The following is a 57671-nucleotide window of genomic DNA, read 5'->3' as shown; positions in this document are numbered from 1 at the left end:
TTCTCGGAAGAAGTGTTCAGGTTGTTGATCGTGTGTTCAAGACGGTTTTGATACGCGCCAAGTTTGGAACGCTCACCAGAAACTTTCTCAATAGCCGTATTAATTGTTGTAATCGATGTATTAGCAGAAGATGCGCTTGTAACATCAATTTGATTTACTCCAAGTGCCGTTGCACGCATATCACTAACCGATACATACATATTTTGACCTTCATTTGCGCCAATTTGGAAGTTCAAACCTCCATTGCTAGTAACATCAAGGTCTACAGCACCTGCAAGGGCACCGCCGCTAATTTCAAACTCAAGTCCTTTAGCATTTCCGCTTTGGATAGTGATTTTGTTGCCATCCGATGTGTAGGACTCACCACCAGTTAACGTAACTACTGCATCTGTCCCGGTATCACTTGCGAGCCCTGCAAAATCACCAGTTACACCAGAAAGTGTAAACTCAGATTTGCTTCCTACAGTATTCGATGTTAGAGTAATTCCTGCACCATCTACATGAGCAGCTGTTACGCCTAATCCTGCTTGATTAATAGCATCCAGCACGTTTTGGACACTGTCAGTAGCGTCAAAATTAAATGATACGCCATTCAGAGTCAGAGTGCTAGCCCCACTTAGAAGTGTACTTTTATTGGCAAAGGTTGCAGTAGTAACATCAGTTGCTGCGGTTGCATCCGTCTTAGCTGTAATTTCAATGTTAGCGCCAACTTTAGTATCAGCACTTCCACCGATAATTTTCACTTTACCCGCATCGGCTGCGTTAGCATTTGTAATCGACGCGTTTACAGCGGCTCCGCCATTAAGGAGTTTCTTTGTATTAAATTCGGTTGTGTTGCCGATACGGTCAATTTCCGCAGTAAGCTGATTAATTTCTTTTTGAAGTTCTCCACGGTCGGAAGCCGTATTTGTATCGTTGGCAGATTGAACAGCCAGTTCACGCATACGTTGAAGGATGGAATGAGTTTCATTCAATGCACCTTCTGCTGTTTGAATCAAAGAAATACCGTCTTGACCATTTTTCGAAGCCATATCCAATCCGCGGATTTGTCCGCGCATTTTTTCGGAGATTGCCAGACCAGCTGCGTCGTCGCCTGCACGGTTGATACGAAGACCGGAAGACAATTTCTCGATGGATTTGTTTGTGTTAGCGGAGTTTGTGCTCAACTGACGGTGAGTGTTCAGAGCTGCAATGTTGTGATTAATACGCATTGATATTTCCTCCCTGAAATGTTCGAGTATCCGCATCCTTGCGGAAGCTTACGGATGTAGGTCGGCCGCCCTATTTTCCGTGCTACTATATATATCGGCCGTTCTTTTTCATTATTTATAGCAATTGATTCAATGACTGAATATTATTTTTTAAACAGCTTCGAAACATCGTCTAAGGATATCGTTTTTTTACTGGCCGCGAGGTTCTCTGCCTGGATTGTATCGTATATTTCCTTACGGTAAATATCGACTTCCTTCGGCGCTCGAATACCCAGCTTCACGTTATCGCCTTCTACTCCAAGTACGACAATCTCTATATGATGTCCGAGAATAATGGACTCATTGCTTCTCCGGGATAAGACTAGCATGGCCTGCCTCCTTAGATTCGATTAATCGGTGATTTGGAGCTGTAAGTGCTGTCATGCAGGATGACCTGTTTTCCTGTTTTCTTGTTCGCATTTAATACGATTGGAGCCATCAAGTTGATTGTCGCAGCCGCAGGATCGACAGGTACGGTCAGAACCGTCCAAATCTCAACCTCTTGCTCAGATTGAATTTGCAGCTCTTCTTTGGCCGCTTCAGACAATATCCATTCATATTCCGGATAAATAAAGAAAGGACTTACTACAATTAAAGATATCTCCATATCTTCAACGGACTGCATGAGCTTCATCGGAGGACTTACTTCTAAGTCTGCAAATGCAAATTGGTGAAGATGCTCGAAGCCCGGGATACCTTGTTCAAAATAAAAAACGGATGAATCCATGCTCACAATAAAACCCTCCTTCATATGATTGCCGTTCTTCACAAATAAAACTATAGACCCTGCAACCTGATTTAGTTGCGCTGCTGGGCTATAGTTTCAAAGAAATGTTTTAAATAAACTGATCAATTTGAGGCGGAATGATTTCCACCTTTGGATATTGGCTCATATAGATGTCCAGTTTCCCGCGTTCATACTGATGAACAGGTTGATTCACCTGAACGTTAAGCTCAACTCTTCCCGGTGTCGTATCGATTGCAACCTCAGCCGGTGTGTAAGACAGGTCCACGTTGCCGGAAGAAGCGTAACCCCGAAAATCAAACTCAGGAAATGTTCGCTGCCATTCCAGGGCTGAATCCGCAATTGGATTGCCCCCAAGATGGATATCTGCCATTCGATTGCCTTGTTCAACAATACGAGCAAGTCCCTGAAGTGCCATATCCGAAGCCATGGAATAGATCTTACTCATCGTTTCTAAATTTCCTCCGAGTGCCAAAGCATCCCACGCGCGATCCTGATTAATCTCAAGATGACCTTGCTTAGTCGTAAAATGCTGCTCCGGACGAATCTGCTTCATGTCTATAGCAGCTTGAGGTTGTTCCAAATGCTGTTTCCCAAGATCAGCATCGATCGAGAGCTTCGCATGCTGCATACGAATTTGGATTTGCGGGATTTGCATGCTGCTCGCCCCTATCTCAAGAAGTCAACCAGACTTGGACGAATGAGCTGCGCTCCAACCGATAACGATGCTTGATAGACGTTCTCTTCCATCTTTAAATTCGTAATGACTTCCGCCATGTCGGCGTCCTCCGTCTTCGAAGACATCGTTTGAAGGTTAATATCGATGTCGCTCAACCGATTTTGAATGAGCTCCATCCGATTTAACCGTGCGCCTACCTCCGCTCGTTTCGTTAGCATTTTATCCATACGGCTATCGATTTGTCCAAGCAGGTCAGATATTCCTTCCTGATCGCCAGCCCCAAGCATATCATGCGCACGTCGCAGCAATTGAAACACATTATCGCTTGACGTATCGTTATCGCTTGCGACAGGTTCACCGAATACTTCATTACCTGTTATATTAACCGCCATGCTCATTCCTGCTGAGAGCTCATATTTAATCGCACCCGTATCGGAAGAAACATAATAAGCCTTATATACCGGCGGAGTTGCAAGCGGATCTGCTGCATCTTCAAGCGTGAGGGTAGGATACGGCTTTTCCCCCGTATTCTCTCCGTTAAATACTTGTTTTCCGTTGAACTGACTATTGCCGATCTCAATCATCTGATTATAGAGCTGGGAAATTTCCGTCTTCATCGAGTCCAAGCTTGTTTGTTCAAATGTACCGTTTGCTCCTTGCACAAGTAATTCTCTTGCCCGTTGCAAAATATCTCCCGCTTGCCCAACTGTTGTATCTGTATACTCCAACAAGGAAATCGCCGAATCTACGTTGGAGATATATTGATCATTCGAGTCGAGCTCACTGCGGTAACGCAGCGAAAATGTTATACCAACCGGATCATCGGAAGGCTTATTGATCTTCATCCCTGTCGAAAGCTGGTTCTGCAAATTATTCATACGCCCCAAATTACTGGAGATATTACGCAGCAGTTGAGTGTTCATCATCGTTTGTGTAACGCGTAAGGACACGGACTGTCACCTCCGAGACTTTAGGATTAAAGGCCGACGCGGCCCATTCCGTTAATCACTTTATCTAATATCTCATCAATCATGGTCATGTTCCGAGCAGCCGCGTTATACGCATGCTGGAATTTGATCATATTCGACATTTCCTCATCCAGCGATACGCCGCTGACCGATTGCCTGCGGGAATCCACCTGTTCAACGATTATTTGCTGATTAGCCTGCATCCTGTTTGCTTCAGCTGCCTGCACGCCCAGTTGGCCTACGACAGAGCGGAAATAGGCATCAATCGTATTCTTATTTTCACCCGTCCCGGCATCAAAATCGAAGCGAGTATCCCGTATTTGCGAGAACAATACCGCTAAGGAGTTGTTTCCCGTAACAACCGATTCCGTGCCATCCGCATTTATTGTTACTCGCATGGAGGAGGCGATCAGGTTCGAATTCGCAACAATAGCTGGATTCAACGTAATGTTGGCTGCGGTCAGGTCAGCTGTTCCACCTGAGCTATCCGTGAAAAACGCTATACCAGGCTCGTCTCCCGCTAACGAGTAGCCAAGCTGATGCAGGCCGTTTAACCCTTTTACCGTAACCTTAGTATCCTCTGCTAATATACGATTATCACCCGTGTACGTAACGTTATTCAGCACTGTACCGTCAGGCAGAACGGAACCTTTGGGAAGCGTGATCTCAAACTCGCCGTTCGCCATCGTTTGAACCATATTGTCCAATTCGCTAATATAGCCCTGTACAAAATGATCTCTTGCGTGAATCGTGCCATAAATCGCTCCGCTGTTCAGATCACCGGATGCAAAAGCTGAAGTAATTGTCTCAACATCAACCGCATTAGAAGTATTCCCCTGAACTAGCTCTGTTCCGCCCATTGTAATTCGATAACCGGTAGTTTGGTCTTCTACATTAATATTTATGAGCCCTGAAAGCTGGTCTGTTAATAAATCGCGCTGATCCCGTAAATCATTCGCATTGTCTCCAAGACCTTCAATCCTGAGGATTTCACCATTTAATTGTGCAATGCTAGCTGTGATGGAATTAACCGTTTCCAGATTGATTTCGACATTTTCCGTCAAATCCGCTTTCAAATCATTTAATTGCTTCGCCGTATAATTAAATGCGTCAACCATAGCCAAAGTCTGTTCCATAACGACTTTCCGGCCATCGGCATTTTCCGGATTCTTGCTTAAGTCCGACCAAGAGTTCCAGAAATTCGAGATCACTGTGCGAAGCCCCGTATCACTGGGCTCGTTAACGATTCCCTCAAGCTTGGTGAGCGTATCCAATTGTATATTGAAATTCCCGAGCGACTTATATTCATTACGGAATTGATTGTCTAGAAACTTTTCGCGGATACGGGTTATCGAGCTCGCCTCAACACCAGTACCCAGTTGTCCGGCTGCATCCGATTTTGAAAAGCCGACCGCGTCGATCGGCCTTGTTGCTGTCATGTTCACCACTTGACGCGAATATCCCGCCGTATTGGCGTTTGCAATGTTATGTCCGGTCGTATTTAGAGCCGATTGGGTAGTAAACAAACTCCGCCTTGCCGTTTCTAAGCCATGAAATGTGGATGCCATGTTTATTGCCCTCTCTTCTTAAGTTTTCATGTTAAATCGACCGTTACGTTGCTTTGTCATCCCTTGTACTGCTCTATGGTAAGTTACTTCGTCTTCCTCGGGTCCCAACAGCAGATCCTGTGAGAAATGCAAATATTCCAAGGTCATTTTGACTAATTGCTGATTAAACTCATTAATATCTTGAAGCTCGTTCATAACGGCCGCAAGTTCCTTCCATTTGATCTGCAGCTGTCTCTTCTCTTCCGCATGGAATACAGCTTGAATGAGCTTCTCCATCTTAAAGGAGCGCTGCTGCCCGGTCACCTTCTGGGAAAGCATATACTTACCGACAAGAAATACCCGGCGTTGCTCATGCTCCATTATCCGCTCAAGGATCTTCTTTTCTTTGCCGGAAATGAAGGAGATAGACTCCAGGCTGTTCTGAGTAATCGCTTCCGTCTTGGCCTTGCCATACTCGATCAACTGTCGATGCTCGTCCAGTAACTCTTGTAGTATAGTAAGAATCTGCTGAATGTACTCGTTCATCACGCTACTCCTTCAAATAAGGAAGCAGCTTCTCGGCGATCTTGCCGGCTTCCACGTGATAGGTGCCCGATGCGACCGACTGCTTCAGCTGATTGATCTTCTCCTGCCGTTCCGCGCTGTTCGCCTTGCTCGTCGTCAGCATCTCTTTGGCGGCCGCCGAAATTTGGACCTCGTCCTTCCTGCGCGCCTTGCCCGCTTCGCTCGCGCGCGCTTCGTTCTGCTTATGGTACGGGTTGATGGCGCCGATCCGATTCGTTTCGTTTATTTTCAATATCATTCACCTCGATTTGTTGGCAATATGTAAAAGAGCCGAATACCTTTAGATGTATTATCGGCTCTCGACTTTTGAAATGTTATAGGGATGGAATGATTAGCATAATTTCATTATTTGTCCTTATAGCGGTCCAGCCCTTGGTACGCGGTGTTCTGCGAGCGGTTGTTCTTCTGCTCTTCGCGCCTCGCCAAATCCTCGATCATGTTCTTCCTGTCCTTCTGCAGCCTCGCACGGCAATTGTCGCACAAATGGCTCTCACGGATCAGCGTGCCGCACGATTCGCACGGATAGGACAAGTTCGGCGCGTTCATCAAGGAGATCCGGCCCTCGCGGATGAACTTCGTGATTTGCTTGATCGACACCCCGGTCGCGTCCGAAACCTCGGTAATGATCGAACCTCTATTCTCGCGCAAATAGTTCGCGCAAAGCTCGTACTCTTTATCGATTTCCCGTAGGCAGGACGGGCATACGTCTCTGAAATTTTTGGCAAAAAGCTTACCGCAGCGAGGACAATTATCTACGTTCATCGCGCTCTGAGCCCTCCTTTTTTGTCGAAACATTTCACTGTAATTTACATTTTAATCGAAAACTTTGAAATTTTCACTAGTAATCTATTCGAGGCGAGGCTTTGCGCCGCCCCCAATTAGGACCGCGCCCAAGTGAGCACGTAGATTTCATGGGAAAAATCGATATGGCGGCCCAGCGTCAGCGAGCAGGCTTCCGCCGTGCTTCCGGTCGTGTAGATGTCGTCGACGAGGAGTATGCGACAAGCTTCGCGGCTAAGGTCGGACGTCTTCGATGCGTCTTGTCGAAGGCTGTGCAACCGGGCCACCTCGGCGCGATCGACGGCAAAAAGCTGCCTCGTGTCCTTGATTCGCTCGGCGCGCGTTTTGAAGCTTTGCTTCTCCGTATGGCGCGCGCGAACGAGCAGGTGCATGAGCGGGATGCCGTACCGCCGCGCGAGATGCGCGGCCAGCTGCTCCGCTTGATTAAAGCCGCGATCGAGCGCCCGCTCCCGGCTGACGGGAACATACGTGACCGCATCCCAGCGGTCGGCGATCCGCAGCTTCTGCCGCTTGCCTCGCCTTGCGGCCGGGGCGGACTCGTGCAGCGACGCCGTCAACGCTTCGAAGGGAGGGAGCAGCATATCGCCGAGCAGCGGCGCGAGCTGCTCGTTGCCCCGGTATTTGTACTGCGCGAGCAGCGCGCGCATCGTCGGGTCGTATCGTACCGCGCTGCGGTTGCAGACGAAGGCGCGATGCGGGCTGCGGGCGCAATCCTCGCAGCGGACCGCTCTCCCGCATTTGGGACACTGAATGCGGGAGATCCATGGAATTGCGGAGAGGCACGCTCCGCAAGCTTGATCCCGAAGCCCGGCAGGCAGCTTCGGGTCGTTGGGGCTGGCCGCGCTGCGGGGCCCGGCTTGGGGCTTGCCGCAGATGAGGCAAGCCTCCGCGCGCGGGGCGAGCAGCTGCGCGGATGCGGCGAAGGCGGTGCGAAGCCGCCGGAGCCAGGCGGTTGGCGAGGGCGAGGACATGTGCTTCATCGGGCCGAGCCTCCTTGGTCCGCGGGCAGAAGGTAGCCCTGCTTGCGCGCGATGCGGTTCATCGTTTGGATATGGCGGACGGCGGCGACTTGCGCACGGTTCCGTTCCCGGCCGCAAAAATATACCCGTCCGAAAGGGTCGTCGGACGAGCGTCCCGCACGACCGGCCATCTGCACCAAAGAGGCCTCGTCGAACAGACGCCCGTCCGCATCGAGGATGTAGACGTCGCTTCTTGGAATGGTAACGCCGCGCTCGAGGATCGTCGTCGTGACGAGCACGCGGATGTCGCGCGCCCGGAACCGCTGCACTTTGTCGCTGCGCTCCTCGTCCTGCGACGAGGTCGCCGCGACGGCGGACTGCCGAAGCGTCGCTTGCAGCAGAGCGGCCATCGGCTCCGACTGCGCGATCTTCTGCACGAAGACGAACAGTTGGGCATCCCGCTGCAGCGAATGCCTCATCGCGGCCAGCAGCTTGGCGGGCAATCGACGTTTCTGAAGCATCTGGGCGACCGCAGGCGTCGATAGCAGCTTGGGCACGGGCAGCGGATGCCGATGATAGCGTACCGGCACTCTGGCGTGAGGCAGCCGCCCGCTCCGCGCGGCGCGCTGCAGCTCGCGCGGCGGCGTTGCCGACAGCAGCAGCCGGGCGGCTCCCGGCGCGCAGCATTTGTCCGCCGCGTAATGCAGTATCGGATCGCCATGGTAGGGGAAGGCATCAAGCTCGTCGATGATGACGAGATCGAAGCCGCCTTGGAACCGAAGCAATTGATGCGTCGTCGACAGCGTAATGTCCCCGATCTCCCAGCGCTGCTCGCTGCCGCCATATAGAGTAACGACCGACGCGTCGGGAAAAGCTTTGCGGATGCGAGGGTCCAGCTCGATGACGACGTCGCGCCGCGGCGTCGCGATCAGCGCCCGGCCTCCGCGCAGCAGCACCGATTCGACAAGCGGGAAGATCATCTCCGTCTTCCCCGCACCTGTCACAGCCCATAGCAGGAAATTGCGAATCGGAGCGTGCGCCGCGGCATGGGGACGGGCTTCAACGTAACGAAGCGCCTTGCCCGCGGCGGCCGTTTGCGCCGGACTGAGCTTCCAGCCGTCCAGCCGCTGCCGGACCGGCGGCAGCTGCGCCGCGCCGCCTTTCATGCCGTCGTGCAGCCCCGTAACGAGCAGCTCGCACTCCCGGCTGCGCCCCATGCCTATGCATGCGATGCAATAGGCACAAATCCGCCCGCACGCCGCACATGCCGTGCGGCGCAAGGCCGCCTCCCCGCTCCCGCAGCGCTTGCACCTGCGTCCGCCGCTGCCGGCGGCGACCGCTCCGCTCAGGCGTACCCGCCCGAGCAGCGCGGCCAGCTGGAGCGTTCCGCTCCAGCTCCCATCGGCGCCCGGACCTCCGGCGCCGTCCAGCAGGGCGTGCGCTTCGCCGCGCAGCAGCGCGCGTCCCCGCATCGCGTCCGCGGCAAGCTTCGCGCCTGCCGCCAATCTTCCCAGCTCCGCATCGCTCATCGCTCCTTCGCGCCCCCACTGCTCCGCCAACCGCTCCAAGCTCACACCACTCGCCTCTATGGCCTCGCTCCGCCCTGCCCAACCGGCCAGTCTGCGCCGCCAGCCGGCCAGCATCCGCCGCCAGCCAGCGGCTCCCGTCTTCCCGCCGGACTCCGCCTCCCGCTTCGCCTCGTCGACGCAAGCGGCCAGCATCCGCAGCGCATCCCGCTCGTCCCCCTTCAAGCCCCCCATCCGAGGTCCGTCAGCATGCCCCCCGCAGCGCTCCTCCCATCGTTCCGCCGTCCGGCATGCGATGCCGAGCGGCAGCTCCTCCCGCCACAGCCAGGCCGACTCCGCGGGATGCTCGTTCAGCATTCCCGCTCCGCCGAAGCTCCCGTCCATCCAGAACCGGCGGTCCACCTCATGATCGATCGTAGCCCTCGCTTGCCAGCCGCCGTTCCGCTTCACAACATACACCATCGCCTTCATCCGCGCTTCCTCCCTCTTCTCTTCCATGCCCGCAAAACGCAAAAAAACACACCCCGGACGCCCCATGCGTCCAAAGTGTGCTTCACTTCGCTTGTATTCAGCTACACCGAGTATACCTCAAAACGGCATCTTCGACAAATCCGACGGATTTTGCAAATCGACCAGCACCGCATGGTCCGCTTGCGACACGATGCCCTCCGCCTGCAGCAGCCACATCAGCTGGGTCGCGTCCACCTCGTTCCGATGCGAGCGCTTACCGTCCTTCGACTCTTTCAAAGGCCCGTCGGCTTTCCCGTGCAGCTTTACTTTATGGCCGCCGCGCGCCATCCGTTCGACGATCGCCTTCGTTTCCTCCGTTACGCCCCGGTCCACGATCGTCAGACGCACATCCTTCCCCATTCGCCGCGAGAAATCGAACAACGAACGAATGACCCACTCGATGTTTTGCTGGTTTTCGTTCGCTACCAGTACGTAATGCTTGCCGGCCTGCCCTTTTTTATTCCGGATCCGGAAGGCCAGATGAACCGACAATGCAGCCAAAACATAACAGCCGACGACCAAGAGCAGAAGCTCTAACATGGCGGCCACCTCCTCTATGTGACACTATATGCCGCATAGCGCCCAGTGGTTCCGGCGTCATGGGACAAGGTGACAAAATGTGCGCCGATGCTAGAAAAGACCTATTTTTGTATGAAAAAATCAGGCCCTCTGCGACAAAGAAACACCCTTGAGTAATTGCCGATTTATGGTATCATTTAGATGTTCGTTATAAAGTACATTAATGTTCGTTAAGACAGAGGAGCGTGAATCATGAGGCGTATCAAAAAGCATCTTTCATGGAGCTTAGCCCTTATATTGGTCCTTTCGCTCGCTTTAAGTTCCCTCGTCATGGCCGAGGGGCTGTCAGGCGGGGAACAACCCGCGGCTGAGGCTGCAGCCGAAGACGTGAACGCGGCGGATAACGGCTGCCCGGAATACTCCGTAAGCCGAGATCATATTACCGTCGCCGTTCTTCGTCAAAGCATCGTCGACAACGGCGACGGCACGGCGACGGCGACCTTCTCGACGACGCGGGATTGCGTGCAGGTCAGCGTCTCCTCCTACGCCTTACCGGCCGATTGGGTGGGTCCCGGAGGCGAGCCGTACGAGGATCAAATTTTTCATGAAGGCGTAACCGCAATCTACCCTAAAGCGGGTCAGCATACCGTAAGAATCGGCATCCCGGCATGCGTCCCGTATCAGGCCGATATCTACAGCGGTCCCGAGCAAAGAGTTTTAGGCACCGGCGGCCATGGCATAACGATCGTAGACTGGCTTATCAAACCGCAAAACACATGCGCCGGAGACGGCGACATCCGCATTTACAAATACTTGGACGAAGTCGAAGGAGCGCCGCATGCCGGGATCGGCTTCGAGATTTGGAAGGACGGCGCACTGGTCGCAAGCGGAACGACTGATGCCGACGGCTACCTGGAATTCCTCGATCTCCCGGTTGGCACCTACGAGCTGAAGGAGCTGACGCTGGACGGCTTCCTGACCGATTTGACCGAAAACAAACCAATTACCGTGACCAAGGACTCCTCGACCCTCACGGTCGTCGTCAACACGCCGAAGCTGAAGCTGGAAGCCGTATGCTCGGCCAATCCCGACGAGGAGCGGACTTGGAAGATCACGAACGAGAGCAATATCGAGGTTCCGTTTACGTGGATCATTGAAGGAACGGCGCAATTTGGCGAAGGGAACGTCCCGGCGAACGGGTCAGCCGAGTTTACCGCCAATACCGAGAACACGAACACGGCCGTACTCTCCTGGAGCAAGGCGCAGCAGTTAAGCGCGGCGAGCGACGGGACGGTATGCGCGACGCCGACGCCTACCAATACGTCGACGCCGACTCCTACGCCGACCAGCACGACAACACCTACGCCGACTCCGACGAACACGTCGACGCCAACGCCAACGCCTACCAGCACGACAACACCGACACCTACGCCGACTAGCACAACAACGCCGACTCCGACGCCTGACATCGACGTCGACGAGGAGGAAGTGCCGGGAGGCGGCATTAACGACGGCGAAGAGGACGATCAGCCGCCTACGGATACCGTGATCGAGGTGCCGGAGGAGACCGTCCCGATCGACACCTTGCCGAAGACGGGCGATTCCAGTCCAGTGCCATACTACCTGATCGGCGCTTTCACTCTCTCGGCCGGCTTGCTGTCGCTGCGCAGCAGGCAGGGCCGCAAGAAACCGCAAGGATAAATAAACGGTTGCGCAAGCCGCAACCCTCTCCGGAGCCGCCCGCCAAAGCGGTTCCGGAGTTTTTGTTGCAGTACGGGACAAGCCGGCTGCCAAAATAAAAAAAAGACCCCGCATCCACCGATACGGGATCTCCCCCTACAACGTAACCCAGCCGAACTTGATCGATTGAATGACGGCCTGCGTCCGGTCGTCAACCTCCATTTTTTGCAAAATGCTGCTGACATGGTTTTTGACCGTCTTCTCGCTAATGAATAAAAACTCGCCGATGAGCTTGTTGCTCTTGCCCTCCGCCATCAGGCGAAGCACCTCGGCTTCGCGGCGCGTCAGCGGGCTCTCGTCGCCGGCGACGAACTTCACGCCCGGCTCCTGCGCCGCCGCGGCACCCGACACGACGCCCATCTCGTCCAGGTAAGTCATCCGGCGAAGCTGGTTAATGAGCTTGCCCGTTACTTTCGGATGGATGTAGGCATGCCCTTGAACGACGGAGCGGATGGCGTTAATGAGCGATTCCGCCTCCATGTCCTTCAGCAAGTAACCGGTAGCTCCTTTGCGGAGCGTCTCGAATACATAGCTTTCATCGTCATGGATCGATAAAATAATCACTTTCACGTCAGGGAACATGCTCTTCAGGCGCTCGGTCGTCACGACGCCGTTCTCGACCGGCATATTAATGTCCATCAATACGATTTCAGGTATGGTATGATTGCAGAACTCCATGACTTGAATGCCGTCACCGCATTCCCCGATGACCTCCAGGTCGTCTTCCATGTTCAATATGCGCTTCAGCCCTTCGCGAAAAAGCTGGTGGTCGTCGGCAAGTAATATTTTTATCGTTTGGGCGCTGTTTGCCTGTCTCGGAATCATCATTATCTTACTCCTTTCTAGATTCGGCGGTTGTCGGTATATCTATCATAATTTTCGTTCCCTGACCGGGATTTGAGTCTAAATCCATCCTTCCTTCGATCAGCTCGACTCTCTCTCTCATCCCCACCAATCCAAAATGTACGTTTTGGCTAACATCCTTCTCGATCAATTCGCTATGAAAACCAATACCGTTGTCTTGTATGACGAGTGATATCTGATGCGGCTGAAAGTTAATTTCAAGCAGGACATGCGAAGCGCTCGCATGCTTATACACGTTCGTAAACGCCTCTTGCACCAAGCGGTAGATCGCCGCTTCCATTGCGGACGGCATCCGTGCATCCTTGCCGGTCAGCTCGAAAACGGTATGTATTCTCGTTTTTTCCTCAAAGTCCTGCGTAAACTTGCGAAGCGCAGGCACAAGACCGAGGTCGTCCAATGCCATCGGGCGCAAATTATAAATGATTTTGCGAATTTCCTCCAGGCCGGAACGGACCTGACCTTTCAAATCTACTAATTCTTCCTGCACCATCATAAATTCCTGCTTGATTAACATCCGTTCCGCAATTTCGGTCCGAAGAACGATGTTGGCAAGCGATTGCGCGGGCCCGTCATGAATTTCCCTTGCGATCCTCTTACGCTCCTCCTCCTGCGCCAAAATGATTTTGAGCCCCAGCAGCTGCCGGGTTTTCGCCGATTCGACGATACGGGTGATCTGATTCAGATCACCCGACAAATATTCTAACACAACATTGATCTGCGAGCCGATCGTTTCCGCGCGTTCGATCGAATTTTCGACGTTGCGAACGCGTTTCTGCAGATCGTCCCGCCGGGCCTTCAGGTAAGATTCCTTCTCGCGGTACACCATGAGGTCCAGCTGAATCTGCGTCGCTTTCTCGTAGGCGCTCTTGATGTCGGCTTCCTTGTACTTGACGAAATCCCTGCTGACCTCCGTCAGGCGGATGCGCGCGCGGCGGTAGTCCAGCTCGAGCTGGTCGACCTTGTCGATCGTCTTGACCGTATCCTGCAGAACGATCTCGAGCTCCTGCTCCAGCGACTCCAGCTCCGTGCGCGCCGACTCGCAAATTTCGTAAATCTGGTATTTGCTGTCCTCCATGACGGATATCGCGTTTTTTATGATTCGATTGATATCGATGGTTAGATGGTCCACAACAGATCGGCAACCTTTCCTTATATAAAGGTTAATCTATTCTATCATACCACAGAATAGCCGGGCTGCGTCCATCGTTAATCGATGGTAATCTTCTTCAGCTTGCTGTCGTAGCCTACCGTCATGCCCAGCTTCTCCGAGAATAGCCGAACCGGGATTAACGTCCTATAATTCCGAACGATCGGCGTGACGTCGGAGGACGAGTAGACGCCGTTCAGATTTAGGTCCTTCGTCCCGAGCGTCATCTCCAGCATTTTGGCTCCGCGAAGCACCGTAATTTGGCCCGTCGTGCCGTTGAACAGCAGCTGCGCGCCCATCGCATCGGAGACGAAGCGGACCGGGACGTACGTGACGCCGTTCATCTGGATCGGCGCGGAATCGAGCTTGATCGTCTTGCCGCTCACCGTTGCCGTCGTCTTGCCGACGAGCATCTCGATCTTCGCTTTGCCGCCGGCCGATACGGAAGGCGGATAGGACAGCCTGATATTATCCAGTCCGATGGCGCCCGAATAGGCGCGTTCGTCCTGGCCTTCGGCGATCGTGACGACGTAAATCCGCTTCAGCTTGACCGGGAACTTCATGCCCGCGGAGGACAGGTTCACCTTCACGTTTTTCCAACCGCTCCAGTCGAGCTGCTTGGCCAGATCGAGCAGATGCGCCTTGCCGGCGGCGTCGATGAATTCGGCGCGTACCCAGTTCAGGCTGTTGTCGCCGTACAGGTCGAGCGTCATCGACGAAGGCGAGCCGGAGAGCTGCAGTCCCGTCGAATTGAATACGGCGTAAGACGCCTTCGTTCCCGTGCCGTTCGTGAAATCGTAGTCGATTTTAAGAGCGCGCGGGGACAGCTGCCCCGGCAAATCCGACACGAGGTTGACGCTGCCGAACGTCTCGGCCGGCGTTACTTGGGACGTGATGGCATAGGTCGATGTCTCGAAATCCTCGATCGTTTTGACCGTTTCGCCCTGGGTAAAAGGAATCATCGTCGCGAAGCCGTCGTAGCGCGCGATCGCATAGCCCGTCGTCGTACCCGCGTTGACGGACTGCACGGTCAGCGTGTCGCCCTGCACGGTCGCTTTGAACCCGATGAACTGCCACTTCACGCTGTCGCCGGACAGCTTGTACGTGCCGCCGTTCTTCAGCTTCGCCGTCAGCGGCACCGACAGGGTCGCGCCTGCCGCGAGCGTGCCCGCGCTTACGTCCGGCGTCAGCGACGCGATTTGGTCATTGCCGAGGACCTCGACGTCATAGGCTGTCGTTATGCCTCCCGATTTCACCGTGAGCGTCGTCTTGCCCGGCTTCGTCGCCGTGAACTGGTTGCCTTGGAAGGAGCCGATCGCCTTCGAGCTTGTCCATACCGCGGATGCGTTGTCTACCGCGATCGGATTGTAATACGTATCGTAACCGTTCAGCGTGTAGGCGTTCGTCTGGCCAATCAGCATCGCCTTGGCGCCGCTCACCGAGATGCCCTTCAGCGTGCCTTGGGGCGCGGACGTAAATACGCCGATGCCGTTCGCCACGCTGCGCTGCGTCGAACCGTACTGCGTCGCATGCGACAGCTGCAGGGAGGTGCCGCCGAGCGGACGCTCGATCATCGTCGTCGAACCGCCGCCGTCCAGGTTGACCCCTTTGAATACGCCGAGCTGCAGCATAATTTGCTGCAATTCCTTCAGGTTCACGCCCGTGTTGCTGCCGTACTTTTCGGCCGTGATGAGATACACCTTCGTTCCGTCCTTCGAGTAGCCGACGCCGGAACGGGAGACGTAGGAGGAGCCGCTGACGCCCGTAATATCGCGCGAGAACGGCGCGAGCATGCCGGCGTTGACGAGCAGCGTATGTCCGCCCGCCATCATCTCGAAGGAAGCCGGATCGACCTTCGCTCCCGTCGTCTGTGACACGAGGGCGTAGTCGGCCGTGATCGGCTGACCGACCTGCAGATGCTCCTTCACGAACGTTGCCGCCTTGCCGTGCGCACGCAAAATATAACCGTCCGCCGGCGCCTGGCCGGGGATGGCCGTATCGATTGAAATTTGTTCGATCGTGCCGTTGCGTACAAGTACCTCCGTCGGCGCCGTGCCGGAGTTTTTCGGACGCTCCGCTCCGCCCCACGCGCTCGTATAAATATACATCATGTTCACGTGGCTGTAGCTGGAGCCCGTCGTCTCGGGATTGTAGGCGGACTGGTTCACGCCTTCGAGCGCGATGGTCGCCCCGTCCGCCGCCGTCACCAGGCCCTCGAAACTATAATTGTCGATCATTGGCTTGCGGTCCTTCGATACCGTGAACGCATGCATGCCTTTGAGCCTAGACGGGCTGGACATGAACATGCCGCTCGTAATTTGTCCGCCCAAAGGCGCGCCTTCGCTGCCCATGACGAACACGTCGGCGTTGATCGCCGCGACCGCCCCGCTCTCCTTGGCCATGTTCAGGATGGTGTTGACTTGCCCGATGCTGTTATTTTTACCGCTCATCGCGTTTAAGGAAACGTATGGATTCGTGAGATCAACCTCGATGACATGCACATCGGTTTTCACCTGCTTGCCGCCCCTGGTCGTGTGCCAGACGTAATCGAGCCGCTTCGCTCCCGCTGTGACGTAGGACTGCCGGACGAGCTTCAGCGATGAATTCGCCGCCGCGTCCGCCGCTTCCATGACTGCATGCTGCAGGTGTCCAGGCAGGATCGACGCGACCGGCTGCACGAGCAGCACGCCTCCTAGCGCAATAATAATGACCCTTTTCCCTAAATTCCCCGCCTGTCTTCCGATGGCCTTTTGAACCTTACCCATTCTTTTATACAACTCTCCCATCCTGTAATCTAATAGATATAGACTACGAGAGCTGCCTAAAAGTTCCGTATGATAAAAGAGTACTATCACTTTCGGACGAGTGAAAACTATTACCTATTTGCGCGTCTTTTTACATAAAAAACCTCTATCTGGGTTTATCTGTCTCCCGAGATAGAGGTTTGAAGGAATGGCTATGCCGAAATAAATTTAATATGCTGCAGCAAGCGCAAAATCATGACTGCGCCTTCGGCCCTGGTGGCATTCGTAAGCGGGCTCATCGTCGTGGCCGTCTTGCCGTTCATCAGTCCGATATAGACCGCCTTGGCGACATCCGTCTGCGCGTAGGCGCTGATTTTGCCGCGATCCGTGAATTTGGACAGATAGCTGGATGCAGTCGACGGCAGCGACACGTTCACGTCCGCGGCCTTGGCGGCGCGAATCATCATGACCGCCATCTCCTGTCGGCTGATGTAAGCGTTCGGCTTGAAGGTGCCGTCCGTATTCCCGAGCACGATGCCGGCGGCCGAAGCCGCGCCGATGTAGGCGCCCATCGTCGTGTTTTGATTCACGTCCACAAACTTCGCCGCCGCGTTCCGGTCCCCGCCGAGTCCAAGCCCTTTGGCGATGTACGTCGCGAATTCGCCGCGCGTAATCGCGCTTTGCGGTGCGAATTTCCCCGCCCCCCGGCCGTCCACGATAAACTTGCGGGACAGCGTATGGATGGCGCTTGCCGCCCAGTGCGTCGACACGTCCGTGAAGCTGGCCGAATTTCGGACGAACGCATAGGCGCTGTTGCCCTTGCGCTTGAAGGAAGCCGTCGTCCGGCCGCCGGAAGTGGCGATCGTCGTCGGCACGTACGATATCGATCCGGCGATCGGATCGTACCAGACGACGCTGGATTGGCTGGGGTCCACGATCGAACCCGTTTGAATGGTACGGGTCACATAACTGTTAAGCTTCGTAAGCTCCCTTTCCTGCGTACCGTTCATAATCGAAACCTGATAATGAACCGGGCCTGCGATTAATTGCGCGTTCGAGCCATTAATCGAAGACATAAGGGTTGCCGTTTTCGTTGATGTTCCCTGATCGATCTCGATAAGTACGTGATTCGTAATTCCGCTGCCGTTAAACATTGTTCCAGCTTCGACGTAATTGATCGCGCTGATAGGAAGCTCGTATGTCACGTCGCCATGCTGCACGGCGAAAACCGTACTGCCGCCTTGTCTCGAGGCCATGTCGAGCGCCAGGACCGGAATCGCGACGATGGCCGCCCTTTCGCTGCTCGGCACCTTGAAGGCAATCCGAGGATCGGTCATTCCCGCCGTCCTCGCCGTCTGGTAAGCCTTCAAAAATTTATCGCTCGCGATTGTGTAACGCGTGGCAGACGTTCCCGCAGGAGATACATCCGTCGATGCGGTCGCTGCAGACGTCTTAAGCCCTACCCCGCCCCCGTCGGCCGCTTCATAATCCCCCGTTAAGCCGTCAAACATCGAGGTTTGATTCGCCACATTGACGTTCGTGAAGCTGTTAATTAGCTGACCGCTGTTCGTTTTAATACCCACCGAGCTCGAAAAATAGGAAATCGTAGCTTGATCGCCTACCGCCGCCGGCGAGGAAAGCGTCAGCACGACGGAAGTGCTGCCCATCTCAACCTTCGTTACCATCCTTGCCACTTCGTTAATTTTTACAAAAAACAAACTGCTTGAAGGAATGGATGACGTATTTAAATATTCATTGAACGTCAGCGTCAGGGTCGCTCCCTTCAGGATGGAACCGATCATCGAATTCGAAGAGCCCGAGCCGCTTCCGTTGGCAGACACGGATTGAAAGGATTGCGCCGAATTTCCCTGTGCGTCCGTTACCCTGTTCGTGGCTGCGATATAGGAAACAACGACTGACTGCCCTGCACTTATCGTGGATGACAAGGTCAAGATTACGCTATCGCCCGATACGCTGACTTGACTGACGGCAGTAAGAACTTGATCGACAAAAACCGTGTACTGATAGCCGGATGGCGCCGACTGCGGATTAATGATCTCGTCATATCTCAAAATAACCGAGGAACCGCTGGCGCTAATTGATTGCAGCACGGGCCCTCTTGCATCAGCAGAAGCATACAAATTATAGTTGCTGATTGCATTCACATAATTGCCTAACGTATCGCGCAGCGGATATGGCCCTGGATTATACGTTACTCTTACATACTGTCCGCTTTGAATGCTGCCGTTGATGGATAAATAAACGGAAGCGCCGTTGCTTGATATCGCGGTGGCCGCATAGTTCGTGCCTCCCACGTTGACTATGAATTGCGTGTAGGCATAGCTATTCGGCTGCTCCAGCGCTTTATTGAAGATCAGCGTGACGGAGCTTCCCGCGGCGGTACCGCCTGTTAATACCGGACTCGTCGGATCCAATGCGCCAGTAACATCTACGTTTGAAAGACTTGCCGCCTGGTTTCCGGTCAAATCTTGTACGAGCCCCGTATCCGGCTTTGTATAGGAAAGCTTAACGGTCTGCCCATTAACGATAGGGCTCTCTAAAGTTAATTCCACGGCGTCGCCAATTATTCGTACGGCCGTAACCGTTCGAGGCGCACCGTTTACCGATACGTAATAACTGCCCGGAGACGGCTGAAGCCATGCGTTCAGCTCCTCGTTATAGATAATCTTGATCTTGGAGCCGGATGACTCCGCCTTTGTTACCGTTGGCGATGCCGTATCCGAACCAACCGTTTTGAACGTCCATTGATATTCGTTCAATATCCCGACAAACCCGTTGCCGGCTAAATCGGTTACTGCGTTAGCGGCAATGGAAATATAATAAGAAGTCGCCCTCGTCAATGGGGCCGTAATCAATAATCGTCTGCTGTCGTTCGGATCAACGGAATAATTGGCAACGATCGGAGCCGGAGCATTCGTACCGGTTTGATGAATGCGCACCGCATTCGGATCGCTGCCTTTCCTGATCGGTTCGCTGAAGGTTGCCACGAACGTCGCATTTTCCGATACGGTTGTTGATTGGTTGACCGGGCTTAAGGAGCTGATCGTAGGCCGCACGGTATCCTGCGTTACCTTAAAGGTCCAAACATTTTTCGAGGAAACGCCCGAATGGAAATTGCCCGCAGCATCCCGTATAGCCCGACTGCCGAAGACGACATAATATTGCGTTTCATTAACGAATGGTTTCGCCGCTTCTCCCGTGATCGCTTTATTTGCATCGATCGTGATTTGATACGTTCCTCCCCCCGTCACCCGCTCCGAAGTGACCGGGATGCTTTTAAAAAGCGTATCGTTCGCCGCATTGCGGATTTCAATATTGCCGTTGCTAGGAAATACCGGTTCGTTAAACGTCATTTGCAGCAGCGTGTTCACGTTTCCTGCAGTACCGTTGTTCAGAGGCGAGAAGGCCGTTATGTCAGGAGGATCGGATTCATTGCCCGGATCCGTGCTGAAATTCCAAATGGAAGCTCCGGCGATTCCATGATACCATTGATCTCCGTATGGATCCGGCTGCGTGAAAGCCCCCGGCTCAATCAGTACGTAGTAAGCGGTATTGGCCTCAAAATTGGATCCCGGCGTTATGGTAACCGTATTTCCGTTCACGCCAATCTGAGAAGACAAAGCGTTAAACTTTGCAAAGGTCGTATTGTTGCTTACCCTTCTAATTTCAACGAATTTTCCGGTTCGGGCCTGAACGGCTCTATCGAAGGTGATGCTCAGCACCGGATTAATCGTCGACACGGAAGTCGCATTATCCGCCGGCACAAGAGTCGCGATATTCACCGGAGCGGCTGCCGTCGTAAAGCTCCAGGCTGCTCCATCATAGATATTGCCCGATGCGTCTTGAATGGCCCCTGCAGGAATATTCACCGTATAGGCCGTATTGGGCTGAAGCGCAGCCGGAGGCTGAATGGTGATCGCATTCGAACCGCTTCCTCTGACCGCATCGGATGTGACGGAAATCGTTCTCACATCTTCAACTGAGCTGACTTGTATATTTCCTCTGGCCGCATACACGGGTTCGCTAAAGGTAACCGTAATAGGCGAAGTAATGGAAACGGCATTCCCGACAGGCAACCAACCGGTATGCCAAGGTTTTGTCGCGTCTGTTGCAATAACCGTCCGAAAGTTCCAACTGCTCGCATTCGTTAACCCGGCGTAGCCCGCACCATTGGAGACGTTAACAAACGCGCCTGCATCGATTAAAACGTAATAGTCCGTATTGAAAGCCAAATCGTATGTAGGATTAATCGTTACGATCCTCTGCGAAGCGTCGATTGAAACTTGCGATGAGGTTACGTTCAAGCTCTCTACTAATCGGCTTGTCGCATATTCGTAAATCGAAATAAACGTAGAGCTGGAGCCTTTTACAATATTTTCGTCGAAGGTCAGTTTCATATCCGCTGCAACCGGAACATTGACCAGGTCGTCCGCAGGGCTCAGGCTTAATACAACCGGTCCTGCGGAGGCCGCCGCAGCCTGCTGAGTGGTAGTTCCCCAACCTGCATAGCTTAATTGCAGCATCAGCATAACGGCGCATAACAAACACAGCTTGCCGGTACGATTCATTCCATTCACTCCTCAAAAAAAACAGTCGTACTTTATTTGTCGGTTTATGGAAATGAATAATTTAGGGTAAACGAAAAAAAGAGCACCCGTTGCAGATTTGATCTGCTCCGGATACTCTATATCTATCGGATGCGATTACTTGATTCGCTTCAGCTCGCGTATGTCCGTCTCTTGTTCCAAAGAGCGCAATGCCAGTGCCTCCAAAATTTTATCCTGCCGCTCCTGGCCCTTCTTGAGCTCGCTTAGCTCGCCGAGGATTCGGTGAATATCGAAAGACAAAGCCTCAAACCTTGCGTCCGCCTCATCCTGGCGATCGCGTATCGCGGTAACGATCAGGTTGAGCTCCTTCTGGCCGGATTCCAGCGACTCCATTCTCGTCTCGAGCGAACCCATTCTTGTTTCGATCGATTCCATTCTCGTCTCGAGCGAACCTATTCTTGTTTCTATCGATTCCATTCTCGTCTCGATGGAACCCATTCTTGTTTCGAACGATTCCATTCTCGTCTCGAGCGACCCTATTCTCGAACCCAGATTCTCGTTCATTTCGACCATTCTGGCTTCCATCACTTCGAACTTTTGCAGCAGCAAGTCCAATTTTGCTTCGGACATCCATAAGAACCTCCTGTATATGAGAATACAGTTCGAAAGCAATCCCGTCCTTCAGTGACTATGCTTTTACTTAAACTAACGATATCGGTTTTTGCCGTACGATGTCAATACGAAAAAAAAGACCCCGTACTCGAAAGAGCACCGGGTCTCTGAATGATTCGATTATACGCCGCTTTGAACGCCGGCGTCCGCTTTCAGCTTCTCCGCTTTGTCGACACGCTCCCAAGGGAGGTCGACGTCTGTGCGGCCGAAATGGCCGTATGCGGCAGTCTGCGCGTAGATCGGACGGCGAAGGTCGAGCATTTTGATAATGCCTGCTGGACGGAGGTCGAAATTGTTGTTGATCAACTCAACCAGCTTCTCTTCCGAAATGCGGCCTGTTCCGTACGTGTCGACGTTAATCGATACGGGCTTCGCCACGCCGATCGCGTAGGCGAGCTGGATTTCGCATTTCTCGGCAAGACCGGCAGCAACGATGTTCTTCGCTACATAGCGAGCCGCGTATGCCGCGGAACGGTCAACCTTCGTCGGATCCTTGCCGGAGAAAGCGCCGCCGCCGTGGCGTGCGTAGCCGCCGTACGTGTCGACGATGATTTTGCGTCCGGTAAGACCGGCATCCCCTTGCGGTCCGCCGATAACGAAACGGCCCGTCGGGTTAATGAAATATTTTGTCTGTTCATCCAGCCACTCCACAGGAACGACCGGCTTAATGACTTGCTCGAGGATATCCTTCTGGATTTGCTCCAGCGTAATTTCTTCGGCATGCTGCGTAGATACGACGATCGTATCTACGCGAACCGGCTTACCGTCCACGTATTCGATCGTAACCTGCGTTTTGCCGTCCGGACGGAGGTAAGGAAGCGTGTCATCCTTGCGTACTTCCGACAAGCGCCGCGCAATGCGGTGCGACAGGGCGATCGGAAGCGGCATAAGCTCAGGCGTCTCGTTCGTCGCGAAGCCGAACATCAAGCCTTGGTCGCCTGCCCCGATGTCTTCGTTCTCCTGCTTCATATCCTTGCCTTCGCGGGTTTCAAGCGCGGCGTTTACGCCTTGCGCGATATCGGCCGATTGCTCGTTAAGCGACGTCAGAACCGCGCAGGTGGACGAGTCGAAGCCGTACTTCGCGCGAGTATAGCCGATTTCCTTGATTTTGCGGCGCGCGATGGCCGAAATATCGACGTAATCCGCGCGGCTGCTAATTTCCCCAATAACTAATACAAGACCCGTTGCTACAGAAACCTCGCAAGCGACACGAGCATATGGATCTGCTTCGAGGAATGCATCCAAGACAGCATCTGAAATTTGGTCGCAAATTTTATCGGGATGGCCTTCCGTAACCGATTCCGATGTGAACAAGTGGCGTCCTTTTACCGACATCCGTATCAACCTCCTACAACCTTATTATGTTATAAGTGCAGATGTCCTACACAAAAAATGAACCTTTCCCCGAAGGAAAAGGTTGTTAGACAACTCTTCTAAAACATTATGATACCGAAAATGTCGCTTTGTGTCAATGGACGCCCAGTTTTCTTACTGCAATTGGTAACCGTTCAGCACGCTTTCCGCTTGCGAAACGAGGCGCTTCGTAATTTCGCCGCCAACCGATCCCGCCTGGCGCGTCGACAACGTCGACCAATGCACGCTGTTTCCGCCGCTGGAACCAGCCGCTCCAAGTTCACCGGCGAATTCCGTATCCGCCGAACCATTTGCGTATCCGCCGTTCATTAAGCCGAATTCGGCCGCGATTTCATACTTCATTTGATTCAAAGCCGCTTTGCAGGTTGGTACGACCACTTTATTCGAACGACTCATAATTAGACACCTCCGTTGAATGTAAGAACACGATGTTAGTGTGCATCGATCGCTTACATTTGAAGCGTATAATCTGTTGTCAGTCCGGGTAAAATGTAGCACATCGCCCAGCTTACTGGATCGTGTAGCTGCCTCTAACCAGAACGGTCAGCCCGTTCTTCTGAGCCGGGTCCGGGAGGATGCCGCGTCCCTCGCGCGGGAACAGCAGCAAATGGTTCGTCGGCACGGCTTTGCCCTTCGTCAGATCGCTGCCCGCCGTCAAGTCCGAGATGCCGTTCGCGTCCGAGCTGTAGGCAATCGCCTTACCGACGCGCACGATTACTTCCGTTCCTTGTCCGGCCATCAGCGTCTTGCCTGCTGGGACGGCTACGACTTCCAGGGAAGCCTCCCCTACCGTACCTGTTGTGCCGTCACCCGCGCCAAGCTTGGCCAACTGCTCGTCGACGTAGCTTTTCGTTACGACGGGATCTTCGACGGAGCCGGGGGTCAGTGCATTCGATTCCGCTTCAAGCGGAGACACGAAGTTCGCGCCAACCCACACCCCAGCCCCCAATACTACTACAGCAACTAAACCGCGTATTGCATTTTGTTTCCCTTTCACTTGGCAATCTCCTCTCAATCTCGCATCTCTATAAAGATACTACTAGATTTTAGAAGGAGAAACCAGTTTTTCTTTGGGTTTTAATGATTTCCGTCTAGCCAGTTGATTGTAGACGAAAATTTGATATCCTTTGAGAATAATTTTTTCTTATTCCCATTAAACGTCTCATATACATTCAATGTGTAGCTACTCCAATATTTATTTTGTTCCATTGGCTTGCTTATCGAGTTATAGTTCTCTCCGGTTTGCCACTGAATGCTTCCTTCCGATTTTCCTTCCATATCCACAACTTGGGACCAAATAACTTCATTAGATGGCTCATACTCTAATTCAAACAATAACTTAGATTGACTAAAACCATCGTAACCGTAATCTCTGTTTACAACTCCACCTAAGTCGATTTCTAATGAGTCTTCATATGCAAATACATTAAAGTGATTAAGTGACACTTGGTAAGGACCTACTTTGATTTGGTCATATCTTAAAGTATCTTGATTTTCAACTGGTAAGCCAAATTGAACGGCACGAATATATCCTGTTGGCTTTGCGGTTGATTCTTTTACCAATCCTGTATCATCGAAAGCTTCTCCAAGTATTAATTGAAGCCCCTCGTTACTCACGTTTGGCGGTAGCTCAGTGTATGCAATAATCTGATCTTTATTGGTTGGACTAATAGCTTCAGCAGATTTTACAACTGTCGCTTCGTAATAATTACCATCCTCGGTTTTAAAATAACCTGCAAACAATGGGAGCATGTTACTTCTTGTTTGATTATTTGTCACGTCCATAAATACGGCATAAATTTCGTTTGTATCACCACTATAGGTTCTTACATCTGTCACTGTCACACTCATTTGTGATCCATTCGATTTCTGGGTATAAACATTATTAAACGAAACTGAATAGATTGCTGTAACATCAGACTTTGTTACTTCAGCAACCTGAACTTTGTCTTCTCCAACAGTTTCATTCAGTTCTAGCTCGAATTTATTCCACTGATATTCATAAGGCAACTTGCCTACAAATGTTATTGTCGTTGATCCACCTGGTGCAAGTCCGATATCCCCGTTATTTTTAATGGTTTGACTCGTTAGATTGATGTTGCCATCAACAATCATTGTACCGCTTAGTTCAGGCAAAGGAAGATATACCGATTCTTTATTCGTTACCAAAAGCTTTGCTACGATATTATCGTCATTATTCCATGGAAAGCGTTGAACGGACTGGAGATTAACTTCATAAGTACCATTTTCATCTGTAAATGTTTTTCTTGATGAAGTAGTGTTACTTATTTTTACTGGCACTTCAAAAATAACAACCGGCAATTCAACTTGAACCGTTTCTGAAGATCCTGCTTTTTGTGTAATTATTAATTTCCAACCAGTTGTAGGAACAGTTGCTGGTATCGTTCCATACAGTCGAATGGAATTCAAAACGGTCGGTTCAAGCGTTAGATTTTGATCAGCCGTATTTTTTACTTTTAATTGAAAAAGTCCTTTTGACGTTTGCATATAATAAGAATATTCAGGAAGCGCAACTCCTATTTTATTGGTATTTCTTGCAACATAAGACATGTTAATCGAATAATCATCACCTGATTTGGTTACATTAACTTGGTCAATCCTTACATTAACATTCGAATTGTTAACTTTTACTCCCTTGTAGCCACCAGCCTTTACTTGGTTGGAGTAGCCTGCAGGAAATGTGAATTGACCTACAGTCCTTTCATAACCTGGCACCGAAAAATCAAATTTTATAAAGGATAAAACCAATTGATCAAGTGTTACACTTGCATTAACTTCGCTGTAATAAGTTAATGATACTGAAGATTTGGGACTTATACTTTTTTTGTTATCTTTATCCAAAAGGGTTAAAGAGTAGCTCGTCCCGCCTTTCGATTTTAATCGAGCCCAATAATCGACCAGATTGATTGAGGAACTGTCCCCATTATAAATCGTAAAAGTGAAACTTGCAGTTGCCCCTTTTGTACTTGGAATCAAATTAGCATCTGTTAACTGCACATATGAGGCTTTAGTCAAGTAAACTTTTTTGTTAACTGAAGGATCTGATGCAGCAAAGGATAGTGGAATTGAGCTCATCAATACAAAGACAGCAATGAATAAAGATAAAAGCACCGTTCTTTTTTTAAAGTTTGTAGTCATGTTTGTTCAATCACTCCGTATTCATAAGATTTAACATATTAGACGCAAATGTGACTGGATTAGTTTCGAAATCAATAATTTTTTACATCCTCGCCAATACTTTTACTATAGCTTGTTTTCATGAACAGTGTGTGAACATGGTGTTTAAGTATAAAAAAAGAAAGCTGAGAGCCTGGCTCTCAGCTTTCTAGTTATGATCTTAGAAGTCTTAGTAAGCTTTAACGATGATTACGCCAGCTTCTGCAATACCGCCGTAAGATACACCGCTAGCTTGAACGACAACTTTGTATTGGTTTGCACCAGTACCGTAGTTAGTGCCGTCAGCTGCAACACGAAGATCTGTAAACGAACCAACCGAAACGGAATCGAACGTATCTTGAGTTACATAAATTTGAGTATCAGCAGTTACTACATAATTTGCACCAGCAGCAACGATTGTTTTTGTAGCATTGTCAACTGTCAGCGTTCCAGCTTCAGCAGTACGAGCTACATGCGCTACATCTTCATAAAGCGCGTTGTTTGCAACACCATCATCTGTCAGCTTGACAAGATCATACTTTGTCAAAGTGTTCAGTGTAGTATAAGCATCGCCGTCGATTGCGAATTCTTTATCTTCGCCATCAACTTTGATGAATGCAGAGTAAGTCGACTCAGTGGCGCTTGTCGCAACTTTCTTCGTGCTTACAAGCAGACCGTTTACTGCAGGAAGGTCAGCAGCGTCCCCATCGGAAGTTACAACTACATATTTAGCTACACCAGCTTCTGCTTTAACAACAACTTCGTCGCCTTTGCTTACGTCAGCAGCGGCTCCTACAGCTACCGTAGTGTCAGCACCGTCAACAGTAACTTTCAGGTAGATCGTGTTGCTGTTAAGAACATAGTTCATGTCAGTAGCGCCAGTTTCAACTGTCAACTTGGTAGCAGTTACCTCATTAACTTCATAAGCTGCATTAAGGTTAACAGCAGCAGAAACTTGAGCTGGTGTCAATGCGATGTTACCATCACCATCGAATTTAAGCTCGATAAGCTTCTCATCCAAAGTGATTACATCAGCGTCTTTAGTGTAAGCTGTTACTTTCTTCGAATCTTTCAACGAGTAGTAAACAACTTTATACCATACAGGCAGAGTCACTTCGCCATCAATAAGACGCGAAACTGGAGCGTCTGGAGCTTCATATACCACTGCATATTGGCTGTTATCTACAGCAGATGCAGTTGCGTAGTATACGATCTTACCGTCTTTGTTCAGGTAATAAGTGTACTCAGTACCGATGTTCGCAGCAGTCAGATCGTCACCGTCTTGAATAGCAACGTAGGATTTGCCGCCAACTTGGTAAGTCACGTCAGAACCACTCAGGCCAACAGACTCAAGTTTGCCAGTAACAACGTTACGAGTCGCAACAACGTTAATAGCTTCGCCTGCGTCATTTACAAGAACATTGATTACATCGTCTTCTTTCAGATCAGCAAGCGCTACTGCTTCACCGTTGAGGGAAATAGCGGAGCTGCTTACCACTTTGAAAGTACCACCGTTTTTAGTCGTTACGCGGCTGTAATCGTTGTAAGCTACAACCTCGTCAAGAAGGATGTTTGCATCCCAATCATTAACCAATAGAGCTTGAACTTTACCATCGCCGTTCAGTTGAAGGACTACTTCTTTACCGTTAGCGAGGTCATAAGTGTTAGCTTGGCTATCCGTGTTGTCGTAAATGAAGAGGTTGGAAAGAGCTTCATACTCTTTAGCACCGTCATTCACTTCGATGTAAGTAGAATCGCCAACATCATTAATTGCGTCAGATGTAGCAACTACGATGTTTTTAGCGTCCTGCGCATCCGTTACAGCAAGAACGTCACCGTCTTTGTTGTAAAGAACGCTAACTGTGTGGCCAAGAAGACCAGCAAGTTTTTTACCGCCAGTTACAAAGAAGCTAGCAGCAGTATCTTCACGGGAGCCGTTCAGACCCACTTCTTTGTCGCTGTTCAAAGATGCAGCAGTCAGAACTTTATCAGCGCTGCTACCAAGCTTGTTGATCAATGGAACAAGTGGAGAACCAGTAGTAATCACTTTACCATTTTTATCAACGTCAACTTGATTGCCGTCTGCGTCATAACCAACAAGCGTTTCGCCCAGTGCGTTCGAAGTCAGTTCAGCAACAATGCCGCGATTTGCAAGAGTGCCTGTCGCGATGTCGATGTTGCCAAACAAGCCAATTTCGTCAGCTTGCAGCAAAACGTTGTACGGCCAAGATCCAGACAAGTATTTGTCTTGGTATCCGAGAGCGCGAACGATAATCGCTACTACCTCTTCAAACTTAACGTTATCGCTTGGACGGTAGTTGCCGTTATAACCTTGGATAATGCCCTTAGTTGTAGCAACATTAATGTAGCCTGTATACCAAGCGTTAGCCTTAACGTCTTTATACGAAGGCTTAACATTTTGCATCAAGCTAGCTGCAGTTTCGTTGCCAGTAGCGATAACAATGATTTTCGCAAGTTCAGCGCGGGTAATCGCGTTGTCTGGCTTAAATGTTCCATCTTCATAACCTTGGATAATGCCCAGAGCCGAAAGCTCTTCTACTGCGGATTGTACCGGCTTGCCAACCACGTCAGATGGCGTAGCTGCGAATGCTGGAACCGCTGTTGGAATGACAAGAGCGGAAGCCAATGCGAATGCTGCTAATTTTTTCTTCATAACCTTTGTTTTTCCTCCTCTAAAATGCTTCGGTTGTTGAGAGTTTTCTTTAGAAACTAATGAATTGCTCGTTTCCCTCATAGCCGATTCACCCCCTTCCCAGAGTTGAGCATGGATTAGATATAAATGATGTCTACAATCATGATAAACCCTTATGTAAGATCATGTTGTAGAAACTTGTAAATAAAGTGTGAAAATTGCTAGAGTCGCGCCACCACTATAACATTATACAATGGGCCACTCTCACCGTAAAGAGGAACTTGAGAATTCATTCCAATTCCGTCCTGGAAAGACAGGGCTTGCGGATCATTTCCGTCGTTTTAACAACATCATGTAATTAAACGCATGTGATTCGGAAAAGTTGCGATGTTTCGAAAAAACTTTTTAAGTTTTTTCAGAATCTTGTCTTCCTTCATCTATGTAGTGCGCGCGCGAGGCGCATTTGCTACTTTGCTAGTATAGCTTGTTTCGATAGACGAGTATATGCAAAAACTTTTCCATGGATAATGTTTCTGTACACAGAAAGACCGGCGCCTCCGCCGGTCTAATTCATGGTTATTTTTGACCGTAAATCTTAGGAAGCTTCTTCAAATCAGCCATGACTCTGGCCATAATAATGGCAGCGTCGCTTCGGAGCAGCTTCGCCTTCGGTTCAAAGACGGAACCGCTCTTGGGATTGCTTGGATCGATGAGCGCGCCTTGAATAAAGCCTTTCTTCTGGATAGCGATTACGGCCGGGATCGAGTAGTAATCGAAGCTTCCGGAGTCCTTAAACGCCTTATCTAACGCGGTCTTGGCTTTCTTAGCGTCCGTCTCCAGCTTCAGGTTAAGAGCTCGAGCTAATACAACCGACGCGTCCTGGCGGGATAAATCGACATCCTCGTCGAAGAAGCCAGGTCTTGTCCCCCTTACAAAGCCCGCGCGAGCTGCTGTCTCTATATAGCGGTAATCATAAATGGAATTGGCATTATTGGCATTCGTAATCGTCTCAGGATAATAGGTAAAATGCATGCCTCCGCCATAATTCAACGGAATATCCAGCGCTCGGATAATCATGCGCGTAAATTCTCCGCGAGTGACGTAGCGGTCGGCTCCGAATACCCCAATCGGGTCAACGGCATTCATTACCCCTTTTGCATAGATCGCTTCCATTGCTTCACGCGCATAAGGATGATCATTGATGTCGTTATAGCCGCGCGTCAGTTTGGCTGCGACATAATAGCCGAATTTGGTAAATGGCACCGTTACCGTGCGGTCCTTTTCGTTAACAACGCCGCCGATGTTTTCCCACGTGCTGTTATAAGGATCGAATCGGAACACAGTAATTGTCGTTCCTGCAGCTTGAGCGACACTGGCATCGTAAGCGACGGTAAGCTCGCCCGGTTCTGTCGGAACGAGTTCAAGGCCAAATTGATTCCATCTCTTGGCAAAGCTATCCGTCGATTTTCCCTCAATATTTGGGAAAGGGAATGGATCTTGACCAGTGTTAACGGGATCAAAGGAGGCGCTCTCCGGATCGTCCGCCTGGCCGCCGTCGATCCAGAATAAAGGGCTCGCCTTAATATACTGTCTCGCCTGATCCTGGAAGCGATAGCCGATATGAAGGTTTCCTTCCGCCGTACTGTTCGCCGAATAGTTCGCAGGCTGGCTTTCGAACTCATGCCGATCCACTATTCCGTCATTCGGACTTGCAATTGAGAACAGGATATCGTTGCCGCTGTAAACTTGTCCGGCATGGCTCGTTGAGTCGTTGTAAGAAGGACGGACAAGCTTCGTATTGCTCTCGAACGAAAGCTCGAGGCTTCCGTCAAACGCTTTATGCGTCTTCTTCATCGTTTCCATAAACTGCGCTCCCGGAATTGTGGCGGGCTGATACTGGACCTCAAAAGTATCTTCGATTTCATCCTGACCGCGAGTAATCGTGAATTCGATTTCGTTTGCTTTATTCGGCTTCAAATCCTTAACCGTCAAGCTGAACGCATCGATATACTGCGGCGTACTCTGGCTGTAATCAATGTACTTGACCTTCTTCGCCATTTCCTTGCCGATTACGAGCGTCTCGGCTCCCGGAGCAGCGATGATAACCTCGACAAAGTTTTGATTTGTCGTAAGCTTCTCATCAAGCGGCGCGTATCGGGTATAAGGAATCGAGGTGGCGTCGATTTCCATCCGGTACGTTGCTCTAGGGCCTGCTTCACCGCTGTTGAATACCGTAATTACGTAAACCTGCGAGCTGCCGTCAGCAGGCATCTCTTGATTGATGATTTTGAAATAGAAATACTGTCCTTCGACATCATAAAAGAAATCGATTTTAGCATCCGGCGTTGAAGCATTATGTTCATGAGCCGGATCGGATGTTGGCGTTCGATAAGGCGTCGTCTCATAACCGACAATCGGTACGCCATTTTTGGTTGGTGTGAACTCCTTCGACAAGTCCCACTTCACTTCGGAATTCCAGTTAGGCGATGAAATCGTAACTTTATAATTCTTCTTATCGGTAATATTCGAAATTCCAGTCGCAAAGCTCGCTTCGCCGCCCAAATCGACAAAATCAAACGTACCATATACGTTTAGGCGCGCTTCCTTCGTTGTATAGATACTGCCCTGCATCGGGAAATTCGCGTCATTCGGCAGCGGCTTGGTCAATGTTGCGCTATACGGATAAACACCATCCGTATTAGGCGCTGGAATGACTGGCAGGTTCGTCGGGACGACGGTAAATTTCAACGTATTCTCATAATTATTTTTAGCCGTGCGGAATACGAATTTAACCGTATTTTCTCCCGCTTTGTTAAGAACGTTAAAAATCGTTGCAGGCGTGCTTAAATTTTTCGGTCTAAAAGACGTAGCTGAACCATTTGTCTCCAATGGAATTTCTACATTATTAATATAAAGAAATACGGATTGCTTTTTATTGTTACCTGGATCATCTGCATAAATAACTTCCGCTTCATTCGCAATGTTGAACAGTTGACCGCTGAATAGCCCCAGTTTATTCAACAGCGTTAACGGATTCGTATCCTTCACCGAATCGTATTCAACCTTCATACCCTCGACAAGCGTATTAAACTTCACATAAGGGCCATATAAAAGCTTTGCCACGATGGTTTTCACTTCGGTGGAACCATTCGTGCTGCTTTTTAAATTAACCTTAATGGTGTTCGTGCCCGATGTCGGAAGCTTATTGATCTCAACGAACAACCTCAAAAACGGTACCGATTGATTGTTTACCGTACGATAAACAATTTCGGTATGATTAATTTGCTTGAAGCTCGATCCGGTACCGCCTTCAACATTCAATATATCGGAATACGTTCCCATACCTGCGTAATTTCCTATCAGTACTTCTAAGCCCATCGGCATCGAATACACATTTACACCGTCACTCGGAATATCCGTCCCTTGAAGTCCTTGCAGACGACCTACGTTGACGGTCGGAGAGGACATGGATGGAACATATCCGGACAAATAATTAATATCAAAGATAAAAGCCTTGCCTTTGTCCCGCAAAACAAATGTATTCCATTCCGAACTTTGATAAATGCTGTTATTCGGCGCAAATATCCGGAATTGATTTTCCACATCAAACGCAAGAGTCGGCAAGCTGAATGTATAGGATACAGTTATAAACTTCGTCGAACTGTCGATAACGGTTGGTGAAACCGTAATTGAATTTGCATCCGGATAGGTTGAGGAGGCAACCGTATCCCCGGCTTCCTTATGCTCCAATCTTAGCATGTTTTGGAGATTAGCAGCTGTTGGCGCAATTGTATTTGCCGGAGTTCCGTTCAGATCTTTCAATGGGAGCGGCAAAATGACTTTACCGGTTACTTTAATATCATCCACATCTGCAGCTACGGTTGAGAAGTTCAAATTCGGTTCATAGGCTGCAGTCGATGTAGTGTCTTTTACATGCAAATCGTAAAAAGTTACCTCTCCATTATAAAAGGCGATTTCACGGGTTGTTTCAACGATTTGCCCATTATTGTGAACCTTAAGTATAACGGTATTAATTCCCTTCTGAATACTTAGCAGCGATGTACTGAATCGACTATCGCTGGAAGAAGTGGATACGTTAAACTCGTAGCTTCGTCCGTTAATAACAACTGTAATCTTCTGAGCGTTCGGCGCTTTGCCGGAAATGACGATATCGCCGGTTTGCTTAATAACCGGAGCAGTTGAATAAAGCATGGTCGGTTCGTCTTCGGCCATCGTAAAATCTTTGTTTTCAAATGTAACCTTCAGATCATAAAGCATAGGGCTGTTACGGTATTCAATATAGATGGCTTCGCTGACGGTCGATGTGCCTGCGATTCCTTTAAACGTAATTTTATTTAAACCGGGAAAGAGCGTTAAGTTTGAAATCTTAAGCTTGTTGTCCCCTGCCGTCGTAGAAATACCCGTAGTGATCTCTTCTGTTTTATTTACTTCTCTCTCGGTTGTACCGTCCCAAGTAATTTGTTTTACATTGTAGCTAATCGAATTGCCGACAACGCCGTTAATGGTCCCTTCGAGCGTGACGCTCTGGTCGGATACGATCCGCGCGTTGCCCGGCCTGTCCTGCTCGTTGGGAAACAAAAAGTACGAGCCCGCGGCCGAAGCCTGTTGAGAGGCACCGAACGGAGGCAGCAGCGTAATTAGCAGCGCCAAAGAAAGAATAAGCGAAACGACTCTCTTCAAAACAAATTTCCTCCTTTATGTATATAACGTGCATGGTTATCAAAATAATGGACGAAACGGCAGCGATTCCACATACTCTCTATAAAAAAACCTCCCTTTTCATCCTTAGCAGATCAGGCTGCATTTACAGTAATGACCCCAGAAAAGTTCTGTACTGTTTTTATCGGTCAGCGGCTTCCATTTTTTTAGGCATGCAAGTAAAATGGAACAAAAAAATGCCCCGAGTTCCAATTGGAACCGGGGCACTTGTTATTTCGAACGCGTCTCCTGCGTCACCTTCAATCTCAACATGCGGTTCAGGAAATTAATGAGAGGCCTCCGCGTCTTGTCGACGATGCCGGTGATCTCGGCGCCGATTTGCAGGCAGAACATCAGCATGCAGATGACGGCGAAGGTGATCCAGTTGGCCGCGCTCGATTGCACGACGGCCGATTGAATGATCGCGAGCGCGCCGAACACGGCGGCGACGCCCCAGATGATCAGGACGGTGCGGCGGTGGCTGAAGCCCAGGTCGCGCAGGCGATGGTGCAGATGGCCTTTGTCCGGCGCGAAGATCGGGCGCTTGTTCACCCAGCGGCGCACGATCGCGAAGAACGTATCCGACAGCGGCACGCCGATAATGAGCAGCGGCGTCACGAACGATACGATCGTTACCTGCTTGAAGCCGAGCATGGACAGCGTCGCGAGGCTGAAGCCGAGAAACAGCGAGCCCGAGTCGCCCATGAAGATCTTCGCAGGGTGGAAATTGAACACGAGAAAACCGACGATGCCGCCGAGCAGCAGCGTGCTGAGCAGGATGACCGGCTGGAAGCCCATGAGCGAGGCCATCACGACGATCGTCGCGATCGCGATGCCGGACACGCCCGCCGCGAGCCCGTCCAAGCCGTCGATCAAGTTAATGGCGTTCGTCACGCCGACGATCCATAGAATCGTAAGCGGAATGCTGATCCATCCGGCAATCGGCTGCATCGACTCGCCGAACGGAATGTTCAGCAGGTCAATCTTGACGCCGAAGCCGAACACGACGACGCATGCCGCCGCAAGCTGGCCGAGCAGCTTCACTTTGGCCGACAGCTCGAAGCGGTCGTCCAGCGCGCCGAGAATAATAATGATCGTGCCGCCGACGAGCAGCGCGTTGATCATGTTCGAATCCTGCGCGCGAAGCAGGCCGTCCGGAAGGAACGGCGACAGGATGAAGTAAGCGGCTACGAATGCGATATAAATAGCGAGACCGCCAAGACGCGGCATTATGCGCGTATGTACTTTGCGGTAATTGGGCTTGTCGATGGCGCCGACCTTGAACGCGAACCTCTTCACGAGCGGCGTTAGAGCGAGAGCTAATACGAGTGCGGTAATAAAACCAATAGTATACAGCAAGCCGACAGGCATGTGTGCAACTCCCCTTTTCTTTCTACCGAAGTGAATTATACTCCGATTGAAAAAGAAACTCCAATCCCGTTTTCAACCGATTTTCACGGATTTTACGAGATTTTTACGGCATAGCCCGAGGTTTTGTTACGTTTTCTTTGTCGCGAAGCACTTTCACGACGAATTTCGGCAGCGCGAGCATTCTTTTGTACCGCTTCGGCTCCTGCAGCAGACGGAACAGCCATTCCAGCCGCAGCTTCTGAAAGAGCACCGGGGCCCGCTTCAGCTTGCCCGAAATGACGTCGAAAGAGCCGCCGACTCCCATGACCAATGGGACGCCGAGACGCTTCTTATACTTGACGATCCACGGCTCCTGCGTCTCCGCTCCGCGCGCCACGAACAGCAAATCCGGCTCCGCCGCGCGGATAGCATCGATGACTTCATCGTCCTGCTCCGGCCCGAAAAAGCCGTTGCGGCTTCCGACGATGCGCACCTGCGGGTATTGCAGCTGCAGCTTCTCCGCCGCGCTATCGATAATGTCCTGCGAGGTGCCGAGCAAATAAACCCGCCACCTGCGCGGTTCCCCCTGCTGAAGCAGTCGGTTGATCAGCTCGATGCCCGTCACGCGCTCCGTCACCGGATTGCCGGCGAACTTGGCCGCCCAAACGACGCCCGCGCCGTCCGGCACGATCAGGTCCGCGCGCTTCATCATCTCGGCGTACTTCGGATCGTCGACCGCCGACATGACCATGATCGGGTTGGCCGTAATGACATGCGTCAGCCGTTTTTGCTCTATTGCCACCGTTAAATAGTCTACCGTCTCGTCCATGGACATTTTGGAGAACGGGATGCCGTAGATCGGCACCGTTGGTATTGGTTTCTGCAAGAGGAAATCACCTCAATAGTGTATGACGAAGCAATTGTACGATTTGTTGCGCCGGCCTCTGCGATTGCCGCTTGAGCTCGTCGATCGCCGGCTTATGCACGGCCAGCCATCCTTCCCGGTCCGCAAGCAGCGAACACGCCGCGTCCGCGAACGCTTCGGCGTCGAGTCGATCGGTCGTGCCGATGGGCGCCTGTCCCAATCGATGAAGAAACTGATCGATCTTCGGGTCGTAGGAGAGGCCAAGCATCGGCACGTATTGGTTGGCCGCGTAGATGAGCGCATGGAGGCGCATGCCGAACAAAGCGTCGCACCGGCTGACCGCCAGCAGCATCTGCTGGGGGTCGTCGCCGGGCGCGGCCAGCTCGGCGGACGATTCGTCGCCGAGCCGGCCGCGAAGCCGTTCCATCACCTGCTCCGACGTCTCCGTGTCGGACGGGGTGTGGAACGGCAGGAAGCGCAGCCGCACGGGCATGCGCTTCGACAGCGCGACCAGCGCTTCGGCGGCGCGCCCGAGGTCGGCGCCGTCGCCGCGCCAGCGGCGCAGGGAGACGCCGACGACCGGCGGCTCCCCCGCGCGGAGCGCGCCCGGGTCCGCCGATGCGGCGCCCGCCGGCAGCGGCAGCCCCATGACCGGATCGGGAACGACCTCGATCCGGTCCGCGGGGACGCCGATCCGCCCGAGCAGCGCGGCGGATTCGGCGTCCCGCACCGACACATACGCGCTGCGCTTCATGACGCCGCGTATGAGCGGGTCCATCCAGCGGCGGTTGACGGGGCCGATGCCCTGGGAATAAGCGAACGTCGGCTTGCCCAGCAGCTGCGCCAGCTTCATGACGCCCGTGTAATACGGGATCGTCTTCGCGCTGGTCGCATCCTGCAGCAGGCTGCCCCCGCCGCTGATGAGCCCGTCGCTGCCCCGCAGCGCCTTCCACAGGTCGCCGGGATGCATCCGCCGGACCGACTCGACGCCGTACATCCGGCTCGTCCACGCCGGATCGCCCGACAGCACGACGGGCTGAATCTCCACGCCCTGCTCGCGGCCCTGCTCCTCCAGCGCGAGCAGGATCGACCGAAGCACCGCTTCGTCTCCGCTGTTGTTGAAGCCGTAATAACCGGAGATGACTATTCGACGAACTTGCGGACGATTGCCGGTGCCCATTTGCGCAAAGCCCCTTCCACGATCTGCCAAGCCAGAATCAGAATGCAGCCGATAATAATGCCGACGCCGAGGCCGAGAAGAACGCGAATGACCGAAATGAAGAGCGGCGTATGAATATGCGCGAACGTATCGACCATCGAGAGCTGGCCGATCGAACCGACGATGACGAGCAGCCATGCCGCGCGGTACCGCAGCGACAGGAACAAGCCCAGCAGCAGCAGCGGATGCGCCAGCAAAAATTCTTTAAACCGCGGCCGCACGCCGAACGTCGACTCGAGCCAGCCGCGGATGACGAGCTCGATGGACGAGACTTGTCCGGCATTGCCGGTACGCGACAAGTAGTAGTAGCCGACGGCGCCGATAACGGCCGCGAGCACGATCCACGTCAGCGTGATCGGCTTCGACAGAATATCGCGCACCTTGCCCATCGACAGCTGGCCGTTATAGAGCAGCACGTATACGGCGACAAGCGCGATCGGAGCCAAATGCAGCAGGCTTACCCCGCGGAATTGTTCCAATACGAGCATGTACGTAATATTGTTCAGCAGGCCGAACACGAGCGGAACGGCCATAAGCGAAATTAACGTTGCGACGACGAACCAGGTCAGCGCGATGCCGAACCGGCGGCCGAACGACATGGCCGGGAACACCCACTTCATCTTGCCGCCGTTGTCGTACACCGCCCCCGGCTGATGCAGCGCGTTCACGGTCTTGCTGCGGCCGACCGACCAGTTCGGTCCGCCGATCATGCGGCGCTCCCCGATCGTGCGCGAATAGATGCGGTTCATGACCCAAACCAGACCGAGCGTCGGCGCGCTGATGGCGGCGCCGAGCGCCAGCGCCTGCTCCATCGTGGAGCTGTTGAGCACGTATAGTCCCGCGCTGCCGACAAGGCCGAGCAGGAAGACCGGCAGATAGACGCCCGGTATAAACGCCCCTACCATCAATGCGATGATCGCGATCGCCCCGATCGCGACGACGCCACGAAGCGGCTTCGCCCACGAAGGCTGCTCGAACGCGAACGGCTTCGGATCGCCCGGCGCGAACCCGGCTTCCGTCATTTGCGCCACCAGACCGTTCTCGCCGTCGAGCGTTTCCGCGAGCTTGTCCAGCGAGTGAACGAACTTCGCTTTCTCCGTGTTCGCCTCGATCGAGCCGTTCAGGAAGAACATGCGGATGTTGCGGTCCTTCGCGGCGAGGAGGAAACGGTCCGTTATCGCTCCCGGCGACATATCGAGCCCGTCCTTCTCGGAGAGCGAATACAGCCTTACGACATTATAATTTGTAAGATATGCTAATTTATTTATGCCCTGCTGCGGTTTTTTCAAGTTTTCGATCGCGGCGAGGCCGATACCGTATTTGTCCAGCAGCTCCCCGAAGCCGTCGAGGCTCTTCAGCTCGGCTTGGTCGGAAGCGCCCTTCACCTTGTCCCCGTCGAACAGGACGCGATTGACGCCGTACTCCTCCTTCAATTGCCCGAGAAGGGCGTCCATCTCCTCCTGATCGTACGGACGCATCCGGTCCGAGAATCTGGGAAGAACGCGAAGGCCGGCAGCCCGGATCGCGTCAAGCGACATCGGATCGAACGTCATCGTCTTCATGACCGATTCCGCGACCGGAAGTTCGACGACGATCCCGTTCCGGCCGCCGTACGACCAGTCGGAGTAGGCGACGTCGATATGATCGAACGCCTCGCGGACGATCGGTCCGATCTTCTCTTCTTCTTCGGGGCCGTTAAACAAAATATAAGTGAAATTTTGTCCGACCGGTTCGAACTTGCCCTGAAGCAGCGCCGCGTCCCGCGAGCTGTAATACGTCAGCCTTCCCGATTGCACGAGCTCCTTCAGCGAGCTTTCGTACACCGCCATCGTCGTGACGCCGGCTTCCGCCAAAAGCTCCAGATGCTCGGCCAGAAACTGCTGCGGCTTAGGCTGCAGCTCCGCCACCTCGACGATGTCGCGGTAATCGAACACGTACTCGACTTCCTTGGAGCTTCTCTCCGTGTCCATCCGGACGGCGCCGAGCGGCAAAGCCGCCGCGACGCCGATCAATGCAATGATCCATAATGCCAGTCTTGCCCACCGATTCCACTGCTGCCATCGTACAAGCACGTAAATCCTCCGTTCTAAAGCGGTTCGCTATCGTTTCGTTATGCGCTGCGGTCTACCCGTTCCATGACGGCCGTCTTGAGCGATTGAAGCGCGGAAGCGGATGCCTCCTGCGAGTCTCCCTTAACCGCAAAATAAACCTTGATCTTCGGCTCCGTGCCGGAAGGCCGCAGGCAGAACCACGAGCCGTCCGCAAGCGTGAACTTCAGCACGTTCTCCGGGCGAAGGCCGTCAAGGCCGCCCGCGTAATCGAGCACGCCCGTCACTTGGACGCCGGCGATATCCTTCGGCGGGTTCATGCGCCAGTCTTCCATGATCGCGCCGATTTTCTGCACGCCGTCAAGTCCCTTGAGCGTGCGCGATTCCAAGCCTTCCAGGTAGTAGCCGAACTTCCCGTACAGCTCCAGCAGCACGTCGTACAGCGTTTTGCCTTGGCTCTTGTAGTAAGCGGCCGCCTCGCAGATCAGCAGGGAGGCGACGACCGCGTCTTTGTCGCGGGCATAGGTGCCGGTCAAATAGCCGTAGCTCTCCTCGTAGCCGAACAGGAAGGAGCGCTCGCCCGTCTGCTCGTACTGCGTCATTTTCTCCCCGATATATTTGAAGCCCGTCAGCGTGTTCTCGACGGCGGCGCCGTAGGAACGCGCGATCTCCGCGCCCAGCTCGCTCGTGACGATCGTCTTGACGACGATGCCGTTATCCGGCAGCTGCCCGCGCTCCTTCAATTGGCCGAGCACGTAATCGACCATGAGCGCGCCGGACTGGTTGCCGGAAAGCACGACGTACTCGCCTTCGTTGTTCTTGACGACCGCGCCCATCCGGTCGGCGTCCGGGTCGGTGCCGATAATGATGTCCGCGTCGACCTGCTGCCCCAGCTTGATTGCCAGCGCGAACGCCTCGCGTTCCTCCGGGTTCGGCGACTTCACCGTGCTGAAGTAGCCGTCGGGCTGCTCCTGCTCCGGTACGATGTGCACGTTCGTGAAGCCCGCCTGCGCAAGCGCTTCGCGGACCGGCTTGTTGCCCGTGCCGTGGAGCGGCGTGAAGACGACGCTGCACTTGCCGCCGAGGCCGCTCTTCAGCAGCTCCGCGTTCAAGCTTTGCGCCACGATCGTGTCGACGAACTTGCGGTCGGCCTCTTCGCCAAGCCAGCGAAGCAGTCCCTTCGCCTCCGCCTCTTCGCGGCTCATGCGCTTCACTTCGTCGAAGCCCGCGATGCCGCCGATCGCCGCGATGACCTCCTCGGCCTGCTCGGGAATGAGCTGGCAGCCGTCGGCGCCGTACGCCTTGTAGCCGTTATATTCCGGCGGGTTATGGCTCGCCGTAATGACGACGCCGCTGGACGCCTTCCGTTCGCGAACGGCGAACGACAGCTGCGGCGTCGGACGAAGCGACTCGAACAAATAAGTCGTAATGCCGTTGCCCGCAAGCACGAGCGCCGCGTCAAGCGCGAACTCCGGCGAGTTGTTGCGCGAGTCGTGCGCGATGACGACGGACGGAGCGGATCCATCCGCGGCGCCGGCCAGCAGCCAGTTCGCGAGCCCCTGCGTCGCTTTGCCCACCGTGTAGGCGTTCAAACGGTTCGTGCCCGCCCCCATCACGCCGCGCAAGCCGCCCGTGCCGAATTCCAGGTCGCGGTAGAACCGATCCGTAATTTCCTTCTCTTGGCCGGCAATGCCGCGGAGCTCTTCCTTCGTCGCTTCATCGATAAGCGGATCGTTCAACCAAGCGTCATATTTTGCGTTAACGGCAGCATTCGTAGAATTCGTCATTATTACCAGCCTCTTTCCTTATTAAGAATTTGAATTAAGAAGGATCGGACAAAGCGAACATAAGCTCCCCTTCGGCGACGACCTGATCGCCCACCTTAGCCACGGCTTGTCCTTTGCCGATCGGCCCTTTCAGTCTCGTTATCTGCACCTCCAGCGTCAAAGTATCGCCAGGCTTCACCTGACCGCGGAAACGGAAGCCGTCGATGCCCGCGAAGAAGCCGAGCTTGCCGCGGTTCGCCTCGACCATCAGCATCGCGACCGAGCCGACCTGGGCAAGCGCTTCGACGATCAGCACGCCGGGCATAACCGGATAGCCGGGGAAGTGGCCGACGAAGAACGGTTCGTTCATCGTTACGTTTTTGAGACCGACCGCCCGCACCCCCGGTTCGACTTCCAGAATCCGGTCGATGAGCAGAAACGGAGGACGGTGAGGGATAATTTCCTGAATTTGATTAATATCGAGCATGCGAGAAAAGCCCCTTTCGGATGCGATTTGGTATAAAAACGGGTTGTTTGAGCGAAACTATAGCTATCCTTCGTGAAACTGCAGTTCATGAAGGTTAAGATAAGGGGCCCGGCGGCTTTGGACCTGAAGCGTCCGCCGTCTGGCCTCTTTGTTCTTTCGTTCCGGGCTTAGGCGCCGGGCGGCTCACGAATGACCCGGCGGCGTCTCCGTCGCCGACTTGTTGAGCGTCTTGAACATGACGACGTACATAATGGAAGTAACGAACGAGAAGCCGATGACCCCCCACAGGAACGAATGGGCGTACGGCACTTCAAAAAAGATGAGCATGATTGCCACATAAAACAGTACGGTCGTGAGCTTCCCCATCCAATTGGCCGGCACCGTCTTCTTTCCGCGGAAATGGTAATAAAAGCCTCCCGCAATCATCCCGAGATCGCGCAAAAACATCGCCGCGGCGGCCGCCCAGGAAACATGGCCGGATACGAGCAGCGATACGATTACCGTAATCATCATCAGCTTGTCGGCGAGCGGGTCGAGCATCATGCCGACGCTCGTCACCTGGCCGCTTCTCCGCGCGATATACCCGTCGAGGACGTCGGTAATGCCGGCGGCGACCATGATGAGGAAGGCGGGGATCATATGTCCATTCATGAAAACCGCTATGTATACGGGAATTAAAACAAAACGAAGGCATGTCAAAAGATTCGGCAGATTCAAACGGTCACGCTCCTCTACCTGTTGCCGGCCGCTCCCGGCTCCCAACTATTATACAACTACCTTCCCCAAAAATAAAACTTTTGTGCCCGCGAAACCGTTAGAATTCGCTCACGGATTCGCTTCGGACGCGGCTTTCACAAAAATTTTATTTACAAATTATCCCTCAAGCCTTCACTTTCGCCTGCCAAAATCCGTTAAAGAACTTGAACAATATTCATTTTCATCGCGGAAAGGATAGGGATGTAGTGAACTTTAGATTACGCTTCAAGAAGCTGGCCGGAGCAGGGAACCGATGGCTCGCCTCGACGCTCGCGCTCGCTCTTCTGCTGACGTCGTTGTCCGGAACGGCCTATGCCGCGGACGACACCGTCACCGGGATCGAATTCGATTACGACGAGACCGATTACAATGACGGAAACGCCTCGCTCGAGGTGTTCGTCGAGGACGACAAAGTGAACGTCTCGCTGCTTGCCGATATTTCCGGCGCTTCTTCGAAGAAAGACGTCACGGCCGAAGCAACTTGGAAATCGTCCAACACTTCGTACGTCAAAGTCGACAAGGGCGCGCTGACCGGCATCGGCTCGGGCACGGCCACGATTACCGCCACCTACAAGGGCTTCACGGCTTCCATTAAAGCGAAGTCCGATTACGTATACGACAGCGTCAAGCTGCTCCAAGGCAGCGCGGAGGCCCCTTCCAGTCTCGACATCGAGCTCGGCGGGTCGCTGACGCTCGCGCTCCAAGGAACCAAAGATAACGAGACGGAGACCGTAACGGACGACGCGGCCTGGTCGACGTCCAATTCCGCCGTCGCAACCGTCAGCGAAGGCACCGTCACGCTGGTCGGCGCGGGCACCGCGACGATTACGGCCAAGCTGAAGGGCAAATCCGATGCCATCCAGCTCAAGGTTACGTCGCCGTACAAGTCGATAGCGATCGACGGCGACGACATGACTAGCGACAAGCTGCTGGAGCTGGAGGTTGGCGCCGACGACAAAACGCTTGCCGCCTCCGTCGCGGCCAAAACCGGCGAGACGCTGATCGTCACCGATACGGCCAAATGGACGAGCGGCAACGAGAAGGTCGTTACCGTCGACAAAGGCGTCGTCACCGCGACGGGCGCCGGCAAGACGACGATCGCCGTCTCTCTGCTCGGCGTGACGGCTTCCATCGACGTCGTCGTCCGGACGCCTTATCAATCGATCAAGCTTACGCCCGAGAAGGAATACCATATGCAGCTGCAGGACGAACCGCTTCAGCTGATGGCGGAAGTGCTCAGCAACGCGAACGAAATCGAGATCGTTACCGATAATGCGACTTGGACGTCCTCGAATGTCGTGGTCGCCACCGTCGAGAAAGGCAAGGTAACGCCCAAAGCGGTCGGCACGACGAAAATAACCGCGACGCACAAGGGCGTCAGCCGCAGCATCGACGTCACGGTATACCCGAGCATTACCGAGCTGAAGATCGAAACCGAAGCGATCGACGGTTTCGCCGGCATTAGCGGCGATCTGCCCAAAGTGACCGCGAAGCTGTTCGACGGCACAGAGGCCGACGTGTCCAAGCTCGTAACCTGGACGTCCGGCGACGAGGAGATCGCCGTCATCGAGAACGGCAAGTGGTCGGCGAAGGCGATCGGCGTATCCGTTCTGACGGCGAGCGCGCAGGGGTTCGAAGCCGAAGCGACGCTGACCGTTCACGTGAAGCCGCTCAAGCTGATCGCGGACGCGAAGGAAATGAGCGTCGTTCTGGGTAAGGAAACGGCGTATCCGGCCGTTACCGTCATTAATGAAGACGGGGAGGAAGAGGATGTATCGGACCGGGTCGGCTGGAAGAGCTCGTCCGACAACATCGTGCTGAAGGAAGATACGGTCAAAGGACTGGAAGCGTCGAGCGTAACGCTGACGGCGACCTACTTGAACAAAACCGTATCCGTTAAAGTGAAAATCGAAGAGGAAATCGTGAAGCTCGAGGTCGAGCCCGCGTCGATCGAGCTTACGCCGGGCAGAACGAAGACCGTGAAGATTACCGGCTATTACAAAAGCGGCAAGAAAGTATCGCTCGGCTCCAAAATGAACTGGGAATCCGGCAATATCAATATCGCGACCGTACGCAGCTCGTCCGTCAAAGCGGCGGCCGTCGGCACGACCAAGCTATCCGGCTCTTACCAGGGCAAGCCGGTCGTTATCCCGGTCGTCGTCTCGCCGAGGCTGAAATCGCTGACGCTCTCCACCAAATCGATTCAGCTGGCGCCGGGCGCAACTTACGCCGCCAAGCTGCAAGCCAACTTCACGACCGTCAGTCCGGCTGATGTAACGGATACCGCCGTCTGGACGACCTCCAAGGCCAGCGTAGCTACGGTCGCGAACGGCAAAATAACGGCGCTCGGCAAAGGCACCGCTTCGATCAAAGCGGTCTACGCCGGCAAGAGCGTCACGATCCGGGTGACCGTGAAGTAACGGTAACTTTTCCTTGGTAAGCGGTGCTGCCCTCCAACCACCTATCCAAAGGCTGTCATCGTCCGGCCAGTCGTCAACCAAAAAGCCTGCGATTGTGCAGCCTCTGCTCCATTAATGAGGTTGCCGAATGAAATGCCTGCGAATGTACAGGCATTCCGGGACGGGAGCCTCCTATCGAGCTAACCAAACGAAAAAAGATGCGCATTCGCATGCATTTGCTCCGCTGCATGCATGAAGTGACCGAAAGCCTGCACGTTTGCAGGCTTAAGCGCGAGACGCGCTTCCTGGGACAGCTCGCGCGGCACCGGCGGCTTAGGCGCGAGACGAATCATTTGCTCGAGAAGAGGCGGCAACAGACCGAAAACCAGAAATGGCGGTGCAGGGATAACCCTGGCACCGCCATTTTCTTATTCATACTCTTCTGATCAAGCAAACCGTTAACCGGTTAGGACTCGGCGAACACCAAGTCGTACAAATGCTTCCATGTGGACCAGCTGAACACGTCCGTCTTCGGTCCGTTGCCGAATATGACGTAACCGATATACAATCCCGCAATAAGCATAATAAGCATTATGAGCGGCACGATGCTTTTGCGCAAAATCCACAGCAGCATCTTGACCCCATCGGGCCGTTGCTTCTTATTCGGGGCCCCCTCGGCTTTCGCGCGCCCCGCGCGCTTCTGCCTAACGGCAACGCCGTCTTCAGCTTGACTTACGACTTCGCCGGGTTGGCGGTCGATTCGTTCGTCGGCCATACTCATCATCATCATTCCTGTTCTTATGCGCGCAAGCCGTTTGCCAGCTGCATCATCGTGTCGCTTGACGATAGCGCTCTCGCCGCCAATTGATAGGCGCGCTGCACATTAATAAGCTCGGTCATCTCGTCCGTCAGCTTCACATTCGACTGCTCCAGGTAGCCTTGGCACAGCTGGATGAGATTTTGCGAATCGGGTACGATCCGCTGAACGACATCTCCTACGTTAATCCCGTTCGCGACGACAAACAGATTATCCGACACGGCCGTTAATGCGGCAGGTCGAGTCGCCTGCAGCAGCTTGATGCTGCCGAGCTCCCTCGTCTCGCCGGAGGAGACGCCCAGCACCGTTCCGTCCGGATTAACCCGCAGATTGAACCCTTGCGGCACCACGATATTGCCTTCCACCATAAGGCCCGTATCCGGATCTTCGACCATCGCAACGACCGGATATCCTTCTTCCGTTGCCAAAATGGTATCACCGTTTGCCCCGACCGTCAACTGAAACGCCCCGCTTCGCGTATAGCCGCGGTTGCCGGCAGGGTCGACGGTGACCTCGAACATGGCGTTTCCTTCGATAGCGATATCGGTATCCTTCTCGGTTCCCTGCAGCGGCCCCTGCGTCAAATTCGGCTGCACCATCGTCATTCTCGCGCCCCAGCCCTGCGTGAAATCCATCGGCGTCAGACGTCCCGGCTGGTTGAATGTATCCGGCTGCCGCCTCAGGTTGGTCAGAAGATCCTCGAAGGTCGCTTCCTTTCGCTTGTAACCGACGGTATTCACGTTCGCGATATTATCCGCCAGCAAATCGAGCTTCGATTGCAGCGCGTTCATCGATACCATCGCATTAATCATGGAACTGTTCATTGCCCGTGGCCCTCCCTGCTTCTTCGCCTTAGATGCGGCCGACGTCGTTGACGGCTTTATTCAAGCTTTGATCGTAAAATTGGATGACCTTCTGGTTCGCTTCGTAAGCGCGCAGCGCCGACATCAGATCGACCGCCGCCTGGGCGGCATCCACGTTCGAACGCTCCACGTAGCCCTGCCTCACTTCGACCCGCTCGCCCGGCGCGATGGCCGCCGCTTCCCCGTCGTCGTTCGCGAAGCGGAAGTTGCCGTTCCCTTCGCGAATCAGCTCGTTCGGGTTATCGATGCGGCTGATGAGCAGCTGAACCCCGATGTCGTTCCCGTCCGGATCGACGAAGCGCCGATCCGGCGTAAGCAGCAGCCTCTCAAGCCCGACGCCCGGCGGCATCTGAATCGGCGCCCCGTCCGTGCCGAGCACGCTCGAACCGTCGCTCGACATCAGGAAGCCTTCCTCGGTCAGGGAGAAGCTGCCTCCCCGCGTATACCGGACTTCGCCGTTCTGGTCCTGCAGCGTGAAGAACGCCTGCGGCTGGAATGTCACTTCCCCGTCCTCCGCCACGTACTTGCCCGAAGCGTCGAAGGCGATGCCGTCCATCTCGATGTTCGAAATAAGCGCGAAGTCGGACGAATTGTTCGTCTGCATCAAATCGCCCTGCAAGTGAATGGACAGGCTCTCCTCCGCGAACACGCCGCTCGTCCATCTGCCGACCGTCTTCGCGTGCTCCTCTCCGGCGCCGGTCAAAGACAGCAGCATTTCCGGGAAAGAGCGCGTCACCGCGTTCGTCTGTTTATAGCCAGGCGTATTCAAGTTGGAAATGTTATTCGTCACCGTATCGTGCCTGCGCTGCTGGGAAATCATGCCCGACGCCGCGGTGTATAACCCTCTAAGCATATACTGCTACCTCCTAGGATGCTTTCAAACGAATTCCTTTTATGTATGTTATCGGTTGAAAGCAAGGCTGCCTGAATAGCTTGTCCTGCGACCTGCGACCCATTCACGCCTCGGCTGCGCCCCCCAATGGCTCCCTACCCGCGCAAATGTTCGTTTCCCAGGCCGCCGCCGTCTTACTTCTTCCCGAGCTTGTCCAAATTATCGAGCAGTATGCCCGTCCCTTTCACGACGCAGTGCATCGGATCTTCCGCGATCAGCACCGGCACCTTCAGCTCTTCGGCCAGCAGCGCGTCAAGGCCGTCGAGCAGCGCGCCCCCGCCCGTCAAGATGACGCCGCGGTCGATAATGTCCGCCGACAGCTCCGGCGGCGTTCTCTCCAGCACCGACTTGGCCGCCGATACGATCGACATGACCGGATCCCACAACGCTTCGCGCACCTCGCCCGAACGGATCGTGATCGTCAGCGGCAAGCCTGAAACCATGTCGCGGCCGCGGATGTCGATCTCGTCCCGGCGTCCGTTCTCGATGACCGTTCCGATCTTGATTTTGATGTCCTCGCTCGTCCTTTCGCCGATCAGCAGCTTGTACTTGTTTTTGATAAACTTCATGATCGCGTCGTCGAACTTGTCCCCCGCGACCTTAATGGAGGAGGCGGTCACGACGTCGCCCATCGACAACACGGCTACGTCCGTCGTGCCCCCTCCGATATCCACGACCATATTGCCGCTGGGCTGGAATATGTCCATTCCAGCCCCTATCGCGGCTGCCTTCGGCTCCTCTTCCAGAAACACTTCCTTCGCGCCGCTGCGCTCCGCGGCTTCGCGGATCGCCTTCTGCTCGACGGACGTAATGTTCGCCGGCGCGCAAATCAGAATACGGGGACGGCTGAACCACTTCCGGCCTTCCACGCGATCGATGAATGCCTTAAGCATAATTTCCGTAATTTCAAAGTCCGCAATAACGCCGTCCCTTAGCGGGCGGATCGCGACGATATTGCCCGGCGTGCGGCCTACCATCCGATGCGCTTCTTCTCCGACGGCCAGCACTTTCTTCGAATCGCTTTCAATCGCGACGACTGAAGGCTCATCGAGCACGACGCCTCTACCCTTCATATGAATGGATACATTCGCCGTACCTAGATCGATCCCGATATCCTTGCTCAACATAAGGCTTAAGTCCCCCAACGAATAATGTTAACGTTACGTACGATTGGCTCCCTTGACAAGGAAACCGCTAACGTTCATTATTCGCCAAAAACGACAAAATTCCTCTATAATTCGAGAAAAAACTTCACGCCTTGCCTGCCGCCATCACTTCCCGCTTCTTCGAGCTCGTTTTCTTGTATTTGATCTTGGTCGCTTCTCCTCCTCTCAGATGCCGGATCGATTTGTGGTACTCGAGAATGTGCTTAACCTGATCGGCCAGATCGGGGTTTATTTCAGGAAGCCGCTCAGTCAGATCTTTGTGCACCGTGCTTTTGGACACACCGAATTCCTTGGCGATCGTTCGCACCGTATGCTTCGTTTCAACGATGCAGCGGCCTATTTTAATGGTTCGCTCCTTGATGTAATCGTGCACGTTCCCGCCTCCCTACTCGAGATAGTTTGGTACATTATATGAGTCGAGCGGGTAGATATTCGTTGTGGCCAAGCTTGACAGGCCCGAATGGGAATAATTTTTCATAAAAACGCAAAACAGGCAGGGAAATGACTCCCTGCCTGCATGTCTTTGGACCTATTTTGTTGCGCTTTCAGCGATTATGACTTGATCAGCGAGCTTGGATTGATCGCTTTGCCGTCCTTGATCGTTTCGTAATGAAGGTGGATGCCCAGGTCGCGGCCGACGTCGTTGCGTCCGGCAATCGCGATCTTGGTGCCTTGCGTCACGTCGTCGCCTTCCGCCACTTGAACCTCGGCCAAGCTTTGGTACACGGTCACCAGGCCGTCTTCGTGCGTAATCTCGACCACGTTGCCGTTCGTCGGATGCGTCTCGACATGCGTAACCTTGCCGGACAAAGCAGCCAGTACGTCGAAGGTGTCGCCGTTCGGGCTGACGAAGTCGATGCCCGTGTTCGGCGTGAACGTATTGCCGACTTGGACGAGCGCGGCTTCCTGCTCCTCGGCGCTTGCGTTCTCGTCGAAGAACGGACGCTCGATTTGGAGAGCGTTGTAATCGACGACCGGCCACTGAATCGCCTCGTCGCCGGTCGAGACGACCGGTGCTTCTTCGCCGCCGTTTTGCGGAGCTGCTTCTTCCCCTTGTGAAACTTCAGTATCGGGCGTTCCTGTTACAGGACTAGTATTGTCCGCCCCCTGATAGATCCACATTAAGGTTACGATAATTGCTGCCGCGGCCATGAAGATTGCCGGAGACACCCAACGCTTTGCGAATAGGCGCTTCCATCCACTGCTAGAGTTGGCGGCAGACGTTCCTCCCAGTACGGTTTTGGGAGTTTCTTCTGGTCTTTGCTTCGGTTTGTTTTGGTTTTGATCATTCATTTTATATCACCTCACTAGCCATTGTTGCCAGAACTGCTAGGTTTATACGTGAGGCGATTCGTATTTTTTAAGAGTTCGAAACAAATGGAAGCTTCGAAGCTTGCTCGACCCTCGTGCCGGTATAATAGTAGCGGAGAATATCCTCGGCCGTCCTGCCTTCCTGCGCCATTCCGTTCGCTCCCCATTGGCTCATGCCGACGCCGTGCCCGTAGCCGTACGTCGTAATGGCGATCGTATCGCCCTTCACGCGCCAAGTGAATTGCGAGGAAGCAAGCCCCAGCTTCTCTCTGACTTCGCGGCCGGTAAAATCGGTTTCTCCGATCGTTATTCGGCCGATGCGGCCTCCTTCCGTCTTCTCCGTTACGCGGATCGCGGGCTTTGCCCGGCCCTTCTTCGCGATGCCGAGCTTGCCGTAGAACGCCTGCAGCGACAGCTCGACCGTTTCTTTGTATTTGGGAGACAGCTTCTCGTCCCATGGGCTAGCCACGCTCCGCAAATACGGTACTTTCTGCTGCCAGTAGTCTTCCGAATTTTCCGTATGGCCATTGCTGGTAGAGAAAAAGACGGCTTCGATCGGTTCGCCCGCGTACGTAATGATCTGCCCCTTCGTCTCCGCAACCGCGTCGTTCAGCTTGCGCATGCTGCTCTCGCGATCCGCTTCCGGCCACTTATCCTCGAGCTCCTTCAGCGAAACGTAGACCTGATGCTCGATCGTGTCCGTCACGTCGGCCCCCTTCACCGGCACGCCGCTGCCGTCGCCTCTCTCCAGCCTTCTCACAATATACGTCCGGGCCGCGATCGCCTGCGCCTTGAGCGCCTCAAGCTCGAATTCGATCGGCATCTCCGCCGCAATGACGCCGCGGACGTAGGTTTCGAGCGGAACGGTTTCGACTCGCTTCTCCCCGGTCAAATAAACGCGAATTTCAGGCTCCTTGGTTGCCTCCGCCTTCTCCCCCCCGCTCGAGGCGCCCTTGTCCCGCGCGGGCGAGGGGCGAGGCTTGTCTTCCGCCGCGGGCGGCCGGTCCCCGCCGCCGCGATCTCCCGGCGGCTCGCCGGCGTCCGTCGTCTCCGCCGCTGCCGCCTGGCCGCTCTCCTGCACGATGCCGACGCCGCTCCGGTTCATCGCGACCGACACCGCATGAAGCTTGCCAAGCGACAGCTTGAACAGCAGGACGGTGCCTCCGAGCATGGCGCCGATGGCGAACAAGGCCAGCCACCTGCTTGTCCGCAAACGTCTGTTCGGTCTGAATGCAAAAAAACTCCCTATCCTCCGGCTCATGAATTCTCCTTCCCTCTCGGCTTTTGAGAGATCGGGAGGCTTAAGCGCCATCGCGCCCCGTTCCTCTCTCAAACGAGCCTTGATGGTACATTCTATGAGCCGAAATGATAGGGTAGAACCGTTTTGCCCGCTAATCGTGGCGCAGCGCGTCGACCGGCCTCAGGCTTGCCGCCTTGTTCGCCGGCAAATAGCCGAACACGACGCCGACGAGCGCGGAGAACGCAAAAGCGAGCAGAACCGTATTCCCGGGCACCTCCGTCTCCGACTGCATGACCGCTCCGATGATGAAGGAGGCCGCGTAGCCGAGACCGATGCCGAACGCGCCGCCGAGGCCGCTGATGCAGACCGCCTCTACCAGAAACTGAAACAAAATATCTCTTTTCTTCGCCCCTAGCGATTTGCGGATGCCGATCTCGCGCGTGCGCTCCGTCACGGATACGAGCATGATGTTCATGATGCCGATCCCGCCTACGATAAGCGAAATGATCGCCACGTAAATGAGCTGCCGGTTCATCGTTTCGTTGACCGAGCTCAGCGTCTCCATCGCTTCCTCTTGGTTAAAGACGCGGTACGCGTTCTCGTTGCCCCGGAATTTCTCGTAGAGGACGGCTTCTGCTCCCGCCACGGTCGCGTCCATTAGATCGATGTCCTCTACCATTAAATTGATGGTGGACACGCCTCCGATTTGGAAAATTTTTTGCGCCGTCGTAATCGGGATCAATATTTTCTCGTCGTTCGAGCCGGCCAGCGAGCTGCCTTGCGATTCGAGCAGCCCCACGATCGTAAAGTTATAGCCGTTGATCGTTATTTTTTTGCCGACCGCGGCAAGCGGATCCTCCCCCTCCTCCTCGAACAAATCGGCCGCCGTGTCCACGCCGATCAGCGCGGCTTTCGTATTGCCCGTGAGGTCGGGAGCGGCGAGATATCTTCCGTCCTGGACGGGAAAATCCTTCACCGCCTCGTAGGAGGGCGTAATCCCTTCCACCGTGACCGATACTTGCGTCTTGCCGTACTTCGCGTAAGCGTTCGTGCTCGTAATCGGCGCCACGCCCGCGACGTTCGCGACGTCCCCGAGCTCGGTCGCCTCCTCCACCGACAACGTCGTAACGGTGCCGCGGCCGGTAATGTTGATTTGCAGCGAGTTCGGGCTGCCGAGGGCGGACACCTGCTCCGCCACTTCGTTCGACGATGCCCTGCCCATCGCGACCAGCGCGATGACCGTCGCGACGCCGATCAGAATGCCGAGCATCGACAGCACTGTCCTAAGCTTGTTGGACAACACGCTCATGAACGCCATCCTGAGCCCTTGCGTCAGCTTCATCGCCGCCCCTCCTTTCCTGCTCGGACAATACGCCGTCCCGAATGACGACGGTTCGGCCGGCCCGCTGGGCGACTTCCATGTCGTGCGTAATCAATACGATCGTCTGACCGGCCCGGTTCAGCTCCTCCATCATGCCGAGCACCTCCATGCCGGTCTTCGAATCGAGCGCGCCCGTCGGCTCGTCGGCGAGCAGCAGCGGCGGATTCGTGGCGAGCGCCCGCGCGATCGCCACCCGCTGCTGCTGGCCGCCGGACAGCTCGCTCGGCCGGTGGGACATACGCTCGCCAAGGCCGACCCGCTCCAGCGCTTCCATCGCGCGCCGCCTTCTCTCCTTGCCGGACAGCCCCCGATAGATGAGCGGCAGCTCGCAATTCTCGAGCGCGGTCAGCCGCGGAAGCAGATGATAGCCTTGAAAAATAAAGCCGATTTTTTTGTTGCGCAGCTCCGTCAGCTTGTTGTCGCTCTGCCCGGCGACCTCGGCCCCCTCGAGCTTGTAGCTTCCTTCGCTCGGCGTATCCAGGCAGCCGATCATGTTCATGAGCGTCGACTTGCCGGAGCCGGAAGGGCCGACGATGGCCAGAAACTCGCCTTGAGCGACCCGCAGCGACACCTGATGTAGCACGGTCGTTTTTTCCCGCGCCATCCAATACGATTTCGACACGCCTGTCATTTCGATGAGAGGAACAGCCTTGTATTCGCTCATGGCATGCCACCGCTGCGTTGGAAATTGCCACCGCCCATGCCGCCACCGCCGCCGCCGGAGGGGAACACGCCTATCGCACCGCCGCCGGGGAAGGTGCCGCGGATCTGGGTCTGCTGTTCCTCCGTGCCGCTGCCCATGCCGGGCGTGCCTTGGGCGATCGGGACAAGCACGCTGTCCCCTTCGGACAAGCCGGAGACGATCTCCACGAAATTCTCGTCGCTAAGTCCCGTCGTCACCTCCACCAGCTCGCCGCCAAGCGTATCGATGCGGCTGGCGAGACGGTCCGCCATATTCCCTCTGCCTCCTGCCGCCGCGCCCGCTTCGCCGCCTGCCGCCGCGGCTCCTTCGCCTGCCGGGGCTTCGCCGCCCGTTCCGTCTGCCTGCGCACCGTCGCCGCCTGCGGCAGACGCGCCTTCAGGCGCCGTCCCTTCGGCGGCCGCTTGCCTTCCGGTGCCGGTTGACGCGTCCCCGGCAGGTGCCGCGCCGCCCATGACGGGCGCCGTCCCGCCTCCCTGCGCCCCGCCTGCCGGTGCTTCGCCGGATGGCGCTTCGCCTCCCGGGAAGCCGCCGCCATCGGGGGCCGTCCCCCCGGCCCCGCCGCGCCGGCCGCCAGGCGGCGCGCCGCTTCCGGCTGCCGCGCCGGTCGTGCCGCCTTCCGCGGACGGGACGCGCACGAACGAACGATTGCCTATCGCCACGACCGCGTTGACCGGCACGAGCACGATATCCTCCTTCGACTCGATCGTAATGGCGGCTTCGCCGGACATGCCGGCCTTCACGCCCTCAATATCCTTTAATAGAATGCTTACTTCGAAGGAGGACGAGCCGTTGCTTGCGCTTCCCTCCCGCGCGATTTCCGAGACGGCGGCGCCGATCGTCCTATCGGTAATCGCGCCGAGCGTAATGTCTACGGCTTGTCCGACCTTCACCGACGGAATATCCAGCTCGTCGACGGACGTCACGAATTCGAGACGCGTATAATCGACGATGCTCGCGATCGTCGTATTGGCCTGCACCTCGTCGCCCGGCTCGATGTCCATTTCGGTAACCTCGCCGTCGATCGTGGCGGTAACCGCCTTCTCCTCCTCGCTCTGCTTCTCGTAAATATCCTGCAAATCTTCCTCGTAATCGGCGATATCCGATTCGGCGTCCTCCATCTTCTTCTGAAGATCCTGCTTCGCCGCCTCCTCGTTCTCCGTCCCGGTCGCCTCCTTGTAGCTTTGCTGATAGCCCTCGATCTCTTCCTTCAGCCTGTCGATATTATCCTCGATGGACTCGATTTGATCGTCGTAATCGTCCGCAGCCTCGAACGTGACGAGAATTTGGCCCGCCTTGACCTGATCGCCGACCTTCACGTTCACGGCCGCGATCGTGCCGCTCTTGCCGGCTGTCACGGTCTCCCTCGTATTGGCGGCCACCGCCCCCGTTCCGCTAATTTGCTTCACGATGGATCCCCTCGTCGCGGCTGCGGTCAGCGCCGCCGCGCCTTCCGAGGTCGCTTCGGCATCCTTGGCAAAATAATAATAGTAGGCTCCCGCCCCGGCCGCGGCCAGGATCAAAACGGCGCCAACCCCTATCGCCCATCTCTTCATTCGCTTAACTCCACCCTCCGTCGGACTTTATCGGTCCGACTATAGCAAAGTAAAATGAACGCAACATGAACGAGCCCGCCGGTCCAATGCCAGTAAAAGATAAGGATCATAACTGACAAAAAGGCATCGCCGCTGCTCCTTCCAATAGAAAGAAACGGACAATGCCCTTATTTTTTCGCATCCCAGGATTCTGAATAGGCATTTGATTGCCTATTTCAGATCCCATTTTTTGAAGGATACAATCGAACAGGAGCCGATTGCATACGCTTTGATGCCCAGCGACTCGGCGCCGGGGTAAATACGGCCTGTCATTACTTTTGCGCCGCCTTGGATAAATACTTCAACGGATGATCTGTCGACGAATACCCGAAGCTCCAGAAGTCCGTCATTCAACCCGACCCTCGTCCTGCGCTCGCCGCCCGGACCGATGCCGGCCTTCTCGCGGTTAAATCGGAACCGACCATCCGCAGCGCTATAGGATAACACCGTCTCTTCCTCGCCGTGAACGCGAAGCTTCAAGCCGAACTCCTCGGCCCGATCCGCACGGAAAACGACCTCAAGCTCGTAGCAATCTCCGCTTACGCCCATATCCCGCTCCCCGTCGAGCAAAATATCGGCAGCCTCAAAGCCGTTATGGCGATAATTGGCCATTTCATCAATCGGTTTGAAATACAAAACATCGCCATGCATCGCGACCTCGCGCGGAAGCGACATCGCCCCCGCCCAGTAGTGTCCAAGCTGCGTCGGAATTTCCGTCTCCCAAGTTTCCATCCAGCCGATGACGATCCGCCTTCCCTTATCGTCAACCGTTGTTTGCGGGGCGTAGAAATCGAAGCCGCAATCGATTGGCTCATACCGATCGTACAGGAAACGGCCTTGCTCCGTATCCAGACGGCCGATCATGTAGGCGGTCGAGTGCAGGTTCTGATAGTCATCCCCTTGCGCCGGCATGCGCTGAGGCGACAGCATGAGCACGTCATGCCCCTCCAGCTCGAACAGGTCCGGACATTCCCAGTTGTCCCCCATATGTCCGTCGCTTCGCGCGATTTCATTGACGAAGGTCCAATGCAGCAGATCGTCCGACCGGTACATTAAGATTAGTCCGCTGCCCTTTCCGTCGTTCGACCCCAAGACGGCATAGTAAACCCCGTCCCGCTCGAACACCTTCGGATCGCGAAAATCCTTTTGGCTGACGTCCGCCGGAAGTTGCTCCGGCCCGATCACCGGATTGCCGGCAAGCTTCTGAAAACGGATACCGTCGTCGGACACGGCCATATTTTGATTTTGACTGTAATGCAGGTCCTTGTCCGGCCCCGTCACGATATGCCCCGTATACATCAAATAAAGCCTGTCGCCCTTCACGATCGCGCTGCCGGAGAAGCATCCGTCGCGGTCGTATTCCCGATCCGGCGCCAGCGCCACGGGCAAGTGCCTCCACTCGATCAAATCGCGGCTGACCGCATGGCCCCAATGCATCGGCCCCCATACGGGCTGATACGGATAATGCTGATAAAACAGATGGTATTCCCCGTTATAATAAACAAAGCCGTTCGGATCGTTCATCCAGCCAAACTCGCTCATCAAATGGAAGCGCAGCCGGTACTCGCCGTTCAGCAAATATTTTCTGCTCTCAATAAACTTGTCGGCATTCTCGCGTGTGTACAAAATAAAGCATCCTACCCTTACTCGTTATTTGATGGAGCCTTGCATAACCCCTTGAATAATGTATTTCTGCGCAAATAGATAAACGATCAGCACAGGGAGTATGGTCAGCATTAGACCGGCCATCAACGGGCCGTAATCGACGGTGTACGTACCGAAGAAATAAAAGGTCGACAGCGGCAGCGTTCTTTCGTCCGGCGCAATCAGCACCAAGGAAGGAAGCAGGAAGTCGTTCCAAATCCAGAGCACGTTCAATATGGCGATCGTAACCGTGGTCGGCGTCAGCACCGGAAATACGATGCGGAAGAAGGTCTGCGTTCTTGTGCAGCCGTCAATGAGAGCCGCTTCTTCGAGCTCGGCCGGGATGCTTTTCACGAATCCATGATAGATGAACACAGCCAGCGGACTGCCGAATCCGATGTACATATAGATCAACGCCCATTTGCTGTCAAGAAAGCCGATGGAACCGTATATTTTGACGAGAGGAATCATAATGGCTTGGAAGGGAATAATCATAGCCGCAACCATTAAGAAAAACGTATACTGGTTGAACTTCGTTTGATGCCTGACAAAATAATGAGCCGTCATCGCCGCCAGAAGCGAAATGAGCAATACGCTAAGCACCGTAATCATAATCGAATTCGTAAAGGCGGATATATAATCCATTTTGCCGAATGCGTCCGAATAATTGGTCATGCCGAAGCTCTCGGGGAGCGAAAGCGGGCTGGATGTAATCGCTTTGTTCTCTTTAAACGAATTGACGAGCAGCAGCAGGAACGGGAACACGAACAGCAGCAGGCAAACGAAGAGGACGGCGAATTTCGACCAAGCGACCGTAGAATTCGATTGTTTCATTACGCCTCCACCTCCAACTTCTTGCTGAAGTACACCTGAGCGATCGTAATGATCGCCACGAGCAGGAACAGCACGAACGCTTCCGCTTGCCCGACCCCGTAATCCCTCGACAGAAACGCCTTTTCGTACACGTGCATGGATACCATCTCCGTACTCTTGAACGGTCCGCCCTTCGTTAAGGAAATATTCAAATCGTAGACCATAAAGCCTCTTTGCAACGAGAGGAAGATGCAGACGATAAAGGACGGAACCATGAGCGGAAGCACCATTTTGCGCAGTTTTGTGGTCAGGTTCGCGCCATCGATGCTAGCAGCTTCCAAAATATCCTTGGGCACATTCATGAGACCCGCGACATAAATAACCATCATGTAGCCTGCATATTGCCAGACGGTAACGATAATCATGGCCCAGAACGCTTTGTCCGGGTCAGCCAGCCAGGAGCCGCTGAATAGGGGGATGCTCAGCTCTTTACCCAAGAAGACGAATACATTCGAAAAAATAAACTGCCAAACAAAGCCGAGTACGATACCGCCGACCAGATTCGGAATGAAGAAGCCCGCCCGGAATAGGCTTTGGCCCTTCAAGCCGCTC

General features: G+C 53.9%; 45 protein-coding genes (2 of these 45 cut by a window edge). 2 read left to right on the top strand and 43 right to left on the bottom strand.

Translation table 11 applies throughout. The features are described 5' to 3' along the window. The 12 genes from IDH41_RS07495 to IDH41_RS07440 form a co-directional block, all read right to left on the bottom strand. Positions 1–1211, bottom strand: the 5' portion of a protein-coding gene (locus tag IDH41_RS07495) for a flagellin N-terminal helical domain-containing protein (RefSeq protein ID WP_190859694.1). It extends 151 nt beyond the left edge of the window; 1211 of the gene's 1362 nt are visible here — the first part of the coding sequence; it begins with the start codon at positions 1209–1211; its stop codon lies beyond the left edge, outside the window. A 143-nt stretch (positions 1212–1354) separates the two neighbouring features. Continuing rightward, positions 1355–1579, bottom strand: coding sequence for a carbon storage regulator CsrA (csrA, locus tag IDH41_RS07490; RefSeq protein WP_190859692.1), 225 nt, complete (start codon positions 1577–1579; stop codon positions 1355–1357). Between the two features lie 11 nt (positions 1580–1590). Continuing rightward, the gene (fliW, locus tag IDH41_RS07485; RefSeq protein WP_190859760.1) at positions 1591–1977 is read right to left on the bottom strand and encodes a flagellar assembly protein FliW; all 387 of its coding nucleotides are present in this window, start codon (positions 1975–1977) and stop codon (positions 1591–1593) included. Between the two features lie 109 nt (positions 1978–2086). Then, positions 2087–2653: a DUF6470 family protein gene (locus IDH41_RS07480; RefSeq protein ID WP_190859690.1), complete on the bottom strand. Its 567-nt coding sequence runs from the start codon at positions 2651–2653 to the stop codon at positions 2087–2089. 11 nt (positions 2654–2664) lie between these two features. Beyond that, a complete protein-coding gene (gene flgL / locus IDH41_RS07475; protein ID WP_190859688.1) occupies positions 2665–3624 on the bottom strand; it encodes a flagellar hook-associated protein FlgL in 960 nt (319 codons plus the stop codon). A 26-nt stretch (positions 3625–3650) separates the two neighbouring features. Then, positions 3651–5210 carry a flagellar hook-associated protein FlgK gene (gene flgK / locus IDH41_RS07470; RefSeq protein WP_190859686.1) on the bottom strand — a complete coding sequence of 520 codons (1560 nt, stop codon included), beginning with the start codon at positions 5208–5210 and terminating at the stop codon, positions 3651–3653. Positions 5211–5228: 18 nt separating this feature from the next. Continuing rightward, positions 5229–5735: a flagellar protein FlgN gene (locus IDH41_RS07465; RefSeq protein WP_190859685.1), complete on the bottom strand. Its 507-nt coding sequence runs from the start codon at positions 5733–5735 to the stop codon at positions 5229–5231. A gap of 4 nt (positions 5736–5739) precedes the next feature. Further along, entirely contained in the window at positions 5740–6006 is a 267-nt protein-coding gene (gene flgM, locus IDH41_RS07460) for a flagellar biosynthesis anti-sigma factor FlgM (RefSeq protein WP_190859683.1), read from the bottom strand. 113 nt (positions 6007–6119) lie between these two features. After that, on the bottom strand, positions 6120–6536 hold the full coding sequence (locus IDH41_RS07455; RefSeq protein WP_190859681.1) for a TIGR03826 family flagellar region protein: 417 nt from the start codon (positions 6534–6536) through the stop codon (positions 6120–6122). A gap of 116 nt (positions 6537–6652) precedes the next feature. Beyond that, positions 6653–7555, bottom strand: a complete 903-nt coding sequence (locus tag IDH41_RS07450) for a ComF family protein (protein ID WP_190859680.1) — start codon at positions 7553–7555, stop codon at positions 6653–6655. Continuing rightward, on the bottom strand, positions 7552–9531 hold the full coding sequence (locus IDH41_RS07445; RefSeq protein WP_190859678.1) for a DEAD/DEAH box helicase: 1980 nt from the start codon (positions 9529–9531) through the stop codon (positions 7552–7554). The genes IDH41_RS07450 and IDH41_RS07445 overlap by 4 nt, the downstream gene beginning before the upstream one ends. Before the next feature lie 117 nt (positions 9532–9648). Then, positions 9649–10110, bottom strand: coding sequence for a glycosyltransferase family 2 protein (locus IDH41_RS07440; protein WP_190859676.1), 462 nt, complete (start codon positions 10108–10110; stop codon positions 9649–9651). Between the two features lie 231 nt (positions 10111–10341). Here IDH41_RS07440 and IDH41_RS07435 point away from each other — a divergent pair, with 231 nt between their 5' ends. After that, positions 10342–11790, top strand: coding sequence for a SpaA isopeptide-forming pilin-related protein (locus IDH41_RS07435; RefSeq protein ID WP_190859675.1), 1449 nt, complete (start codon positions 10342–10344; stop codon positions 11788–11790). A gap of 135 nt (positions 11791–11925) precedes the next feature. Here IDH41_RS07435 and IDH41_RS07430 read toward each other — a convergent pair whose 3' ends face one another. The 18 genes from IDH41_RS07430 to IDH41_RS07345 form a co-directional block, all read right to left on the bottom strand. Next, positions 11926–12654, bottom strand: a complete 729-nt coding sequence (locus tag IDH41_RS07430) for a response regulator (protein ID WP_190859673.1) — start codon at positions 12652–12654, stop codon at positions 11926–11928. Between the two features lie 7 nt (positions 12655–12661). Next, entirely contained in the window at positions 12662–13822 is a 1161-nt protein-coding gene (locus IDH41_RS07425; RefSeq protein WP_190859671.1) for a sensor histidine kinase, read from the bottom strand. 77 nt (positions 13823–13899) lie between these two features. Next, positions 13900–16605, bottom strand: a complete 2706-nt coding sequence (locus tag IDH41_RS07420; protein WP_190859669.1) for a stalk domain-containing protein — start codon at positions 16603–16605, stop codon at positions 13900–13902. 191 nt (positions 16606–16796) lie between these two features. Further along, entirely contained in the window at positions 16797–21173 is a 4377-nt protein-coding gene (locus IDH41_RS07415) for an Ig-like domain-containing protein (protein ID WP_190859667.1), read from the bottom strand. A 135-nt stretch (positions 21174–21308) separates the two neighbouring features. Further along, positions 21309–21782, bottom strand: a complete 474-nt coding sequence (locus IDH41_RS07410) for a hypothetical protein (RefSeq protein WP_190859665.1) — start codon at positions 21780–21782, stop codon at positions 21309–21311. A gap of 162 nt (positions 21783–21944) precedes the next feature. Then, positions 21945–23159 carry a methionine adenosyltransferase gene (gene metK, locus IDH41_RS07405; RefSeq protein WP_190859664.1) on the bottom strand — a complete coding sequence of 405 codons (1215 nt, stop codon included), beginning with the start codon at positions 23157–23159 and terminating at the stop codon, positions 21945–21947. Between the two features lie 153 nt (positions 23160–23312). Beyond that, on the bottom strand, positions 23313–23594 hold the full coding sequence (locus IDH41_RS07400) for an alpha/beta-type small acid-soluble spore protein (RefSeq protein ID WP_190859662.1): 282 nt from the start codon (positions 23592–23594) through the stop codon (positions 23313–23315). A 112-nt stretch (positions 23595–23706) separates the two neighbouring features. Continuing rightward, a complete protein-coding gene (locus IDH41_RS07395) occupies positions 23707–24135 on the bottom strand; it encodes a hypothetical protein (protein ID WP_317890696.1) in 429 nt (142 codons plus the stop codon). A 140-nt stretch (positions 24136–24275) separates the two neighbouring features. Then, positions 24276–26357: a hypothetical protein gene (locus tag IDH41_RS07390; protein WP_190859660.1), complete on the bottom strand. Its 2082-nt coding sequence runs from the start codon at positions 26355–26357 to the stop codon at positions 24276–24278. A 208-nt stretch (positions 26358–26565) separates the two neighbouring features. After that, positions 26566–29130: an S-layer homology domain-containing protein gene (locus IDH41_RS07385; RefSeq protein WP_190859658.1), complete on the bottom strand. Its 2565-nt coding sequence runs from the start codon at positions 29128–29130 to the stop codon at positions 26566–26568. A 474-nt stretch (positions 29131–29604) separates the two neighbouring features. Next, positions 29605–33729 carry an S-layer homology domain-containing protein gene (locus tag IDH41_RS07380; RefSeq protein WP_190859656.1) on the bottom strand — a complete coding sequence of 1375 codons (4125 nt, stop codon included), beginning with the start codon at positions 33727–33729 and terminating at the stop codon, positions 29605–29607. Positions 33730–33978: 249 nt separating this feature from the next. After that, entirely contained in the window at positions 33979–35118 is a 1140-nt protein-coding gene (locus IDH41_RS07375; protein WP_190859654.1) for a glycosyltransferase family 4 protein, read from the bottom strand. A 103-nt stretch (positions 35119–35221) separates the two neighbouring features. Beyond that, positions 35222–35932 carry a WecB/TagA/CpsF family glycosyltransferase gene (locus IDH41_RS07370; RefSeq protein ID WP_190859756.1) on the bottom strand — a complete coding sequence of 237 codons (711 nt, stop codon included), beginning with the start codon at positions 35930–35932 and terminating at the stop codon, positions 35222–35224. Positions 35933–35990: 58 nt separating this feature from the next. Beyond that, positions 35991–37142: a polysaccharide pyruvyl transferase CsaB gene (csaB, locus tag IDH41_RS07365; protein WP_190859652.1), complete on the bottom strand. Its 1152-nt coding sequence runs from the start codon at positions 37140–37142 to the stop codon at positions 35991–35993. Beyond that, positions 37106–39253 (bottom strand): DUF5693 family protein, encoded by a 2148-nt coding sequence (locus IDH41_RS07360; RefSeq protein WP_190859650.1) that lies wholly within the window; start codon positions 39251–39253, stop codon positions 37106–37108. The genes csaB and IDH41_RS07360 overlap by 37 nt, the downstream gene beginning before the upstream one ends. Positions 39254–39291: 38 nt before the next feature. Next, a complete protein-coding gene (locus tag IDH41_RS07355) occupies positions 39292–41016 on the bottom strand; it encodes a phospho-sugar mutase (RefSeq protein ID WP_190859648.1) in 1725 nt (574 codons plus the stop codon). A 34-nt stretch (positions 41017–41050) separates the two neighbouring features. Next, a complete protein-coding gene (gene fabZ, locus IDH41_RS07350; protein ID WP_190859646.1) occupies positions 41051–41482 on the bottom strand; it encodes a 3-hydroxyacyl-ACP dehydratase FabZ in 432 nt (143 codons plus the stop codon). Positions 41483–41665: 183 nt separating this feature from the next. Then, a complete protein-coding gene (locus IDH41_RS07345) occupies positions 41666–42199 on the bottom strand; it encodes a CDP-alcohol phosphatidyltransferase family protein (RefSeq protein WP_190859644.1) in 534 nt (177 codons plus the stop codon). A 245-nt stretch (positions 42200–42444) separates the two neighbouring features. Between IDH41_RS07345 and IDH41_RS31905 the strand changes: the two genes are divergently transcribed. Next, on the top strand, positions 42445–44658 hold the full coding sequence (locus tag IDH41_RS31905) for an Ig-like domain-containing protein (RefSeq protein WP_190859642.1): 2214 nt from the start codon (positions 42445–42447) through the stop codon (positions 44656–44658). A 445-nt stretch (positions 44659–45103) separates the two neighbouring features. On the opposite strand, the gene IDH41_RS07335 is transcribed toward IDH41_RS31905, so the two are convergent. The 13 genes from IDH41_RS07335 to IDH41_RS07275 all read right to left on the bottom strand — a co-directional run. Beyond that, on the bottom strand, positions 45104–45418 hold the full coding sequence (locus IDH41_RS07335; protein WP_190859640.1) for a DNA-directed RNA polymerase subunit beta: 315 nt from the start codon (positions 45416–45418) through the stop codon (positions 45104–45106). Between the two features lie 17 nt (positions 45419–45435). Continuing rightward, the gene (locus tag IDH41_RS07330; protein ID WP_190859639.1) at positions 45436–46278 is read right to left on the bottom strand and encodes a flagellar hook-basal body protein; all 843 of its coding nucleotides are present in this window, start codon (positions 46276–46278) and stop codon (positions 45436–45438) included. 28 nt (positions 46279–46306) lie between these two features. Further along, a complete protein-coding gene (locus IDH41_RS07325; protein WP_190859637.1) occupies positions 46307–47170 on the bottom strand; it encodes a flagellar hook-basal body protein in 864 nt (287 codons plus the stop codon). Positions 47171–47343: 173 nt separating this feature from the next. Further along, the gene (gene mreB, locus IDH41_RS07320) at positions 47344–48336 is read right to left on the bottom strand and encodes a rod shape-determining protein MreB (RefSeq protein WP_190859635.1); all 993 of its coding nucleotides are present in this window, start codon (positions 48334–48336) and stop codon (positions 47344–47346) included. A 124-nt stretch (positions 48337–48460) separates the two neighbouring features. Beyond that, positions 48461–48748, bottom strand: coding sequence for a sporulation transcriptional regulator SpoIIID (spoIIID, locus tag IDH41_RS07315; protein WP_190859633.1), 288 nt, complete (start codon positions 48746–48748; stop codon positions 48461–48463). A gap of 179 nt (positions 48749–48927) precedes the next feature. Next, positions 48928–49527 (bottom strand): M23 family metallopeptidase, encoded by a 600-nt coding sequence (locus IDH41_RS07310; protein ID WP_317890695.1) that lies wholly within the window; start codon positions 49525–49527, stop codon positions 48928–48930. 208 nt (positions 49528–49735) lie between these two features. Then, entirely contained in the window at positions 49736–50947 is a 1212-nt protein-coding gene (gene spoIID, locus IDH41_RS07305; RefSeq protein ID WP_223829520.1) for a stage II sporulation protein D, read from the bottom strand. Between the two features lie 130 nt (positions 50948–51077). Further along, complete coding sequence (locus tag IDH41_RS07300; RefSeq protein ID WP_190859629.1) at positions 51078–52268, bottom strand: ABC transporter permease; 1191 nt, start codon at positions 52266–52268, stop codon at positions 51078–51080. Further along, positions 52210–52971: an ABC transporter ATP-binding protein gene (locus IDH41_RS07295; protein WP_190859627.1), complete on the bottom strand. Its 762-nt coding sequence runs from the start codon at positions 52969–52971 to the stop codon at positions 52210–52212. The genes IDH41_RS07300 and IDH41_RS07295 overlap by 59 nt, the downstream gene beginning before the upstream one ends. Next, complete coding sequence (locus tag IDH41_RS07290; protein WP_190859625.1) at positions 52968–54563, bottom strand: efflux RND transporter periplasmic adaptor subunit; 1596 nt, start codon at positions 54561–54563, stop codon at positions 52968–52970. The genes IDH41_RS07295 and IDH41_RS07290 overlap by 4 nt, the downstream gene beginning before the upstream one ends. Before the next feature lie 210 nt (positions 54564–54773). Next, complete coding sequence (locus tag IDH41_RS07285; protein ID WP_190859623.1) at positions 54774–56228, bottom strand: glycoside hydrolase family 32 protein; 1455 nt, start codon at positions 56226–56228, stop codon at positions 54774–54776. Between the two features lie 24 nt (positions 56229–56252). Then, a complete protein-coding gene (locus IDH41_RS07280) occupies positions 56253–57080 on the bottom strand; it encodes a carbohydrate ABC transporter permease (protein WP_190859622.1) in 828 nt (275 codons plus the stop codon). Then, positions 57080–57671 carry the 3' portion of a carbohydrate ABC transporter permease gene (locus tag IDH41_RS07275; RefSeq protein WP_190859620.1) on the bottom strand. The gene runs 293 nt beyond the window's last position, so the window shows 592 of its 885 coding nt (coding positions 294–885); the start codon falls outside the window, past its right edge; its stop codon occupies positions 57080–57082. The genes IDH41_RS07280 and IDH41_RS07275 overlap by 1 nt, the downstream gene beginning before the upstream one ends.

This window comes from Paenibacillus arenilitoris (assembly GCF_014705655.1).
Classification (GTDB): Bacteria; Bacillota; Bacilli; order Paenibacillales; family Paenibacillaceae; genus Pristimantibacillus; species Pristimantibacillus arenilitoris.
The sequence above is the reverse complement of the archived record's forward strand: the minus strand, read 5'-3'. Positions and strand labels throughout refer to the sequence as shown.

What these genes read in the sequence shown, in the direction of transcription:
- mreB (WP_190859635.1), bottom strand. Translation starts at nt 48,336, where the DNA reads ATGTTGAGCAAGGATATCGGGATCGATCTAGGTACGGCGAATGTATCC.
- IDH41_RS07310 (WP_317890695.1), bottom strand. Translation starts at nt 49,527, where the DNA reads ATGGCCGCGGCAGCAATTATCGTAACCTTAATGTGGATCTATCAGGGG.
- IDH41_RS07335 (WP_190859640.1), bottom strand. Translation starts at nt 45,418, where the DNA reads ATGAGTATGGCCGACGAACGAATCGACCGCCAACCCGGCGAAGTCGTA.
- IDH41_RS07465 (WP_190859685.1), bottom strand. Translation starts at nt 5,735, where the DNA reads ATGAACGAGTACATTCAGCAGATTCTTACTATACTACAAGAGTTACTG.
- IDH41_RS07290 (WP_190859625.1), bottom strand. Translation starts at nt 54,563, where the DNA reads ATGAAGAGATGGGCGATAGGGGTTGGCGCCGTTTTGATCCTGGCCGCG.
- IDH41_RS07445 (WP_190859678.1), bottom strand. Translation starts at nt 9,531, where the DNA reads ATGAAGGCGATGGTGTATGTTGTGAAGCGGAACGGCGGCTGGCAAGCG.
- IDH41_RS07375 (WP_190859654.1), bottom strand. Translation starts at nt 35,118, where the DNA reads ATGCCTGTCGGCTTGCTGTATACTATTGGTTTTATTACCGCACTCGTA.
- spoIID (WP_223829520.1), bottom strand. Translation starts at nt 50,947, where the DNA reads ATGAGCCGGAGGATAGGGAGTTTTTTTGCATTCAGACCGAACAGACGT.
- IDH41_RS07435 (WP_190859675.1), top strand. Translation starts at nt 10,342, where the DNA reads ATGAGGCGTATCAAAAAGCATCTTTCATGGAGCTTAGCCCTTATATTG.
- IDH41_RS07300 (WP_190859629.1), bottom strand. Translation starts at nt 52,268, where the DNA reads ATGAAGCTGACGCAAGGGCTCAGGATGGCGTTCATGAGCGTGTTGTCC.
- IDH41_RS07455 (WP_190859681.1), bottom strand. Translation starts at nt 6,536, where the DNA reads ATGAACGTAGATAATTGTCCTCGCTGCGGTAAGCTTTTTGCCAAAAAT.
- IDH41_RS07370 (WP_190859756.1), bottom strand. Translation starts at nt 35,932, where the DNA reads ATGTCCATGGACGAGACGGTAGACTATTTAACGGTGGCAATAGAGCAA.
- IDH41_RS07295 (WP_190859627.1), bottom strand. Translation starts at nt 52,971, where the DNA reads ATGAGCGAATACAAGGCTGTTCCTCTCATCGAAATGACAGGCGTGTCG.
- IDH41_RS07480 (WP_190859690.1), bottom strand. Translation starts at nt 2,653, where the DNA reads ATGCAAATCCCGCAAATCCAAATTCGTATGCAGCATGCGAAGCTCTCG.
- IDH41_RS07410 (WP_190859665.1), bottom strand. Translation starts at nt 21,782, where the DNA reads ATGTCCGAAGCAAAATTGGACTTGCTGCTGCAAAAGTTCGAAGTGATG.
- csaB (WP_190859652.1), bottom strand. Translation starts at nt 37,142, where the DNA reads ATGGGCACCGGCAATCGTCCGCAAGTTCGTCGAATAGTCATCTCCGGT.
- metK (WP_190859664.1), bottom strand. Translation starts at nt 23,159, where the DNA reads ATGTCGGTAAAAGGACGCCACTTGTTCACATCGGAATCGGTTACGGAA.
- IDH41_RS07415 (WP_190859667.1), bottom strand. Translation starts at nt 21,173, where the DNA reads ATGAATCGTACCGGCAAGCTGTGTTTGTTATGCGCCGTTATGCTGATG.
- fliW (WP_190859760.1), bottom strand. Translation starts at nt 1,977, where the DNA reads ATGGATTCATCCGTTTTTTATTTTGAACAAGGTATCCCGGGCTTCGAG.
- IDH41_RS07420 (WP_190859669.1), bottom strand. Translation starts at nt 16,605, where the DNA reads ATGGGTAAGGTTCAAAAGGCCATCGGAAGACAGGCGGGGAATTTAGGG.
- flgK (WP_190859686.1), bottom strand. Translation starts at nt 5,210, where the DNA reads ATGGCATCCACATTTCATGGCTTAGAAACGGCAAGGCGGAGTTTGTTT.
- IDH41_RS07440 (WP_190859676.1), bottom strand. Translation starts at nt 10,110, where the DNA reads ATGTTAGAGCTTCTGCTCTTGGTCGTCGGCTGTTATGTTTTGGCTGCA.
- IDH41_RS07390 (WP_190859660.1), bottom strand. Translation starts at nt 26,357, where the DNA reads ATGACTACAAACTTTAAAAAAAGAACGGTGCTTTTATCTTTATTCATT.
- IDH41_RS07280 (WP_190859622.1), bottom strand. Translation starts at nt 57,080, where the DNA reads ATGAAACAATCGAATTCTACGGTCGCTTGGTCGAAATTCGCCGTCCTC.
- IDH41_RS07430 (WP_190859673.1), bottom strand. Translation starts at nt 12,654, where the DNA reads ATGATTCCGAGACAGGCAAACAGCGCCCAAACGATAAAAATATTACTT.
- IDH41_RS07325 (WP_190859637.1), bottom strand. Translation starts at nt 47,170, where the DNA reads ATGCTTAGAGGGTTATACACCGCGGCGTCGGGCATGATTTCCCAGCAG.
- IDH41_RS07330 (WP_190859639.1), bottom strand. Translation starts at nt 46,278, where the DNA reads ATGAACAGTTCCATGATTAATGCGATGGTATCGATGAACGCGCTGCAA.
- IDH41_RS07450 (WP_190859680.1), bottom strand. Translation starts at nt 7,555, where the DNA reads ATGAAGCACATGTCCTCGCCCTCGCCAACCGCCTGGCTCCGGCGGCTT.
- IDH41_RS07385 (WP_190859658.1), bottom strand. Translation starts at nt 29,130, where the DNA reads ATGAGGGAAACGAGCAATTCATTAGTTTCTAAAGAAAACTCTCAACAA.
- fabZ (WP_190859646.1), bottom strand. Translation starts at nt 41,482, where the DNA reads ATGCTCGATATTAATCAAATTCAGGAAATTATCCCTCACCGTCCTCCG.
- IDH41_RS07400 (WP_190859662.1), bottom strand. Translation starts at nt 23,594, where the DNA reads ATGAGTCGTTCGAATAAAGTGGTCGTACCAACCTGCAAAGCGGCTTTG.
- IDH41_RS07355 (WP_190859648.1), bottom strand. Translation starts at nt 41,016, where the DNA reads ATGACGAATTCTACGAATGCTGCCGTTAACGCAAAATATGACGCTTGG.
- csrA (WP_190859692.1), bottom strand. Translation starts at nt 1,579, where the DNA reads ATGCTAGTCTTATCCCGGAGAAGCAATGAGTCCATTATTCTCGGACAT.